Here is a 57671-nt window from a genome sequence, read left to right on the forward strand (position 1 = left end):
ATACGATCACCAGGTTCCTTAATAAAATCTATTGCCATTATTTCAAGTTCTTGATTATTTCCTTCTGCAAAAAAGCAAATAGATGAGTTAGTGTCAGATGAATGTTCCTCCCAGTAAGGAATATCATTTTCTACAAACCGGCTGTTCAAAACTGGTTGCAATTGCAACGTTATCCTTACTGATTCTTCAAGTATTTCCTTTGATATACCTACAGGAAAATAAAGAACTGCATTAATTTGTTGATCTGCAGAATAAAGACCTAATACATAATTCATTCGATCTTGTGGTGTTACTGAATACTTTCTTTTCTCCATAATTCCGTCCCCCTTTAGGACTTTTTGTATAACCCTATTTTCCATATGCTTATAATTTTTCTAGTCATTTTTCTTCAAGAGCTAATAACGCTTATTTTTCGAATTTTTAACGAAATCATCTTCTCCGTATTGGTTTCATTCTTTTTGCAGGTGATATATTCATTATTTTATTGTTATTAACACTGCCTAACCTCACAATAAAACCAAACAAGAATAAATTAGGTTTATATATACGTAAACATTTTATTATAGCGTCTATAAATTATCAATACAGCAAATAAATCATTTTTATGTCTGTCAATAAAAAACAATATATTCAAGGGCCACTTCATAATAAAAGATTGATGTGAATGTAAATGTACCCATATCACTTTCAAAATAAGAATGAGAATTTTTTCAACAAAAATAAGCTGCAGTTATTGATTTTACAGTAAAAAAAGCCCCTCCATTTTGAAAATGCGCAATCAAAATGAGTAGGGCTATTTCTAATTTAAATTTTATAAAAGAATGATTATCATAAATAATATTTTAATTTTTAGTCTACCTTATTATTTTCAATCCATTTTCCTAATAAATGAATGGATTTTATTCATATATTTTGAGGTGGTATCGTTGGTTTTTAAAAATAGAAAGCTTATTTTCAAATCAAATGAAAAAGAGGTAAAATTATAGATATTCATGTAGAAATTTCGTTTTGGGGATACTTAAAATCTTAAGGTGATGGGCATGTGGTGTTACACTTTAAAAGCTTTATAAAATTATAAAATTTATAGATATAGCAGATTTTCTTTATTAATAATCATTTGTATGTACGTTTACTCACATACATACAAATGATTTATAAAGCTACAATTAAGTGAAAACATCTTTTCCGTTACGATAACATCATAGCCATGTCTTCTGCTGCATTTGTAATTAGTTTTAAACCAAATGTTTCTTGTAATACATCAAGCACGCCAGGTGAAATAAATTCAGGAGCCTTTGGACCGATGCGAATATCTTGAATCCCAAGACTAAATAGCCCGAGTAAAATGGCAACCGCTTTTTGTTCAAACCATGATAGCACAATACTTACTGGCAATTCATTCACTTCACATTGGAAAGCATCAGCTAAAGCAGCCGCTATTTTCACTGTAGAAATTGAATTATTGCACTGTCCTAAATCAATGTAACGCGGAATTTCCGTACCAGGTACAACACCGTAATCCACATCATTAAAGCGGAATTTCCCGCAAGAAGTTGTTAAAATAACCGTTTCTGGCGGAAGTGACGTTGCTAATTCACGATAATATTCTCCGCCTTTTCCCGGTGCATCACAACCGGCGATAACAAAGAAACGCTTTATTTTCCCCTCTTTTACTGCATCAATAATTTCTGGAGCTAATGATAATACTGTATTATGATGAAACCCTGTCACTAACTGTTCATCCGACTCCATATGTACTTCTGGAAGTTCTAGTGCTTTTTGAATTAATGGTGTAAAATCATCATTTTCAATTTTTTGTACACCTTCTAAACCTGCAATGTCATATGAAAAGAATCGATCAGAGTACGAGCCTTTAATTGGCATAACACAGTTCGTTGTAGCTAATATGGCACCAGTAAATTTTTCAAAAAGGCGTCTTTGATCATACCATGCCTTACCGATGTTTCCTTTTAAATGTTTATATTTTTTCAGCTGCGGATATCCGTGTGCTGGTAGCATTTCAGAATGCGTATAAATATTAATGTCTTTTCCTTCTGTTTGCTTTAATAGTTCTTCTAGTGCAAATAAATTATGACCCGTAACTACAATTGCTTTACCTTCTACACGATTTTGTGTAATTTGTACAGGCTCTGGCACACCAAAATGATTCGTATGTGCCTCATCTAATAATTCCATCACCCGTAAAGCTGATTTCCCCACTTTCATAGCCATATCAATATGCTCTTGTTCGTTAAAGTTAGAATTTGTTAATGTCATATATAAAGCTTCTTGTGTTGTAGCATCTACAAATGCATCCGTATATCCTAGCTGAGCAGCATGTGTGCGATAAGCTGCAATTCCTTTTAGCCCAAACACAATCGTATCTTGTAAACTCGCAATCGTTTCATTCTTGCCGCACACACCCATTACTTTACATCCGCCTGCTGGCGTTTGTTCACATTGATAACAAAACATATCATCCCACCCTCTCCCAATCATTCATTACACCTTAAGCATAATACCCATTGAAAAAAAGTGATGTGATATCAATCACAATAATATATAAAGATTTGTGACAGTTCATATTGTTGACATAATATTTTTATTGACACTAAAAAATATGCATTAGTGTACACACATCTTTCGATACTTTTAAATAGCTAATTAATTTGGAGAAATATATACAACGAAAAAAATTTTTGAATCCCATGTACAAATAGTTGCAATTCATCACATATGAAATAGATATAAAAATACGCTCTTCTTTCTATCATTCAATAGAAAGAAGAGCGCATTTGTCATTTTAAGGAACTATCATTTTTTATTAAAGTCTTTATTGTAAACCTTTTTATTTACAATACATTTACATTATCTTAACATTACTTACATTATTTATATGATATATTTATATAGAAGCTACTTAAGAAATTTCATATACATTTTATCTTTATGATCTCTTATCTAATCAATAAAAAGATCATGTTATATTTTTATAACAGGGGTGAATTACGATGACTGAAACTTTAAAAACACTTATAATGCTTGATGCTACTTATGTTGTTATAGCAATTATGACAGTACTAGTATTTGTATACTTGGAATTAAAATCTCAGTAATATATGCTGACGTAATCAACAGATTCAGCATTTAAATATAGTTAGAAGAAAGAGAGGAGAAAATTATTTCTCCTCTCTTTTGTATTTCTACAATTTCTTATTTTAATAAATCCAATGTATGTAAAAGTAATCCTTTGTTCCCTACTTCTCCATGACCAGGCACTACTGCATTTATATTTCTATATCGCTTCAGCACATTCTCAATCGATGTAGACCATTCATTTACATAAGCATCCGCAACGTTTCCTAAATCTTTCGCGGACGTAGATTTCACTAAACAGCCTCCAACTAAAATATTGTATTGCGGTAACCATACGACAATATTATCTTCTGTATGCCCTTTCCCTGGATAAAATGTTTCTACTTTCATATTTCCAAACTTCAAATTTGTAACGGTTTGTAAATCTCCAAGCGGTTCTTCATATCCATTTTTCTTTGCTAGTTCTGCAGTTAATGCTGTACTATGCGCTTTAATGCCTCTTTCTTTCAACGTTTTTATTCCGCCAATTCGATCAGCGTGCGCATGTGTAATAATGACATCCGTTACGCGCTTCTGAAATTTCTTTTCTACCATTTCTATTAGTTCCTTCGTTAATTTGTCATCCCAAGAAGAATCAACAAGCACTAGTCCTTTAGCAGTATTAAGAACTAGCCCGTTCGAAGGAACTGCTTCTCCATTAAAAGAACCTAACTCCGTATGAACCCATACATTCTTGTTTAACTGAGATATTGAAATGGTTCCCGTCTCATTTTTTATTACTGTTTTCTCTACCTTTTGTGATGCTTGTACAGAAGAAATTGTGCTAACAAATTGAATTGTTCCTAGTAAACCTACACATAATCCTACTTTTAACAACGTATTCTTTTTCATGTCATCAACCCTTTCTTTCAAGCTAAATAGTTATTACCTATATTAGACAATTCATCTCAAATGTTTGTTCCATATAATTGGACACTTTATTATCGCCGCTTATGTAAATACACGCATGGTGCAGTGAAAAAGATCACCCAAATGGATGATCTTTTTTATAATTTATCAACATATTGCTTCGCTTCTAGTAAGGAAAAACCAAAAGCTTCTCTTACTCTCTTAACTGCTGTAACTTTTTTGCCTTCTTCTACAAGCTGGCGTAGTTCTTTATTAATTTCAGGTTCTCTTTCTACAATTCCCATTTCTTTCGTAATTAATTGTAATCTATCTTCAATTCTCTTTAAACGCACATCATTTTTCTTTTCAATTGTAGCTAATTTTTCAGCGATATAAATGAAACCAAAGGCTAATATCAGTATAACCATCCAGAATTCCATAAATGTTCCCCCTTACTAACTTTCATTTGTTTTATTTCACTAACTTATCAGCTTTAGTTATTGAAATCATTCATTCCTTACAAGGAAAGGGTAAACTAAAACTTTCTCAAAAATTAGTAATAGACATGATTTCTCCTCAAGGTTGCTCAAAATGGACTGGATTAGGTGTTTTTCTTGATGATTCTAATGAAGAATTACAGGTTTATTCACTCGGATGGAGCGTCGGATTTCAATGTATGATGGTTTGTTATCCATACTGCGGGAATGGTGCTGTTATTATGACCAATTCCGATTTAGGTGTTCATCAAATGGAAGGGATCATTGGTGAGGTTGTAAAAACGTTATCCTTATAATGAAAATAAAGAAGCTGTTCCTTCCAGCTTCTTTATCTATATAACATTTTTCGCAACAATTTTTATATGTTCTGGTGCGATAATTTCCGTTATACTTTCTTGGAAATCTTCCCGCAACATTTCTTCCAAATGTTCTAACTGCACTTCAACATGAGTGCATTCTAAATTATGTATATTTAACAGTGCATAATGATCTTTTTTCTTAATTACTAAATATTGATTTTCCTCTGTCACAAGTACAGAACCTAATCGGACTCCTAATAAGCGTTGATCATCAAACTTCATAATTACTTCTCCTTCCCTCATATAAACAAAACTACAATGAAAATAATTACATTTATGAAAAAAAACGCTTATTTAGACTATATCATAATTTACTAAAATAGAAATATCTTTTTCTGTTTTAATAAAAATCCCTATTTTTTCATATATTTCGATACAAAAAAACTTTCTCAACATTAAATTTGAATTTTCAGTTTTTAACCCCGTAAAAATCTATTATAATAAAGTTAATAAATGTTTGACCTCTCCTAATTCATGTACATATGGATGATCAGTAGTTATCGCTACTGATCTATTTTTTTGATTTCAGAAAGCAAATATGCTGCATCCTTTCCTACACCACAAATAAGTGCAGAACCCCTTTGAGATTGCCACGGCAATCCGATATAATACAATCCTTTTACTGGACTGATTCCCTTTATATGATTAGGAAATCCTTTCTCATTCACTGCTTGTTCAATTTCAATCCAATTATAATTTTGAACAAAACCAGTTGACCATATAACGCTTTCTGCACTATAAGTATCACCATTCTGAAACATGATGTTATTTCCTGATGCACTTACTACTTTTTCTTGCAGTTTAATTGCTCTATTCCGAATAAGTTTCTTACCCTCCAAACCGAAAATAGGGTCCTTTCTCTTCTGAAACCATCTTCCCCTCTTTGTATTTATTTCAGCGTACAATAAACCCACTTTTTCTAGCAGATTAAAAATACTTTTTCCAAAAAGTTGTAACGGTAAAAACGTTAAAGGATGACTAATAGACAACATAACTTCATGCGTTTTTGCAAGTTCTACTGCTATTTGCATTCCTGAATTTCCACCACCTACTACAAGTGCCTTCCCCTGTGGAATTTGCGATGATGATCTATATTGTGATGAATGTATTTGAAAAATATGTGATGATAGATTTGCTGAAACTGAGGGAATAAATGGTTGCTGAAAACCACCTGATGCGATAATAACTTTTTTCGTTTGTAAAATTTCTGTAGGAGTATGTAATTCAAATATTTCTTTTTCTTTCTTTATTTTTAGAACTTCCGTTTGTAATTGTACCGGTAATTGAAAATGTCTTGCATATTCTTCTAAATAAGTCGCAATTTCATCTTTACATGGAAATTCATTTTTTTCACCTATTAACGCCATACCCGGCAAGCTACTGTAAGACCTTGGGGTAAAAAGCTGCAAAGAATCATATCGATTTCTCCATGAATCCCCAATTCGGTTTCCTGCCTCAAGTAATAAAAAATTATATCCTTCTTGCTTCAAGTAATATCCCATTGTTAATCCAGCTTGACCCGCTCCAATAATAATTAGGTCTTTCATTCTAATCCCTCCTTCCTTTACATATGAATACTTGTTCATATATTCATACGTTTCCATAATCATAACATTTTATTTTTATATAATTCAATATCTACTCAAAATAAAAAAGAGCAGTTTACCATAAAGTAAACTCCCCTTCATTCTATCTTCCCAGTCTTTAGCGCCTGTGCCCAGTCATATCTTTCTTGTTGAACAGCCAATCCAGCAGCTTCTTCCCAATTATAAGGAACTGAAATTTGTTCAATTGTCCATTCTCCCAAAACCTTTTCTATCACTACATATTTTGCATGCGGAGTTCCTGATTCCATTTTATGCATAACAGGTAACTCATCTTTGTATGCTGGAAGTCCTACACTTCCTGGATTTATAATGATCTTTCCGTTCGCTAAATAAACAACTCTAGGAATATGTGTATGACCACATACTATTATTTTTTGTTCTATATTTTGGAGTTGATCCATTATATTTTTTTCATTCTTTAATATTGCACCATTCTCATTCATCTCTTCTAACAAATACACTTCATCTGAAGTTGGCGTACCGTGACAACATAACATATCGTCTACAATAAATTGTGAAGGATGTTGTTTTAACCAACCTATATGATAATTTGTTAATTGATTTTGAACAAAAGTTAGTGTAGCAGATTGCTCTTGTATAGGTTCCCAAAGCATGCGATCACAATTGCCTTTAATATGTATCATCTCGCTACTCATTAATATTTCAATTGTCTCTAAAGGCTCTAACGGCCCATACACACTATCTCCTAAATTTATTATCATTTCGACCTTGCGACGTGTAATATCTTTTAATACCGATTTTAAAGCGTGACTATTTCCGTGGATATCTGAAATTATAGCTATTTTCATCTTAATCCCTACTTTAATATATTATTTATAAACATCTGCAGCCAATTCCCTCAAAACTTCTACATTCACTACTTCAAAACAACCATTGTTTTTCTTGATTATATTTTTATCACAAAAGAGATTCAAAGTACGTAATAAATGCCGATAACTCGTTCCTAACAACTCCGCTATTTCCGTTAAATTCCCACTAAACACAATTCTATTTTCATGCTGAACTGCTCGTTCTCCTGCTGCTAACATGTAACTCGCAAGTCTATTTTCAAGCGGATACAATAAATTAATTGTACTGTTTTTGGAAAGTCGGTTTAATTTATGTGCTAATGATCCGCAAATACATCTTAAAAATTTCGCATCATGAAATAGCTTATTTCTCACCTTTCCTAAAGGTAAACCCACACAATACGAATCTGCCATCACTTGTACGTTTGAAGTGATTCTTTGAGAATGAATTAACTCCACATCTCCAAGTAACTGCAAACTATCGTAAAAACATAATAATACCGATTTTCCGTTACTTAATGTGTTAAATGCTTTCGCTTTTCCTTCAACAAAGAAATATAAATAATCTATCTCTTCATTTTCTCTACAAATAAACTCATTCTTTTTAAAAAATATAAGTTCCATATATGGCTTCATATCATGACTAAAAAATGAATCAATATTATTTTGCTTTATATACTCTGCTAATTTATTAGAATTACATACTTTCTTCATAGTTCCCCACCTTTACAACTCATCCCCATTGTAATCAAAATTTTCTTCTTCCACTATGACATATGTCATAACAATACACAATTTCAGCATGATACAGTCATTACAAATATGAAATATAAAGGGGATATTACATTGTATAACTTTCTTTCTGTCTTTATTGGTGTGCTCATCGCCGTTATGCTTCCATTGAATGGAATTTTATCCGAGTTAATTGGAAAGTATACAGCAAGCGTTGTCATTCACCTTGTCGGTTTAATTGCAGTTATCTTCATTTTAATCATAAACAAAAATAAAATTCGTTTCGATAAAAGTATTCCACTTTTTTTATATAGCGCTGGAGCGATTGGAGTATTCACTGTTCTTTTTAACAATATAAGTTTCTCCGTCCTTGGTGCTTCTATTACGATCGCATTAAGTTTACTCGGTCAATCTATTGCTTCCATCATTATCGATCATTTCGGCTTATTAGGAATGAAAGTTGCAAAGTTTGAAAAGAAAAAACTAATTGGATTATGTTTCATCTCTTCTGGAATTATAATCATGACAATTTATTAATGGGGGCAAGAAAATGTTATATATTACGATCGCTATTTTAGCTGGTGTTTCTATCGTTGTTGCTAGAATTATTAACGCGAATTTAGCAGCGAAAATCGGAAATTGGGAAGGCACGTTTTTTAATTATATTACTGGATTATTTTTCTCTATGTTATTTTTAATTTTCAGTTCAGATTCATTGTATATTCCAATGCAGACGTTACAATCTATTCCTATTGCTGTGTACTTAGGCGGATTAGTAGGCGTTATCGTTATTTCATTATCCAACTATATTACTCCTAAAATATCAGCCTTTTATTTAACATTACTCATCTTTATCGGACAATTATTTGCGGGGACTATTATTGATTTCTTCCTGACAAATGAACTCTCAATCGGTAAAGTTATCGGTGGCATTTTCGTATTAATTGGGCTCACTTACAATTTACTCATAGATCGCCCGATAAAAACTGTGAAGCATAACCAAGTTCAACTATAATACTTTACGCTTACCTATCATATATTAATAGAAAAGCTCTTCACACGAAATAATAGAAAGGAGAAAACTCTATTAAAAAAATTATTTTATTGCTAGGTAGCGTATTAATTATTTGTGGAATTGTATGGTTTGTAAACTCGGGAAAATCTATTCAAGATCTCTATACTGCAAACAAACCGAAAAAGAAAGCTACTATTATTTCAAGCTCGCGAGATCCAAATGAGCCCCCTGTTTTTTTAGGTAAACAGGAAATAAAAGATATACATGTAGAATCAATTAAAACAAAAAAGGATATCTTTCTCACAAAAACAGATGAATTAAAAACGTTTATTAACAGTATGAATACCGCAAAAAAAGGCAAATTAACATTGGATGAAGAAGGATCAGATTTAATAGATTGTGATATGTGGATTACTTTCGAGGATGGAACTTATAAAAAATATTTCATATGGGTAGTTGATCATCACAGCAGCGAAGTGATGATTGCTCAGCAAGATACTCCTGATGATGTAAACCTTACGTACTATCAGTTAAACGAAGATAGTTCAAAAAAAGTTTATAATTTATTTAAAAAAATTATTTAAATGAAAAAGTCATGAGCACGCGAACTCATGACTTTTTGCACTATATATACTCCGGGAACACTCTACAACCCTTTTCCTGCTCTATATCATGACCAAAGAAAACAATTGGTTTCTCTTTCGCCACAACTTCTTTTAAACGTTTAATTGAAGATAAAGCTAATTCTGGATCAAATCCTGCGAATGGCACTTCATCTTCAAAATTCTCTTTCGTGTACGATGCATCAATCGTTAATAAAACTGAACCGGATTGCTCCGTCTCAATGAATAGCGACTGATGGCCTGGAGAATGACCTGGCGTATACAATAATTGAACACCTGGTACCACTTCATAATCCCCTTCAATAATTTTGTAGTTCAAATGCGGTAATATACATTCTTTCATATATTCTTCTCTATGAAGTGCTGCCTCATATTCGGTTCGCTGCATAATAATCGGTGTATTTGTAAAAGCACCGTTTCCTCCTGCATGATCAAAATGTAAGTGAGAGCTAATAATATATAAAAGGTCGTCTGGTTCATACCCTACACGCTTTAATATATTCACGATTCTATCTTCTTCAGTCATTTTCGGTAAAATCTGTCCTTCAACAAATGTACCGTTAAAAAGCCCTTCATTATTAACTGCACTTTCTGGCATACCTGTGTCTACTAAAATAGGACCTTCTTCCGTCTCCAGAAGATAACACCACACCGGCAAGTTTAATAGTTTCCCCGGTGTTAACGCACTGTTAACAGACGAATGATCCAACATGCAACGACCTGCTGGGATGAAATAAAGTTTCTTTACTGTCATTATGTATCCACCTTTACATTTAGTTTTGGATAAAGTAATACATTAAAAAATTCTTCTTTTTAGAAATAAACTCCTTCTAGACTATCAGTGCAGCTTGCATAAAAAAGAGGGTATTTTTTTACATAGCAGTATTTCACCAACTATAATATAGAAGTAAAGGATTCTTACTTTAAATGAAACATTAACACCGATTAACGCTGAAAACTAAAAAAAGCACATGCACTACTTGAAAGCGGGCACACCATTGGGAAAATCGTATTAGAGAAATTTTAATCATGATAGTGATAGGTAGTATGTGAAATTATATTAACGATTTTTCGAATATATCTATCATAACGTACAATATATCAACGATTTTTCGAATATATCTATCACAAATCAAATTATATCAACGATTCGACAAGGTATATCGATTTATCAACAAATAACAACAATAAGAAAAGGCTGTTCCAGATGAACAGCCTCTTCTTTATTTACTTGAAATCTCTTTATTATTTTGAACGTCTAACGGAGCTCGCTTTCCTATTCCGAAAGCATAGAAACTAATTGTAACGATAGCTAAGAAAATAATACCTACAACTAATGAAATGCGTGTATCATCGTTAAACCACATTCCGATTAATACCATAATTAAAAAGGCAATTGTTAAATAGTTTGTTACAGGAGCAAATGGCATTTTGAACGGATGATCTTTCATCTCTGCTCCCTTTTCTTTCCTAAAACGAATTTGACTAATTAAAATGACGAACCATGGTACCATACCAGGAAGTACACTCGCACTATATACATATACGAATAAGTTTTTCGGTGCGATATAACTTAAAACAACACCAACCGCTAAACCGATAATTACACCAACTGTACCGAATAAAGGTACACCATTTCCAGAAAGTTTCGTGAAATATTTCGGTGCTTGTCCATTTACACCTAACGTATACAGCATACGTCCAGCACTATAAATACCACTATTACAACCAGACATTGCTGCTGTAATAACAACGAAGTTAATAAGGCCAGCTGCTGCCGTAATACCAACCTTCGCAAAAGTTGCTACGAACGGGCTACCAATTGTACTTAATTGATCCCACGGATACACAGTTACAATAACGAAAATAGCACCGATGTAGAAAATTAAAATACGCCAAATTGTACTTTGAATCGCTCTTGTAAGTGTCTTCTTTGGATCCTTCGCTTCACCAGCAGTAATACCGATTAATTCCACACCTTGATACGCTCCAACTACAAGTGATAATGCAAAGAAGAATCCTGAAAAACCACCTGTAAAGAAACCGCCATTTGACCAAAGATTAGATATGCCAATCGCTTCTCCGCCGTTACCAATTCCGAAGAAAATAAGGCCAAACCCTGCAATAATCATTAATAGAATCGTAACGATTTTAATCATCGCAAACCAAAATTCAAATTCACCAAATGACTTAACAGAAATTAAGTTAGCTGCACCAAGAATAACCATTGCAATTATACCTGGTATCCAAGCTGGTAAATCCGGGAACCAATATTGCATATACGCTCCAACCGCGATAATTTCTGACATCCCAACGATAACCCACTGGAACCAGTTACTCCACGCTGTCATATAACCAGCTAGTGGATGAATATACTTATGACCGAATGTCGCAAATGAGCCTGTACTTGGCTCCATATACAACATTTCTCCCATGGCACGCATGATGAAGAAGATGAAAATACCTGCAATTGCATAAGCAAGCATTACTGACGGACCTGTCCATTTAATTGTGCTGGCTGATCCCATAAACAAACCAACACCAATCGTTCCGCCTAAAGCAATCATTTGAATATGACGTGCTTCTAAACCTCTTTTCAATTCTTTGTTTGCCACTTCACTTCCCCCTCTTAGATGATTCATAGCCGCATTTTAACACAAGATGCTTTCCCCTAATTCCTTTCGGCCCTGAAAATGATGAAGCAAACGTCATTTTACACTAGCTTTAAAGCTATCCTAAAATCGTTTTGTGCTCCTAATAAAATTCTCAAAACCTTTCATCTTCCAATATTCTATAAATCTTAAAATTACTTACCTTATATTAATTCATTAATCTGAAAAATTCAATTATTTTTTCAATAAATTATTATACATAAGTCTGATTAATTTTTAACTAAATTAACAATAAAATACATCTATTCAATATGATTCCGGCATGTATATTATTACAATATAAATAACCGAGGAGATGCTATCTTCCTCGGTTTCATATCTCAAATACTTCAACCTTTATAGTTGATAACGTAATTTCCCACACATTCGATTCATATACCAATAAGAAATTTAATATATTAATAAACTACTAACTTCTTTACCCCAGCCAAATTTTGAGGCAGAAACCTTTCTGCCTCAAAACAACGGGATAAAATATAAAAGAGTCTCATTAAAAAATGAGACTCTTTTACAATTTCATATTTAAATCGATTTCGAAGTTTGCTTACCAAAGATAAATACCCTAGTAAACACTGCCATTATAACTACAATAACTAGAAAATAAAGTGGCATCACCAGTAACGAGCCCGTATGCAATTGACTCATTCCCCAAATTGTCATCGTTACAATTACATAGTATCCTAAGCTAAACAACGCTCCAGCTGTACCAATGACATCTTGAAAATCTACTAACGCTAAACTTAAACAATTAGGTAACGCTACTCCAATTCCTAATAGCAATATAAACATCGCTATTAAAAATACAACCATATATATTACATTCGGATTTGATCCCACAAACGTAATAACAGATAAAAGGATAGCTCCTCCTGTCATTACAAGACAACCGATATATATAATTTTCTCTGGTTTATAAGTAGCAAGTAAACGTTTTGAAATTTTCGCTCCAACAATAGAAGCAGACGCTACAACAATTCCTAGAAAGCCATACATACTAGGCGATAACTGAAAGTATTCAATAAAGATAAACGGCGCTTCTGCATAATAGCTAAATAAAACACCATTTGCTCCTCCAATTAATAGCCCATACGTTACCACTTTTGGATTTGTAATTAACCTCTTCAAGACTGAAAATACATTTATTTTATTCGTTACTGAGCCCGTTTTTGTTTCAGGAAGAGAAACAAACGTATACAGAAAAATACCGATACTCATAACTACTAAACTTAAAAATACTATTTTAAATCCAAACATTTGATCAAGAAAGCCACCAATTAACGGTCCTATCGCTGGTGTAAAAGCAATGACTGCTGAAATTTGAGCAAACATAACATGCCTCTTATGCCCTTCTACACTTTCACGAAGAATCGTTTGCGTCACAACTGATCCTGCACTTGCTCCAAACGCTTGAATAAAACGACTTACCAATAAAACTTCAATGGAATTTGCAATAAAGCACAAGAAACTCCCAGCGCCATATACGACAATTCCAAATAACATTGCTGGGCGACGGCCAATTATATCTGATAGCCATCCAATAAAAAATACACCTAAAGCAAATCCAGCAAAATACACACTAAGCGTTAACTGCACCTCATTATTACTTACATGTAACGCCTTTGAAATGTCAGGTAAAGACGGTGTGTAAATCGTTTCACTAATTTGCGGAAATGCGACAAGAATAATCATTAACAAAAGTGATGGTACTGAGACTTTTTTCATTTTTCATACCCTCCTATAACTTTGAAAATCTCAGAAATAAAAAGACTTTCCTTAGCTACGGAACAGGAGGGGCCATTATAGAAATCCGGTCATAAAACAACAAAGAAAACACCTCAATTACGTATGTTAATACTTATAGGAGGGTAATATTAACATCGATTTTTAAATATACTTTTTCAATTATATTACATATTAATTTTATTTTTCTAGTATTATCATTTCGAATGCTCTTTTTATATTAGTGAACAAATAATAAACGCCATAAAAGATAACAACTTGATATGAACGCCTTATTATGGAATAATTAGAAATAGTTTGAATTAATGAACCTGATTATAAAATGATAGACTCATATATTCCTAATGTCATAAAGTTGAACAAGTAGGAGGACTTTCGTAATGATTGAAATTTTAAGGACAGTAGTAAACTTCCTAATTTCTCTATTCTCAGGAGGATTACCCTTTGTGTATTATGTATGGATTATTACCCTATTCCTAATTCAAATAATCCAATCTACTCTGAACTATAAGCTTTTTAACAAGAAAAACAATTTCAGCACTTATATATCGGAAGGATTACTTGCTTTTATTATTTTATTGTTTGGAGGAATATTAGTATCTAAGTTACTTGCTTACATAATAGACGATTCTACTATTAGTATGACGAATTTAACACATTATTTTGTTTCTCTTATCATATTAACTATATTTGTTGTAATAACCTGTGTTAAAGACTTTATAGAGGCATCTATAAAGAATAAAAATACCTCTCTTTTTAGCTTTTTAGTAATTTCCTTAATAACAAGTATACTTTCATTCAAGTTTTTATCACCTTTAATTGAAGGTTCTTTTTCTCTTTCTAAATCTTTTATAACTACTTTAATCATTCTAGTAACTATATCAATCCCTCTATTAATTTCCTTAGAGGATAAGTATGCAGACGAAAAGGAAACGGAAAATTTATAGATTCTCATTTACATAAAAGAAAGAGGGAGCTCCCCTCTTTCTTTTATATCGTTCTATTTCACAAGACTAAATCATTCCTTTTAATATTAATCCTAAAACTGACATTATTATCGCGCTAATAATAATTCGCAAAATCCAAGTAGTGTTTGTACTTATTTTTTCTAATTGCTTATTGATTGTTGCTATGTCTTTCTCATTAATAGTGGTACGCGTTTCTAAATTTCGAATGTCTCTCATAATTTCTTTTTGCTCCGCCTTGAGATTGTCAATTTTAGCGTAAACATCTTCCATATATTCACACCCTCTGTTCATCTTAATAGAAAAATCTATATATATTATGAGACAACCCTCTTACCTGTGAATACATTGCGTATATCCGCGTACCAATTTTTTTGTACAATCTAATTGAATTACTCACATGTTTCCATTCTTCTATTTATAAATTAGCGTTGAGATACATTAAAATTAGAAAAGGAATCCCTTGTTTATTTAACAACAAACAAGGTGCAATCCACCATTCGGGAGCACCTACGATAATTTCTATTGTTTTCATATTTACAACTCCATATAATCAGTATGATTTTCTGAAGAAGCCAATTTTTGAACTGCTTAAAGTATACTAATATGAATACGAAATAGCTGTATTGATAAACTCTCTAGAACAATAAATATACTGGCTGAAACGGATCTATATCCAATATTTTTTCCAGTAACATGAATGGTTATTTCTGATAAATGCGTTTGTACATCATTGTTTTCAAAAATTTCATCCTCAACCTTTACAATATCTGCTTCACAATCTACTTCTTTAAAAGTTTTCAATAATTTTGTTTCCAATAAACTACAATCAAAGCTCTCATCTTTTATTACGGCAAATTTAACCTTCATATCGATTTCCCCATTTTTAACAAACTAAAATCACTAAATCAATATAAATATATATTATTCTATTAAATAATTCAAAATATACGCTTCTTATATACATTATTAAAAATAGGTTCTAAAGAATTAAATGAAAAAAGAAATTACATATACAAATCCCCTCTTTCAACCAATCAATATAGAATTCCCTTATGCCCAATGATTAAAATCTTTTCATATTAAAGCCGTAGATTCTAAGGACTTTTTGTTTTTATATTGATAAGTCATTTCTTGAATTTTGTATCATCGGAATTAATAATATAGTAAAACAAATTAAATATTAGGCGTTCAACTAATCTTTCATATAATTCGTCTTTTAATTATTTTGCTCATTGCGCTTTTTTATTTTCCTCACTATTTCAACTAAACTTTGTGTAATAATACATATTTCAAATACATTATTTCCTTTCACTCATACTTTTATCATTGAGTTTTTATTCACAAATTCGTAACACATACATATGAGTTATCATGCTAAAATTAGTTTATTCACAAGAAGAAGTTCTTCTTAATAAATCAATCATTTTTAATACCCTGTTTAAAGCCTTGCCCCCTGCAAGGTTTTTTCCTATTTAAATAGAGTAGTAGTTTTCATTATGCTTCTCTCCCCCTTGTTCCTTACCCTACAAATAATACTTCATATTTATTTTAATTTTTCAGCATCCGTACTCGCTCTGTTCGAGAGCTCTTTACCAAATATTCAATCTAATGATAAGATTGACCAAATTAATATTTTAGTCCATAACTGTATCAAAAAGTACACTAAAGAAAAAATAGCACTCTCACAATTAAGTAAACGCGAGCTTTTTCTTCTATCTACTTACTATTTAAGGTTAATAGTGATATAACCAGATTTAAAAATTCGACTTAAATTCATTGATGAATGGAGAGGTTTATATGAAATTGAAAGACAAAGTAGCAATCATAACTGGTGGTGCAAGTGGAATTGGCGAATCTACTGTTCGTCTTTTTATCGAAGAAGGTGCAAAAGTAGTTATTGCTGACTTTTCTGAACGTGGAAAAGAACTATCAGATGAATTGAATGCACATGGATATAATACGTTATTTATTAAAACTGATGTAACAAAAGAGGCAGATATTAAACAGCTAATTCATGAGACAGTAAGTACATACGGTAAATTAGATATTATGTATGCCAATGCCGGCGTTGCTGATGATGCACCAGCAAACGAATTATCCTATGAAAAGTGGAAAAGAACTATTGATATTAATTTGTCTGGGGTATTCCTTTCTGATAAATATTCGATTGAACAATTCCTTAAACAAGGTACAGGTGGTGTCATCGTTAACGCTGGTTCAATTCATAGTTTTGTTTCATTACCTACCCCAACAGCATACTCCTCTGCAAAAGGTGGTGTGAAACTATTAACTCAAAATTTATGTACTGCCTACGCTAAATATGGAATACGTATTAATGCGGTGTGCCCCGGTTATATTGACACCCCTTTACTTGGTAGTGTTAATCCTGAACAGAAAGAATATTTAGCTTCACTTCATCCACAAGGCAGACTTGGAACACCAGAAGAAGTCGCTAAAGCTGTCTTATTTTTAGCAAGTGATGATGCTAGTTTTGTTAACGGTACAACACTTCTTGTTGATGGAGGCTATACTGCACGTTAATTTAAAAATTTTGAAGCACCCTAAGAAATATATAGTCTTCAACAAGAAAAAGCGCCATCACAAGTGACGGCGCTTTTTCTATGTAAGAGCAACTAGAAGGTATCCTTCTAGCCTACTCCCATTTATAAGTCCAAAACTGTTCAAGTTGCAGCCATTTTAATGTTGCTGCATCTTTGTTTTTTATTTTTGCATGCGTGTCTTCAAGCATTGCTTCTGTTTGTGAACGGTGCGCACCTAATGCAGTTAATTTATGATCAAATACTTCACTAATGTTATTTACAACATCCGGTTCTCCTAATACTGCTTCACGATTTTTCGTAATCGCAACAGCATGGATAACTGGGCGCTCTTCTTTTGGCATACGTGATACAGCGCGAACGACAGCGCGGCCAAATGCATTATGATCTGGATGTACACCGTGCTCTGGATAAAATGTAATAATTCGAGATGGATTTACTTCTTGAATAATTGCTTCAATTTTGTCAGCAACGAAATCAACATCTTCAAATTCTAACGTTTTATCATGGAAGCCAAGCATTCTTAAATCTTTAATACCCATCGCTTCACAAGCATCTTTCAATTCTTTCTTACGGATATGTGGAATCGTTTCACGGTTAGCGAATACGTTCTTACCCATGTTACGTCCCATTTGTCCTAGAGTACCACATGCATACGTTACAGGTACTCCTTGATCTGTTAATAAGCGAATTGTTCCTCCCGCAGCATATGCTTCATCATCTGGATGCGGAAATACAACAAGTACATGTCTCTCCATAAGTTTCCCTCCTTCTTACTTAAATGGTGTTAAGCTTAACTCAAGTGCAACTGCTAGACGACCTAAATTATCATGTCCAGCTAATAATAAACGCTCTTGATCGTCTACTTCCCAGTGCGTAATACCTTCAGCATATACCCAACCGTGATCCATTTTCAAACCAACTCGGTATGGATTTGTTCCAGTTATCTTCCCGCGTTCAAAACGGATAATCGCATTTCGAATGAAAGCACCAACTGTCATCATCTTTTCATTTATGTGTGATGCATACGCTCCGTTTGTCGTTTCTAAATGAATATATACATCTTTATTTACAAAACGTTCAATTTCATTTTGAATAAGAGAACTATCTTTTACTATTTCCATCGGAATTCACCTCTTTAAACCATTTTACGCAAAAATAATGTAAATTGCTATCTCTATATTAGAGGACAACGCTCACTTTTCCTAATAATTTGCACTGTGTTTTTTATATTTTTTATATGATATGTAAAAAATACATTTTTTCCTTCACTTTGTTAAATAGTTTTCTTTCTTTTTTGAATTTGCTACAATATATTTTATCCCGTATTATTGCAGCGAGATACATTTCGACAATTGAATACATAATTTAAAGAAGGTGACATGATTGGAACAGTCAGCACATGAAGTAGCAAATTGGCAATATTATTTTGCAATTGCCGTATTTTTAATCACGTACGGATTTATTATTTCTGAGAAATTGAATCGTGCTGTAATCGCACTATTCGGTGCTGCTATTATGATTATTTTTGGAGTTGTAGATTTACATACTGCTTTCACATCACATATTCAATGGGAAACGATTACCCTTTTAATTGGGATGATGATTCTCGTACATATTACGAGTCAATCAGGCGTCTTTGAATTTGTGGCCATTAAAGCGGCAAAAGCAGCTGGTGGAAAACCGATTCGCATTTTATTATTACTATCCCTATTAACTGCTGTCGGATCAGCATTTTTGGACAATGTAACGACTGTTTTATTAATCGTTCCTGTTACATTATCCATTACACGTATTTTAAAAGTAAATCCTGTGCCTTATTTGATTTCAGAAGTGCTGTTTTCAAATATAGGCGGAACAGCAACATTAATCGGTGATCCACCTAATATTATGATTGGATCAGCAAACAAGCATTTAGACTTTAACGCCTTTTTACTTAACTTAGCTCCAATCGTAATTATTATTTCTATCGTGACACTTGGCATTATTTACTTCATGTATCGTAACAAACTAAAAACAACACCTGAACAAATCGAAAAACTAATGGCATTAAACGAAAAAGATTACATTAAAGATCAAAGCCTCCTTTTAAAATCTATTTCGATTTTAGGACTAACTATTTTAGGCTTCGTACTTCATTCGATTATTCATGTAGACGCTGCTGTTATCGCGATGACAGGCGCTACACTTCTTATGTTAATCGGCGTGAAAGAACATGATATTGAAGATGTATTTGCCCATGTTGAATGGGTAACCATTTTCTTCTTCGCCGGATTATTTGTTCTCGTTGGCGGGTTAATTGATATCGGACTTATCTCTTCACTTGCAAGAGAAGTAATCGACGTAACAAACGGTGACATCGGATTCGCAGCTATACTTATTTTATGGGTATCTGGCATCGCATCTGCGACAATCGACAACATCCCATTTGTCGCAACGATGATTCCTCTTATTCAAGACTTAGCTACAGGACTCGGACTATCTGTCGATTCTCCGCAAATCGAAGTACTATGGTGGGCGTTATCTCTTGGAGCTTGCTTAGGAGGAAATGGAACACTAATCGGTGCATCTGCAAACGTAGTCGTTGCTGGTATTGCAAAACGTGAAGGACATGGCTTCTCTTATATGGACTTCTTAAAAATTGGTTTACCATTAACTATTGTTGCACTCTTGTTATCACATGCTTATATATATTTACGTTATTTAATGTAAAAGTTGCATTGCATGAAATTATATCGTCAAATACAAAAGGTTTGCAGCATCCGTGCTGCAAACCTTTTTTCATCACCAAAATATACCGATAATTGCTAAACCACCTAAAATCATACCACCAATTTGTCCGACAATTGTTGGTGATAATTGAACACCTTTTCTCACTTCAACAACTGGTCTTTCGTGCCTTAGTTGCTGCACTTCACTTTGAAGTTGGTGCACACTTCCGTGTAACTCTTTAATAAGTTCTTTTAATTCGGCGACCTCTTCATTTACTGGTTTTGCCTTTTCTAAATTCATTTTACATGACTCCTTATAAATTCAATCAACACACTGTAAATTTTCGCCAATTACCATTATATCTCCTGCATACTACATATATAATTTCGAATGTACTTTCTAACCTTGCAGCTCTATCCATTCATCCCGCAATATCCCCATAATCATACGGTCAAAACACTTCCCATCTCTTTGAACCGCTTCTCTCATACAGCCTTCCATTTGAAAACCCATCTTTTTATACAATGCAATGGCAGGTTTATTATACGAAATAACATCGAGACCGATGCGGTGTAAATTCAATTCATAGAAAGCATACTTTAGAATAAGATGTATTGCTTCTTTCCCATATCCTTTTCCTCTATCATTCGCATCTCCTATACCAATGGCTAATAAACCTGTTTTGTTATTCCACTCTATACCATGAATCGCCACAAAACCAATTAAGCGATCTTCTTGAACTGTCCTTACCATGAAAGAAACACTATTCGATCTCCGTCCTTTTAATAACTCATCACTTGCTATTTCATTTAAAGATTGCGGGAATGCTACATCTGTATCAACATTTCTTAAATACTCACTATCTTCTTGCCACATAGCCATTACTTCAGCATCTGTTTCTCTCATAGCTGATAATTTAATCGTTTTATTTCGAAAAAGATTCATTGTCATTTCAAACTCCCCCTTTTAAATAACAGGGATACTTATTTTAGACTATTTATCCCCTTATTCCATAAACCGTTTCATAAACGGGATACTTACAATAAGCGCTGACATTGGCACATCTCCTCCATATTGAATTAACTTCATTGTATAATTTTTTATTTATTCTAACAATAATAGAAAGGCCCTCCAAATTTAGAGGGCCTTTCCTAATAGCAAAACTATATTATTTCGTAAACATTTTCTCCGCTTCATCCATTGCCATTTTGTTTCCTAAAGCAGAATAGTCCAGCCATGGTTGATCATTGATAATGTATACGTGCTTGCCTTTAACTGCTTTTAAGTCTTTCCAAATTGGCGTTTCTTGAAGTTGTTTAAATGCTGCTTTTGCTTTATCATCTCTATTTACAACAACGAAAATCGCATCTGCATCAAAGTCAGGTAATACTTCTTGTGAAATGACTTCGAAAGGGCGGTTTCCATCAATTTTCTCTACACCATTTGCAGGCTGTAACCCTAAGTCTTGGAATAAAATTGGTCCCATCGGTCTTTTCGTACTAAATACACGCAATTCTTTTGCAGTAACGCGAATTGCCATTACTTTTTCGTTATTACCTAGCTCTTTATCTATTAAACCTTTTACTCGTTTTGATTGCTCTTCGTAATCTTGAATATATTTATCTGCTTCTTTCTCACGGTTTACAAGTTTACCAACTTGTTTTAAATGATCTCTCCACGTACCTTCATCTAAATTGAAAGAATGTGTTTTTGCAATTTTTTTGTATTTCGCTACATCTTTACCAGCATATTTTTCATCAACATAAATGTCAGTTGGCTTTAATTGAAGTAACGCTTCCATATTCGGATCTGTTACAACACCAAGCTTCTTCGTATCTTTCAACTTCTCTTTAGCGTGCGGTAAGAAATCTTTTAAATCTCCACCAATAACAGAACCTACTGGTGTAATTCCTAATGCAAGTAAATCATTCGTTAAATGAATAGACATTGAAGCAATTTTTGGGTCATTACTTTTTTCCGTTTTTTTCGTTGCCTCTTCATTGGCTGTCGTTTGACCACATGCTGCTAATACTAAAATACACATCATGCTAAATAAAATAGTAAGTTTCTTTTTCATATGTTCTCCTCTTTGAAGTATTTATTTTGTTTTTGTAAGTAAATAAAGAAAATACGGTGCTCCTAAAGCTGCCACTACTACACCAGCTGGAATAGAGTTTGGCTCAAATATAGAACGACCTATCGTATCTGCTAGCACTAAAATAATCATTCCGATAATGCCAGCTAAAGGAAGAAAGTGTTGATATGTAGTACCTACTAACTTCCTTGCGATATGCGGAGCAACTAAACCGATAAAACCAATTCCTCCTGCCATCGATACACTCCCGCAAGATAATCCAACCGCTGTAGCTAAAAGTAATAACCGTTCTTTTTGAACAGGAACACCAAGTCCTGCTGCTACACTATCACCTAGTGACAATGCATTTAACGTTTTAGATTTTAGCCACGCATAAGGGGTTAGTATGAAAATCCAAGGTAATAATGCAAAGACATGAATCCAATCCCTTCCCCACACGTTACCAACTAGCCATCTAGAAGCGAATGTATACGTCTCATCATTTAACTTGAGAGAGAAAAATAACGAAATTGCACTAAAGCCAGCTGAAACTGCAATACCAACGAGAATAAGTCTAATGGGAAGTAAACCTTTCGACCGATCACTCGCAAGTAAAATAATAAGAAATGCAGCTAATACCCCTCCGCCAAATGTAAATAACGGTATTAAAATCGATGCATTCTCATTAATAGAATGAAAGAGAGTAACAAATACGATAAGACCGAAAGATGCACCGGAATGCAACCCTAAAATACCAGGATCTGCAAGTGCATTCCGTGATAACCCTTGCAAAATCGCACCGGAAATACCAAGACCAATACCGGCTAACATCGTGATTATTATTCTTGGCATACGATAATCATATAGCACGGTTGCACTCTCAAAATTACCATAACCCAAAAGTGTTTCAATTACTCTAAGTGGCGCTATACTCAGTGTCCCTGTATTTAAACTAATTAAAATTACAGCGATACTTATACATCCGAAGATTGTAGTTACAGTAATAGCTCTCTTTTTATCCTTGTTAAAAAGATCCTTCACTTATAACTCCCTCCCAACTTTACGTGCTATATAGAGGAAGAACGGAACTCCAACAAGAGCTACCATAATCCCTATCGCAAGTTCCTTAGGAGGGTTTACTGTTCTTGCCCCTAAATCAGCTACAACTAATAACATAGCTCCTAATAATGCTGACATAGGAATAATGAGTCTATAATTAACACCAACTAATTTTCTAGCAATGTGCGGGATAACTAGTCCTACAAATCCAATAGAACCAACAGCTGAAACAGAAACACCTGCCAGAATAACTACTATAATCATCCCTAGTATTCTCGTTCGGTTCGTTTTCACTCCTAAATTTGTAGCAACATCATCTCCCATTGATATGAGTGAAATAGATCTCCCTAGCATTGTCGCGAAAATAATCGTTATAAGAATAATAGGGACTAAAAATTTCAAGTGTTCCCACTTAACCCCTGCAACACCACCAGCATACCAAAACGCTAAATCTTGGCTTAAATCATAATAAATCGCAACACCTGAACTTAATGAATGTAAAAGTGCTGCCATAACCGCTCCAGCAATCGTTAACCTCATTGGTGTTAACCCGCCTGATGTTGCTGATCCAATAACAAAAATAAGCACTGTACTTAAGACAGCTCCAATAAAGGAAACAATCATTAAATAGGAATACGGCATATGTGGGAAAAAAGCAAAACTAAGTGCTACTACAAACATCGCACCTGCATTTATTCCGAGTACACCTGCATCAGCTAAAGGATTTCGTGTTACACCTTGCATAACAGCACCAGCAACCGCAAAAGCTGCCCCTACAACTGCTGCTCCAATTACTCTCGGGAGCCTTAATTCATAAATAATTTGGTGCTGTGTTAGTTTCGGATTATAATCCAAAACCGCTGCCCACACCGTTTGTACATGAATATCTTTTGCACCAAATGAAATGGCTAAAAATATAGATCCAATTAAACATAAAATTGTTAAGCTCATGAAACATATGAACTTAATATGTATCCAGCGGTTATTACCAGCATGTACAGTAGACTTATGTAACATGTTTCATTTCATCCTTTATATTCAGTTGTTTTTTGTAATTATTTTTTATTTATAATTACTATTGATAATAATTATCATTTTCATTTAGATATTATATCCCCACTTTTTTTAAATAGCAAACTATTTTTTTACTTTTCTACTATTCATTGTTTTCACACACACATTTGTACAATTTTCATTACAAGGCGTTACATATAAAATGCCACTCGTTCTCTCCTTTTTCCTTATCGGTTTCTTCATTTGGATTGCAGAGAATATCGCAACATTTTTCGGAGCATGGCAATATCCAAATCAACGGGAAACATGGAATCTCATTCACTTAAGCAAAATTAGTTCATGGTTTTTACTCGTTGTTATTAGCATTATGATTGTCACGCAGCTCAAACATTTGAAGCAATCAAAAAGATAATGCTAATTATGTAAAAACAGTTAGCCCATCAATCATTAGAGAGTGATGGGCTTTTTTTTAGTAATATTTTTTAAACCAACCTTATCAAAGGAGTTATAATTTACAAGAGTATAAGCAGTTGCACATTATGAACTACTACTAGCAGAAGATGTTGCTGCAGATGAAGCGGCAATCGTTGCCATCATAGCAGCCTGTTGTGCTTGTATGAGGACTTCTATCATTGTTTGTAAACCTGTGTTGGTAGTTTTACTTTCCTCACCTTTCTGACTTACGAACAGTTGAATAGCAATAAGAATATTTGTATCTGTATGCCAACGGAACAATTTATCCCCCTGCAATTTTTCAATAAATGCTCTAATAGAATGAATCTCTTTTTCTCCATCCTCGAGTAACGCTAGTAACCCGATAGCTGGGTAATGCATCTGTTTTACTTTTACCTTTTCTTGCTTTAACAAATTCCATATATTTGTGCATTTTGCGACTAACAGTTCTTCCCTGACATCCTTCTTTAGTGAAAGAATATGACTCAAAAATTGAAGATCATTCCCTTTATGCAAACCAGCTGTCGCTAGTTTCTGATAAAGGCGTTCCACTCGGTCCATAAGTGTGTCTACATTCTCTGATTGTCCTGCTAATAAAACCGCGAGCGGATAATCATTTGTACTTGTAAGAAAGAGGTGATCCTTTTTCATGCGTTTATATACTTGCATCGAGCGTTGAATGTGCGCGCCATGCTGTTCATTTTCTTCTGTTAAAAGTACAGCTGCTGCGAGATAAGTAAATATACTCCGGCTAAACCCACCAGTGACCAATTGTTCATATAAATCTAAAAACTCCCGAAAAGCTTTCTTGTAATCTGTAAAGTGAATATCTAATGTTGCTGCCACTACAAAACGATGATAAGACTTTAAGTATGAAAACATCCCTACCTGATTCTTAATATAACTACTAATTTCTAAAAAACGTCCGAGATCAAACAGTTTATCACTACCTGCATACATAGCAGCAATCATCATTCCTGTTCGAGAATCGCTCGTTTTCCATTTTAGTTCTCCCTTTAACTGTACATATGTATGTTTATATTGCTCCAACTTTTGCTCTAATGTAATCATAGTATTCACCCCTATTTCTAGTTCTTCTCTATCATTATACTTATATTCCATATTTAGGAATACTACAATTAATAATCACACCATAAAAATTATAAAATCCTCTTATCCTTCTTCATCAGCATCACGATGATAATCCCTAATCCTTCAAGAAGTTAAACAAAAAAGGTAGATAATAATTTATCTACCTTTTTTGTTTATATCATTTAACATTACACCTGTATTGCTTGTTATATGCAATTAAGACTAAAGAGCTTTAATAATACGTTCCATCGCCTTCATTTGTCCAATATGATCAGCTTCATGATAAAGCATCATACCGTAAAGCTCACCAACTGTTTCCAATCCTAGAAATGGCTCTGGCAGTTTATTTTCAAATGCTTCTGCTGGAATTTCTTTAATACGTTTTGCTTGTTCTTTTAATTGGACCGTTAACACTTCTAATGATGGTCCTTCTGTTGTCCATTTAGATGGTCTTGATCCATATCCAAACATACCTGGATATTCAGTTGGTAATTGTTTGAATTCTTTTCCAAACATGAAAACTTCTGCTGCCGTTAATACATGACCGATATGCCAACGAATTGTATTGTTAAAACCCTCTGGCTGCGTATCTGCAATTTTATCATCTAGCGTCTCCATAAATTTAAGTAATGCCCCGCGCGTTATTTCAAATTGTTTTAGACCAATTATTCTATTCATTTTATCGTTCTCCTTCTTCATGTACATTTTATTATGAACTAAGAATGTTCAATTCATTAAAGTTTCACTTTGTTTAATCTATCAGAAACAATGAAGAAATACATCTAATATGCTTAGTAAAAATAATAAAAAGGTTCACCTCTCGTACATATAGAATTACTTATTACACAAATAGTTTAGTAAATAAAAGAGGAGTGTTAATTTCATGTTACATGTTTTAAAACAGCAATATAATCTTATTAGCTCTACAAGAGAAACTCTATTTTCGTTTTTGGAAGAAATCCCAGTAGAAAAATTACATAGCACAGTTCCTAATTTCGGGAGCGGTAGCATTATAAAGACTCATATTCATGTAGCCGATTGCTACCGATACTGGCTTGGATCATTCGCATTTAAACAAAAGCGAGTAGACTTTTCATTTGCTAGCGATTACGAAATTGAGCATGCAGATGTGAAAAAAGTTCGCGCTAGATTTAAGTTAGTAGATGAGACTGTACAACGTTTTTTAGATGAATACAATGACCGTTGGCTCGAAAATATTGCAAATGAAGTAAAGTGGCAAAAAGAGCCTTGGAGTACAACTCCGCTATGGCTTTTAACTCATACGGAAACTCATGAGTTTCATCATAAAGGACAAATTGTATCAATGGCTAGGCACCTTGGATATACTCCTCCTGATACAGACCTTAGTTAATACATTCGTGTTCATTTCAAAGCGGAATGAGCAGCAAGAATAATAGTATGATCAAAAAACTCGTTGATACATTTTGTTGTGTATAAAACTTTTATTATTTGTTTTAGGTATACCATACCATTATAAAATTCATGTAACATCGAATTAAGGTTCATATTTTTTATGTAACTCATTGAAGAAAGTTTAAGTATTTATACATTCAATTACTAACTAAAGGAGAAAATTATAATGAGATTAGAGAGCGAAAGAATTTATTTAAGGCCTCTTTACCAGCTAGATGCTCCTATTATATTAGAAAGTACAATGGATGATGAAATAAGATATATGACTGGAACTAAGTCCACTTTTTCATTGGAGCAAATTACGAAACATATAGATCATATAAATAATGATTCAAGTCGCTATGATTTCGCTATTTGTTTACAAAGTACTGAAGAGATGATTGGAGAGTTGTCGATTTTAGATATCGATGAGGAGAACAAAAGAGCAGGATTCAGAATATCAATGCTTTCAATAGCATTAACAGGACAAGGTTATGGAACTGAAGCTATTAAAATAGTTTTAAGATTTGTTTTTGAACAACTATCATTAAATCGTTTACAGTTAGAAGTATTTAGCCATAATTTACGCGGAATTAAAGCTTATGAAAAAGTTGGTTTTGCAAAAGAAGGAACCTTACGTCAATCTTTATTTTATAACGATACATACTCAGATGAAATTATTATGGCCATACTTAAAAGCGATTATATAGAGAGACCTTTGTAAATGAATGTACTTAATCTATTAAACAATTTTAAAGAACCTTACCACAATAAAATGCAGTAAGGCTCTTTCATTTTTATATCAAATAACAGCTCTTAAAACATGTATAATCGTATCAATACCAAATAGTCTCCGCATAATTATATGCATCACTATTCGGAATTGCATGTTTCCCCTGCGCTTGTGCTTTTCTTGGATCTAAATCATATACCATTGGCGTATAGCATGATGTTTGCCCTTTATTTACAACACCATTTCCTCCAGCACTTCCGCAAGTGTATGCCTTTCCATCTGTTTTTCTAACAATCCTTGCATCAGCTTCATTATTATAAACTGCCAGGCGAGTTACAGTAACTTTTGCCCACGCTGTTTTACACGTCGTGCTAAATTTTAATTCCACATAAGAATTTGAATCAATCCACTTCTTTTCTTTCGTTACTGCTGATTGATCACAACTATTGTAATACGGACTTTTCCCATCATACGAATGGTCTTCTGCAAATGCTTTATCATTATTGGTCGTACTAAACACACTAGTTACGACGAGCAATGCCAGACAAAGACATGCGCTTACCTTTTTAATAAGTTTCACAGGATTCCACTCCTTTATTAATAACGTCCAGTTTTCCCGTAACCATTATTAATCGTCACTGCTTCGGCATCAGCTGTATAACCAAAATCAGCAGTTAAATCAAACACCATTCCTGTATAAGTGCTCGTTTGCCCCGTTTTAATTGCTCCATTACCACTATTAGAATCTACTGATTTTTGGAATACACCATTTTTATATTTATTAATAACAGCGTAAGCATATACTCCTCCAGAAACAGAAGGTGCTGGTTGATCTAAAACAAGCTTAGACCATGCCGCATGACATGTATTACTGTAACGTAAATACACTGTTCCTACTTTTTTACTACCTTCATAAACTGCTGTAGACTTTGCATTAAATCCATCTGCATCACATGTTGTACTTCCCCCGTATACTTTCGTTGTTGCTGGATTTTTTCCGTCATAATAGCTACTCAGATCAGTAGCTGCAAATGTACTTTCTTGAAAACTAAATAATACCCCTACACTCGCTACACTTAACACACATACTTTCATTAACTTTTTAAACATTTTTAATTCCCCCTCAAAATGATTATGTATACTAAACACAACCTATACTGCTGTGTCAGCCCTCCTTCCATGCTTCCTAGAGGCATCTTACAAAAACGAATTAACGTTGTAAATTCCCTTATGATTATTGGAATATACGAAGAACTTTACTTATCCTTGTAAGAAAAAAAGTTGAGAAATACACATTTTATAGCATCCTTTATTTCAACTATAAAAGAACCGATACTTGTTACATGCAAGCATCGGTTCTTTTATACAAAATTGCCATTTTTTCTTTTATATAAAATAAATATTTCTCCACTTAATTTGTTGTAAAAAACTCCCTCGTTACATCAATAAATTGCTGCAGTGGTGCTGTCATCCATTTATCTTTATGCCAAGCAATTTGTGTATAAATTGGAGGTATTGTTTCGTTTAACATTAACTCCTTTAACGTCCCTTCCCGTATATCTTTTTCTACTACTATCGCTGGTAAAACGGCTATACCTAAATCTGCAATAACACATTGTTTAATTGCTTCCACACTAACAAACTCAATTTTATTTGCTGGATATAGATCTTCCCCGCGAAATAGCTCTTCAAATAAAGTTCTATATGAGCAGCCTAATTCTGTTAATAAAAGTGTTTCACTCTCTAAATCTTTTATAGAAACAGTAGTCTGTTCAAGTAAAATATGCCCTGGAGCAGCTACTACTTTTAATTCTTCTTTCATAAGTGGTTCCACATGTAAAACATCTTCTGTTTTACATTCGTCCAAAATAAATGCAAGATCTAATTTTCCCTCCATCAATTGTTCCTTCGCATCTTTATTGGAATGTGCTGGTTTAAATATAAGCTTTATTTTGGGGAATTGTATTTTAAACCTCTTTAATATAGAAGGCAGTCTGTATGTACATTGACTTTCTTGTGCACCAATTATTAACGTACCTGCTATTTCCTCATCATCTTTCACGGCCGTCTTTGCTTCGTTACTAAGTGCGATTATCTTGTCTGCATATAGTTGAAACTTTCTTCCTGCTTCAGTTAAGAAAAGACGTTTCCCTAATCTCTCAAATAGTGGTGTACCGAGCTCAGCCTCTAACGTTTTAATTTGTGCTGTAACGCTCGATTGAGCAAAGTTTAATTTCTTCGCAGTTTGTGTAAAGTTCAAAGTATCTGCTGCTACTTTAAATGTAATTAATTGTTTTATCTCCATTTATCATCCCTCTTTTTCAATCGATATTTCCGATTGATTTCATCGAAATAATCCTCTTTGTCTATTGATATTTATATTGTATGATAAAGAGCATCGACAAACAATAAAATGGAGGTATTCCATATGAAAGCACTTTGTTTCGAAACATTCGGAGATGCTGATGTACTTCAATATAAAGAAATCCCTGATCCAATCATTAATCCAAATGAAATTCTTATCCGCACGAAAGCAATCGGTCTAAATTTCGCAGATATTTATAGACGCCGTGGTGATTATCACCTCGCTGGTAACCCTCCTTATATATTAGGTTATGAAGGCGCTGGTATCGTTGAAGAAGTAGGTGCTAACGTTACTACTATCAATCCTGGAGACCGTATTGCATTTGCTGACGTTCCATTCGCAAATGCAGAATTAGTTGCCGTTCCAGCAGAAAAAGCAATCCCGCTTCCAGATTCAATTTCTTTTGAAACAGCCGCTTCTATCTTATTGCAAGGTCTAACGGCACATTATTTAACGAAAGATAGCTATCAAATAAAACAAGGTGATACAGCTTTAGTCCATGCTGCGGCTGGTGGCGTTGGTCAACTTCTTATTCAAATGATTAAACTACAGGGTGGAACAGTAATCGGTCTTACGTCATCAACCGAAAAAACCAAAGTAGCCACGTTAGTTGGGGCTGATCACGTATTTTTATATACTGAAAAATGGCATTCAAAAGTACTTGAAATAACAAACGGTACTGGAGTAAATGTTGTATATGAATCAGTAGGCTCTACACTTGAGGAAAGTTTTAACGCTACTAAAATCGGTGGTACTGTCGTATTTTACGGAATGGCCGGTGGTAATCCTGCGCCCATTGATCCACGTATGCTTATGGATACTTCGAAAACTTTAACTGGCGGAGACCTTTGGAACGTACTTACTACTTTTGAAGAACGTAAGCAGCGCTCTACTCAATTATTTGATTGGATCGCTACTGGAAAATTGAACATTGCAAGTCCTACTACATTCTCTTTACAAGACGGTGCCCGTGCACATGAATTATTAGAGAGCAGAAAAAGTACTGGGAAGATTTTATTGATCCCATAATTCATAAAATGAAAAGAAAGCTAGATTAAAATTTTGTGAAGACCTATAGTGAAAAAAATTGATAAATGAAAGGACATAACATATTTTATATAACTAATATGTTATGTCCTTACTTCTTCAAATAACGATCCCATGTATCACTCGAATAATTTTTGAGCTCTTTTCTCAATTAAAACTCCCTTTAATTGTATATGTTCTTTTATTTGTATATTGCTAGAAAATTATCATTTTTATTTATGAATAAGGCTACGTACCGATTTAAGCTAAAAACTAGATTTTGATCCTATAACAACAGTGGCATCTAATTCCTCATCTCTAGTCACTTTCGTGGTAAGCCCAGCACCAGCAAAGATTTCAAAAGTCTGAGTTGCCTGCATTTCACTCGTCTCTATTAAAAGATGCCCTCCCGATGCGAGCCAGAGAAATGCTTCTTTTGCTACTCTTCGCTGAATGTCGAGTCCATCCTCTCCTCCGTCTAGCGCCATTTTCGGTTCATGTAGACGGGCCTCCTGTGGAAGCAGCTTTATTGTCTCGGTAGGAACATAAGGTACGTTTGCAACTAGGGTATTCACATGGCCTTTAAGTGCGTGAGGCAAAGCTTTATACAAGTCACCTTCAAAAACATGGCCACCGAAATTTGTTACGTTGCGTCTAGCACATCGTACTGCGACAGGATCAATGTCAACAGAATACAATTCAATTCGTCCTAAAGCTGCCGCCAGAGCTACACCCACAGCACCTGAACCGCAACATAGATCAACGACGATATCACCAAAGCATAACAGAGCTTCTGCTTGGCGAACAAGAAACTCGGTACGTTGACGAGGTACGAAAACACCTCGGTCCACTTCTATCCGCAACCCACAAAATTCTGCGTATCCAACAACATATTCAAGTGGCAAACCATTGGCTCGCATTTCCACCATTCTCTTGAGCTCCTCTGGAGTTCGGGCTGCTGAAATAAGTAACCGGGTCTCTTCTTCTGCGAAAACACAACCCGCGCTCTGAAGTCTGTTAATTATACATTTTTCCGTTTTATTGTCCAAAAAGGAATTACATTCTTTTCCTATTTATCTCACCACTTTTTCTTATTTATAACCCTGTATTCGCTAAAAATTGGATGTATCCTTTTTAACAAAGTGGTCCTATTCAAAAAAATACGCCCTTATTCAATTAAATGACCCGATTGTTGAACAAAGAAACGTTCTACACAATAGAAAGTTTCATTATAATATCCCAATATAACCTTATAAATGATGCACTAAAAAATAAAAAGGAAGCTAGATTTTACTAACTTCCTTTTCTTATATCTATTTAAGATAGTATTATATTTCCACACTTTCTTTCCCTTTTGCAACATAACTCATATCTCCAACCGACTCCACTGTGTATGTTCCATCTTGATATACAATCTTCGTCACGCTAGCATTTTCCACTCCAAGTTTTGTTTTGCTACTGTCTAACATTTCTATTAAGGTAGTAATCAAAAGCCCATGAACGACAACTAAGACGTTACCGCCACCATTTTCAGCAGCTTCTTCACTAATTTTATCTATCTCTGTTTTTATACGAGTAGAAAACAATTCCCAATCTTCCGCCTGTTTTGTCGGATCTGCTACTCTAATAAGATTAATCACTTCTTGAATAGAAAGCTTCAAGAGTTCTTCTGGTGATGCAACGCCTGCAGCTTTTCCAACCACATCCCACATATTCTCAAGTTTTTCACCTTCAAAAATACCGAAATTTAATTCTCGCAAATCTTTTCTTTGCTCAAGTTTTAATTTTGATTGCTCACTATATTTTAATACTAAATTAGCAGTTTCAATTGCGCGGCCGCTATCACTACTATACGCATTCATAAAATGAATATCTTTTAATCCTGTTCCTAAATTTGTGGCAACTTCAACACCTCTTTCTACTAAAGGAGAATCTGCCCAACCTTGCGCGCGATGATTCGTATTTAATATTGTTTTACCGTGTCTTGTAACATATAACGTCACTACATTCTCATTGCTATGTGTTTCTCGCTTATTCATTTCATTCTCTCCCTTTACGTTTCTATATCAATTTTACCACCTCAATTATTCATTGAGCAAAATATACGTCAGTAGATCCGCTTAATAAAAAAAGCTATCTTTCTGTATATCCATACAAAAAGATAGCATCTTTTATGATTACATTTCTTAACTGGTACTCCTATTCAGCAAAAGCACTCGAATATTGTACAATTCCTTCTACACCTCGAAGAGAATTTTCTGTTAATTCCATTATCATAAATACCTCTTCAGGCACTTCAAACAGTGCTTTTACATTCCACTCACTTGCTTTCTTAAAACCAAATTTCGGGTAGTACTCTGGATGTCCTAATACTACAACTGATCCGTATCCAAGTTGTTTCGCTTTTTCTAAAGCAGCCGTAATCAGTTTTCCACCAATTCCTTTCTTCTGATGGCCCCTAGCAACTGAAACTGGTGCAAGTGCTAACGATTCTACAGAAGTTCCATCTTGTTCTATCGCAATTTTAGATAACATAATGTGACCGACTATTTCCTCATCTACTGCAACGATTGATAACTCTGGAATAAATGCGTCACACTCTCTAATACGTTTTACAAGTTCATGTTCCTTTTTATCACTAAACTCTTCATGTAAAAATGCTTCTTTTACAACTTCTTCTGTTTTTCTATAATCATTTTTTTGTTCTTGTCTAATCGTTACCATTTTAACTTATCCTCTATTCTTTCTTATTTCTTTTTGAATTTTACGAAGTGCTTTTTTCGATCCGCGCTCAATATCGTGTTGCATTTTTCTCTCTTTATAATCGACAAATAGTGTATTTAAATCGTATCCCTCTGGATATAACTCCTTCGCTGCTACCTCTAAAGTAATACGTTTTACATTTACTTCAACGAATTCACCGTTATAATATACAACGACGTTATAAAAATTATCTTTTTCCTTATAGATGATACCAAAATCATCATAATCTAATAAATTCACACGATCGCCGATTTTGTACTCATAATGAAATTCTCTTTTTTCTTGTACAAATTTCGGTTTTCTAATTTTACTTTCATTCACTTTTTCTAAAGCGTATTCTTTATTTCCCATGTACTCTTTCGCTCTTTTCAGCACATGTTCTTTTACGCTCATTTTATTCGCAATCCAAAGTGCATTACTTTCTCCTGATTTTCCGATAACTAATTTATAAAGCGGCTCTAGCGTTTCACTATTAAACTGCATCGCTGCATTCATAAAGTCATCGTGCATTTCTGAGAATCGTTTAATTTCTCCGTAATGCGTACTCGCAACGGTAATACATCCCGTAAGGTACAACTCTTCTAAAATAGATATTGCAAGTGCTGCACCTTCATTCGGTTCTGTACCGCTTCCTATTTCATCAAATAAAAGTAACGTATTATTATTTGACATCCTCATAATCTCAGAAAGATTTTTCATATGAGATGAAAATGTACTTAATGCGTTTTCGATACTTTGATTATCACCAATATCTACAAATACATTTTCAAAAATAGCGATTTCTGTACCTTTATCTCCTGCAATATGAAGACCTGACATTGTAGCTAATGTTAACAATCCAATCGTTTTTAACACAATTGTCTTTCCGCCCGCATTCGGCCCTGTAATAATTAAACTACGATACTCTTGACCAATTTTAAAATTTAAGGGTACAACTTGCCCTGTTAAAAGCGGATGCTTACAATTCACTAAATGAATGTAGCCATGATCATTTAACTTCGGTTCTATTCCATCAATCGATTTACTAAACTTCGCTTTTGCAAATACCATATCATACTGACTAATTAGCTCCATATTAATCTTTATACTATAAATGTTTTCTAACACCATTCCTGATAAAGTCGCTAAAATTTGATATTCTTCAACCGCTTCTTCTGCTTTCAAACCCGCTAGTTCCGCATTCAATTTCGTAACCGTATGCGGTTCTATAAATACAGTAGAACCTTTTGCCGAGGCTTCAATAATACTTCCAGCAACTTGGTTTTTATAGGAAGATTTAATTGGAATCGTATAACGGTCATCCTTTTTACTAATAAAGAATTCCTGAATGAATTTCTTATTTGCACTACTATTTAAAAACTTCGTTAAACGTTCTTTTATTTTCCCATCTACAGAATCGATATTATTTCGAATTCGTTTTAACTCTTTACTTGCAGCTGCATCAATACTATTTCCTTTAATTGAAAAGTTAATTTCCTCTTCAATACTTTTATATTCAGTCATTGAATTTGCATAAGAAGCTAATACTGGTGCAAAAAATTCTTTATCTAACATAAACTTTTTAATCTTTCTACATCCGCGTAAAAAGTCTGAAACACTGACTAATTCTTCTGGATCTAAAATCATCCCTTTTTCTAATTTTTGAATTGTACTAGCAATATTAGAAATGCCGAAGAAAGGAACATGCCCTTCTGCATCTAATATAGCTCGTGCTTCTGTCGTTTCATTCAACCGATTTCTCACTACTTTTATACTCGTACTCGGCTCTAATTTGTTTAATAATTCCTTACCTAATCCACTTACACAATAAGATTTCACTATATCCTTTAATTCGTTATATTGTAGCTTTTCAAAAGTCATCGTATTCATTTTGTTTCTCCTCACTATGATTGATTTTTATCATAAATGAAGATACCTACTCATTAGATTCCAATGAGTCATATATAAAATTCCATAATTATACAATAAAAATATATACAAAAAAGCTGCGGGGATACCGCAGCTTTTACATTTACAAGGCATTTGTAATAACATATGAGGAAATAAGCCATAAAAAATAGATGGCAGTCCCTTATTACACGCTTTATAAAGTATTGTAGGTATCTTCATAGGTTTTGAAATAAATGCATGACAAAATTAGGGGTATGATGTACATAAAAATCCCCTGGTCTTATCCGATTTATTTCATTAAATTTTTCCTATTTAATACCTACCGCACTCACAAAAAGCACCTCTCATTAATTTATATTATAGTCATTGAAATCTAATTTATTGAAATCATCATACTATATGTTACGTGAGAAGTAAAGGTGTCATACTTTTATAACTATACAGAATGTAAAAAAGAAGAGGAAAACTTATATTTCAGTCTACCTCTTCTTTTTCATCACCAAATTACTGCTGAACATATATGGAAACTGATCCTCCACTTACTTGGAATTGTCCCCAACCATCCTTATTAATTGTTACAGTATTTGTTTGATTACCCGTAATATCGTACCATACTTCACCTGCGTTATTCTTCCCAACATCCATCCACTTTGACCCTCCTGGTCCATCAGAGATTAATGTTGCTAAACCAGAATTAGCATGTACACTATCACCTTCTCTTGTCCAGCCAATCACATCTGGATGATCAAAATAATCACGCTGCGTACCATATGCAAAGTTTTTTCGTGCCGTCAAAATCGGATCAATTTTATCCTTTAACGCTGGAATTTCATAGTTACTATTTCCTTTTGTACCATAGTAATCACCATAGAAAACAGAAGGATACCCCTCTGCACGCGTTAAAATAAATGCATATGCCAGCGGCTTGAACCAAGGGCTCACTACAGATTCCAATGACTGACCAGGCTGTGAATCATGATTTTCAACTAGAGTAACCGCAAGTGTAGGATGATTCGCAACTACCGTTCCTTTTAAAATATTTCTCATATCATAATTTCCATTTCCTGTTGAAGCATAATGAAAATTATAATGAAGTGGTGCATCGAACACAGATTGATTATAATTAACCTTCGCTAAATAATTATTTAAAGTCTGGATATCATTTTGCCAATATTCAGCTACTGTAAACATTTCTTTCCCTGTTTGCTGTCTAACGTGATTTACCCAATCGCGCAAATATTCATGATTAATATGTTTAACAGCATCTAAACGAAAACCATCTAAATTTAATTCATTCGCATACCACGTTCCCCATTTTTTCATTTCATTCGCAACATCTGGATGATCAAAATCAAGATCCGCATACATCAAATAATCATAATTCCCATTCTCGCTAGACACTTCCCAGTCCCATGCTTTACCTATGCCCCTAAATTTATAAATTCGGTTTAATTTCCTTCCTTCATCCCAATCCGTTCCGTCAAAATGATACCATTTCCATTTGAAATTAGAATAAGAATCTCCACGCCCTGGAAAGTTAAATCCCGTCCACGCACTAATTTCATAATCACCTGATACTTCAATATTCCGATTGCTCGGGTCTACCTCAACTGCTGTGACAGTTTCTGTATAATCAGCCCCACCTTTATGATTCATAACTACATCACCGTATACATCGATGTTTTTCTTATGTAAAGCGTCAATTGCAGATTTCAATTGTGCTTTCGTCCCATATTTCGTCCGCACTGTTCCCTTTTGATTGAATTCCCCCAGATCATATAAATCATATGCTCCATATCCTACGTCATTTTGCGTAGTTCCTTTATATGCAGGTGGTATCCAAACAGATGTAATTCCTTTTTCCGCTAAATTTTCAGCATCAGTACGCAAACGATTCCAATGATTCCCATCATTCGGAGCATACCACTCAAAATACTGCATTAACGTTCCATTGTTAACTGTATCTGCATATGCTTTACTCCCCTCATATATACTAGGTAAAAACATAACAACTGACAATCCGACTATTGTTATTCTTTTAAACATCTGTACACCATTCCCTTCCAAGAAAGCGTTTGCATAGTTTATCAGAATTATTATAATATTCGTCCCACCGTTAGTAAAGTAGCAATCTCTCACTCTCTCATATTATTTTTAATCTAATTTCAAATATTCAACGTAGTTTTAATTTCACATCCTATTCAAGATTGTTTACAATTTACCTATAAAAGCATAACGGAGGGATTTCGATGACAGACTTTCAAAAACAATTTTTCGCACGATTACATATAGAAGAAAAAGACACAGTTTCATTTGAAGATTTATCTAACATTATGTACGCAATGGCACAAACTGTTCCTTTTGAAAACTTAAATATTCTCGAAAAGAATTTTAAAGAAATATCAAAAGAAAATTTGAAAGAGAAAATTTTAGTAAATAACCGTGGCGGTCTTTGTTATGAACTCAACCCTACTATGTATTACTTCCTGAAAGATTCTGGATTTGATGTTCATCTCGTTTCAGGAACAGTTTATAACGCTGCAAACTCCATATGGGCTGTTGATTCTGGCCATATCGCAACCGTTTTAACACATCATAATGAACTTTATTTAATTGAAGTAGGATTCGGATCATACTTACCTCTTGCCCCTGTCCCTTTCTCAGGTGAAGTCATTCACTCTATTACAGGAGATTATCGTATTCGTAAAGAAATGACCGAAAAGGGAAACTACATTTTAGAGATGCGGAAAAACAATGAGTTCTTGGATCAATCTTCTGCTGATGATTGGACGTTAGGCTATGCATTTTATATAGAAGAAGTGGATGAAGAAAAAGCAAATACAGCACAAAAAATTATCGTTGAACATGAAGGATCACCCTTTAATAAAGTACCTCTTATTGTAAAACTAACTGAAGATGGGCATGCCTCTTTAACGAAAGATAGCCTTACAGTAGCAAAAAATGGTAAAAAAACGAAAGAAACCGTTACAGACATGCAATATACAAACCTTTTACATTCAAAATTCGGAATTACACTATAAGTAAGTAAGCCTTGTTATTTCAGCAGGGCTTTTCAATTTTCAGCAGGGATTTTTTGCAATTTGTTGTATTTCATAGTTATATAGAAATATAACTACATGTTTAGAAAGGAAATGATTATGACAGAACTTAAAGATCGATTACAAGTAGCTGATATAGAAAAATGGGATTTAACAGACATTTACCATACAATTGAAGATTGGGAAAGTGATTTTCATAAAATTGAAGTATTAACGAAGGAATTACACGAGTTTAATGGAAATATTCACGATGGCAATAGTTTATTAGCTTATTTAACGAAGAGTGAAGAAGTTTCTAGCATAATATCTTTAATGTTCGCTTATGCACGATTACAATCTGACCTTGATACACGCGATACTGACGCGCAATCTCTTGTCGATAAAGTATCACAATTACACGTGAAAGTAAGTGCAGCGAAATCTTTCTTTTCCCCCTTCTTACTTAGCATAGACGAAAACACATTACATTCTTACATAGAAGAAACAGAAGGCTTACAATATTATAAAGAAGACTTATTTGAATTATACCGTTATAAAAAACACGTATTAAATAAGGACCAAGAAGAAATTTTATCACGAATGGGTGAAGCTCTTTCTTCTCCACAGCACACATTTGGTATGTTAAATAATGCAGATATATTATTTGGTGAAGTGACGACTGACGATGGAGAAAAAGTGAACTTAACACGCGGAATGTATGCAAAGTTAATAGAAGATACGAATCGTGAAAAGCGTAAAGAAGCTTATAAAGCATATTACAAACCATATGTTCAGTTAAAGAATTCCATAGCATCTACTTTATCCGCTGCTATTAAAAATAATGTTACTGTTTCGAAATTAAGAAACTATCCATCAGCGCTAGAGAAATCATTATTTGGCGATATGGTTCCAAAAGAAGTATATGAAAACCTAATTGATACAACGAAAAAAAACATTCAAACATTACATACATACAATGAAATTCGAAAAGAAAAATTAAACGTAGATGAACTAAGACAATACGACTTAGGCGTCGATTTAGTAGAAGGTGCAAAACAAGACATCCCATATAGTGAAGCATTTGACATTATGATTGCATCACTAGCTCCTTTAGGAGAAGAATATATTGAGACATTAAAAAGTTTTAAAGATAAAAGATATATAGACGTAAGAGAAACACCAGGGAAACGTTCTGGTGCTTATAACTTTGGTGTATACGGCGTTCATCCTTTCATTCTTTTAAATCATCACGATGATTTAAACAGCCTGTTCACTCTTACTCATGAATGCGGTCACGGTATGCATACGCACTATTCACATGGATACCAACCAAGAATTTCTGCACATTATTCTATCTTTGTCGCAGAAGTCGCTTCTACAGTAAATGAAGTGTTATTAATTCACTATTTATTAAAAGAAGCAAAAGATACGAACGTGCGTAACCATTTAGTTAACCATTTTATTGAGAAATTTAAAGGTACTTTCTTTACACAAATTATGTTTGCAGAATTTGAAAAAATCACACACGAAATGGCTGAACAAGGTAAACCATTACATGCACAAGTCTTCAGTGAAATTTATGAAAAGCTATTTAAAGAATATAACGGTGATTCACTTGTATTTGATGAAGAAGTAAAATACGGATGGGCTAGAATCCCTCATTTCTATCGCCCGTTTTACGTATACAAATATGCAACTGGATTCGCATCTGCCATTCAAATCGCTGATAAACTATTAAGCGGTGAGCCGAATGCTCAGAAAAATTATATTGAATTCCTTAAAGGCGGAAGTTCAGACTACCCATTAAACTTATTGAAAAAAGCTGGCGTCGATTTAACAACGCCAGAACCGATTGAAAGTGCATTGAAACAATTCACTCAACTTGTTGAGGAGTTTTCAGCTCTATAAAAAAGAGCCTCTCGCTAGAGGCTCTTTTTTATATTCCCTTTCCTTCTATTAAATCATTCGCCATTTTCCTAAATTCTTGATTAAATGCATCATTCATACCATTTTGGACGTTAGAAAATAATATGACAAACGTTCGTTTATCCCAGTTAAAATTATTAAATGTGTTCCAACCAGCTAATACACCGTGGTTATGATAATAATCTGGGTAAATATAGAAACTAAATCCATATTTTCTTGCAGGTGATGCAGAAAACATATCTGATACACTTTGTTTAGAAAGTAGTTTACCATCCATAATAGCTTCATCTAACTTTTTCATATCTTCAACAGTCGTATACATTTCACCACAACCATACAGCCAGTTCATTTTTAAGCGAGGTGTGGCTATTAACTTATTATCTTTTTTCGTATACCCTTCTGCTAAGAAAATATCTTCTGGGAGTGTTGCGCCCATTCCAGATTCATGCATTTCAACAGGATTCAAAATATTTTCTTTCACATATTCAGCAAGTGGTTTATTTGATATTTTTTCTACAATATATGCAAGCACCATATAATTATAATCTGTATATTTCCATCCTGTCCCTGCTGGAAATTGTAACGTTTGTGCCCCAATCCACGTTACTAATTTTAACCGTGATGCTGCGTCAACACTACCTTGTCCCTGTTCTGGTAATCCAGACGTATGTGTTAACAAGTTTCGTAACGTAATGTTTTTATCTGCTGGAAACGATTGGATATATTTATTTACATTGTCTTCAATGTTCAACTTCCCTTTTTCTTTTAGTTGCATAATAGATATTGCAACAACTGTTTTCGTAATAGAGCCAATGCGATATTTCGTTCTTGGCGTTGTTAGTACTTGATCTTTCACATTCGCATAACCGTAGCCTTTTCGTAAAATGACATGACCTTTACTTGCTACAAGAACACTCCCATTAAATCCTTTATCTTTTAAGTACTGATCTAGTTTTCCAGCTGCAATTTCATAACGCTTTTTCTCATTCGCATCAATTTCCTGCTTAACATCTTTTTGCTTACTATTTACATTAGAAAATGCCTTTGCATCATATTTTTTTCCTTTATTTGCATGTATTAGTGTAACAACACTTCCACAAAAAACAGCAAAAATAAAGAAAATGATTAACCATTTCTTTAACATACTAGGAGCCCTCTTTTATCTAGTTTCACTTAACGTACATCCATTCTATTTTATATCTTTTAATTATCAAGTATATTATAATATTATTTAATATTCACTCTGTTAAAACTAGATTCCTTTTTCTCACTTTCAATTTTGACTACTCTCTATTGTATTTCTTTCTTGCAAAATTTCCAACATACAATCGGATGCATTACAATATAATTTCAAATTCTTTTGTAACATTTGTTACATACTAAAAAGAATGGAGATGTAATATGAAAAACACCGATAAACGCAATCGTTTAGATGATAAGATGTTTCATTATCGGATAACAAAAAAATAACATGTTATTAATTGAATATTACAGAAAACAGATTATGGCATTAAAAGGAAATGATGCTGAAAAATTTTTAAATAAAATAAATCATGCAACTAACAATAAAGAAAAACAGCTAATTATGGCTAAAATTACAGGTAATTTCAAAAGAGGTAATGAACGAAATTGAAAACGAATCTCATTTACATTTTGATTATACAACAAATAAAAAAAGAAATGTCGCTCATTCAACATTTCTTTAGACTTTCTTCATAAAAAATTTACATTGCTAACATTCCTTCATTTTCTATACTTCCCATATAAGCTAACCGCTGAAATAGTTAGTAATACAACTATGCATAACCACGCATACGTATATCCCTTCTTATCTACAATATAACCAAATAAAGCAGGCGCAGCAATAATGGCAATTTGATTTAATGTAAGTGCAAAACTCACTGTCATCCCTACCGATTCTTCACTTGCTGACTCCGCAACTTCAGTTATAAAAAGACTAAACCATCCAATTGAAAAGAACCCTAACAATGCACTTACACCATACAATACATTCGTTATTGTATGTATGCTCATTACTAATATTAGAATGAAGAAAATAGAAATACAAACAGTTATAAATAAGAGGGTACGCCTATTCCCCTTATAAAATAAATCACTAGTAGTCGCTAATATAACCCTACCAACCATTCCAGAAAAGAACATAACGGAAAATACTTTTCCAGCTAAAATTGGCGTGATTGATTGTTCCAATACTAAAAATTTTATAAAGTGTGCAACTAACACCATTTGCAATGAAATCATACAAATGCCAGTTATATAAATTGCATACAACTCTTTTTTACACATCACTTCTTTTAACTGCATCCAAAAAGAAAGTTTACTACGTTCTTGTTTAACGTTCTCTTGAATATATGGTTCCTTATAAAATATAAAAAATAAAAACCCTCCAATTATACAAATACATGCAATGCTATTTACCGCATAGGCCATATTATATTTTATTGTAAGAAACGGGATCAATACTCCCGCTAATGTACCACCAATCGGTATACCGGCTTGTCTAATCCCCATCGCTAACCCGCGATTTTCTTTTGAGAACCACTTCATTATCACCTTACTTCCTCCTGGCTGCGAAACACTATAAAACGTTCCTACTAATAAAAGTACAAAAAGTAACCCATTAAATCCATTGACCATATTAGTCAGTAAAAACGAACCTCCTAGTAAAAATGAACTTATCGAAATTAACAACTTTTCATTGTATTGATCAAGTAGCCGCCCGACAAAAAGCATACAAAATAGCGGTCCTATATTTACAACACTTACTAACAATCCAATCTCCGTATTCGTAAGTGCATATTCTTCTTTCCAAAATAAAGCAAACGCTCCAACACCATACGTTATAAGTGTCGCTGTTGTTTGAGCAACCGTCGCAAAAATTAACATAACCCACTTATAAGTACTATTCACCCTTTCTTCCATTAACACAATAATCCCTCCATCCCCTTCCATTGTATGAAAGTTCTGATATCATATAAAATAAAGATTTATCATGTAATCCATCAAAAAAAATGATACTTTTTCTGGAGGGATGATACTTGGATATAAAAGATTTAACTGTATTTTACGAAGTTGCGAAAGAAAAAAACATATCTCACGCAGCTAAAAATTTAAACTATGTACAGTCTGGCGTAACAATGCGTATGAAACAACTAGAAAACGAATTAGGTGTGCCTTTATTTTACCGAAACGGAAAAGGTGTAACTTTAACTTCTAACGGTGAGATTTTATTAACATACGCCAAACAAATTATCCACTTAATGGATCAATCTGTTAAAGCAGTTCAAAGTAATGGGATCGAACCAAGAGGCACTTTAAAAATTGGATGTACAGAATCTACAACCGCTGTAAGACTTCCATCTATATTAACGGCCTATTATGAGAAATACCCAAAAGTCGAATTGATTTTAGAATCAAATACGACAGAACAATTAATTAGGCTTGTACTAGAACGAAAACTGGACGGAGCGTTTATAGCTGGCTCTACTCAGCATGCTGAACTTCATACAAATATATTTCGTGAAGAAGAATTAGTTCTCATTAGCAAAAAGCCTTTATCTTCCTTTAAAGAAATAGGAGACATGAATTTACTTGCATTTAGTCACGGGTGCTATTATAGAAATTTATTAGAAGATTGGCTTCAAGAAGAAGGAATTTCACCTAAGCGAGTATTTGAGTTTGGAACAATTGAAGCGATACTCGCATGTGTAAAATCAGGTATGGGCATAGCAATTATGATGAAGTCTATTTTAAATGGTCATAAACATGACATATCATTCAATCCTTTACCAAATAGCTTCAAAAAAGTTCCTACTACTTTTATTACTAGAAAAGATATATATCACTCTGCTGCATTACAAAAATTTATGGAGATGACTCACAATGCGTGAAAAGAAAATACGTGGTATGAAACGAAAAACAAACACTATGATAAAGCGAATTGAGGAACATATAAAAACGTTCCCTTCTACTTTCTATAACGATGAATATTGGAATATGCTATTGCCAGTTTCGCAAGCTTTTATTGACTCTCGTAAAACACCTAGAAAAGTAAAACGGTTATGTATTCAAACCTTATTAAATCAAGCAAATCATTTAATAAATATGAAACCGAGCGATACCCATACATATCGAGTTGTTGTTTTGATTTCTATAAATAATTTATGGGATTCGCAAATCATTATATTTAAAAATGAGGACTACTTTCATAATTTCTTTAATAGAGATAGTGAATTTCAAAAATGGATTCTTCTTTCAAATGAAATTGATTTTTGGGAGACATGGGAAATTTCAGTTTGTCATTCCTTCAAAACGCTTCACTTTCAAGAAATTATTTATGATGCAGATGAATGCTATGAAAAAGAGATTACGTTTATCGGGGAGTTAAATTAAAAAGGGTATACCTAAAACACTGGTATACCCTTTTCCACTTATTTTTCCTTTAATACACTATGTAATCGATCCGGATAATTTGTAAACATTCCTGTAGCACCCCATTTGATTAACAGTCTCATATCGGGTTTCTCATTAATTGTATAAGGGTGAATTAACAGTCCATTTTTCCTAGCCATTTTCATATATGACTCATCAATAATTAGTTCTCCGTTATCATTACGTAAGTTTGGTCCAATACCAGCTGCATACTTTTTAATTTCTTGAAAATCATCATTTGTTACACTTTTCGGTTCATGTGTAATACCAGACCATTCAACAATTTCATTGTTTTCATTTGGATAATACCAAAGCAATTGAACTAACGGAATATTTTCATTCATACTATGAATCTTTTTCAAACTATCTTTACTAAATGATTGAATCATAACACGGCTAGAAGACATGTTTTGGCCTACTAAATTATATTTTTGTAACAACGCCAACAATTTCTCTTCCATTCCTGGATACACATCTGGTGATTTTGTTTCAATATAATACTTCATACTTCTTCCATACTTTTGGAAGATTTCTTCAAGAGTTGGAACCTTTTGCCCAACATACTCTTGCTTAGCCTTTTCTGGATACGCTTTATTAAACCATGATCCAGCATCTAAACTCTTTATTTCGCTTAACGTTTTATCTCGTACTTCGCCTGTTCCATTTGTAGTGCGATCAACTGCTGTATCATGCATTGCAATTAATTGGCCATCCTTTGTTAATTGAATATCTAACTCTAAATAATCCGCTTTCATTTTTTTCACTAGATCATAAGAAGCAAAAGTATGCTCAGGTGCATGTCCACTTGCTCCGCGATGTGCAATATTTAAAAACTTATTCGTATTCCATTCATGCTTTCCTTCTGCTTTCGCATGAACAGCTCCCCCAGCAAAGATGCTTCCTGTCATAAAGAAAATAACTAAAACGCTAATAATCTTTCTCATCCTTCAAACCCTTCCTACGTTGCAAATTTCAACAAGCTAATGAGATTTACACGAAATAGAAGACACACTTTCATTATTTTTATAAACCTATATTAAAATTCCAATCTTACAAATGTTTTCTATATTATTAATATAGAAAACTAGTATTATCCTATTTAATTTCTATAGCCCTCCTTTTCACATGTAACTCCCTATTTTGTACGGTTCATTCAATAAAAAAAGCCATAAATTATTTAGAATACACTCCTGTATCCCTAAATAAATTTATGGCTTTTCTCAAATATCTCCGGCCTCTATTAACTTGTCGAATTTAATCATATCAAACCTATTGAAATTTGTGAATATTTTTTTCAGTACAGTGAAGTACATAAAACAATATTTCTGTAGTTACTTAAAAATCACATAATAAATTTCTCATTACCTCTTCCAATACTATATCTGGATTTACTACCGTTTTTTCCGAACGCCATCCGATAAAGCCATCTGGTCTAATTAATACAGCACCTCCATTCTCTATACCATATAATTTGCTAAAAATATCTTCTGGAACAATAAAGTCTCCACTTAAGCCAACACGATACCCTTTTAGATGTATTCCTAATTTAGCTGAAACAGCATGTGCTGCCTCAGCCCAAGAACTATTTTCTACTCCTGTAAGTAATACAAAACTGTTACCGAATAAGTCTAATGTAGAAACTTTCTTCCCCTCATACGTTCCCCATAAATGTGGCGCTCGCGTTCCAGGTCTTCCGTTCAACTCTATACTATCCATTCTATGCGGAGTGACTGAATCATCTATAATCGCCTCTGAACAATACTGATATCCAACTGTAACAGCTAAACCATCCATATTATTCAAACTGCCTTCCTCTCTATTCGCAGCACGAAACAGTAAACTACTTGCATAAGCTGTCGTTAATTTTGCAACAGAGTGTCTCTCCTCATGATATGTTTCTAACAATTTTGGTTTTGCCTTCCCTTTTATAACAGCCGCTAATTTCCAAGCTAGATTGTGCGCATCTTGTATTCCTGTATTTGAACCAAATCCTCCTGTTGGCGGCATAATATGTGCAGAATCGCCAACTAAAAAGGTTCGATTTCCTTGAAATTTCACCGCTGTACTTTCAGCGGCTTCCCACGGTAAAACACTTAATATTTTTGATTCAACATTTGTACTTCCAATTGCTATTTGAATAATTTGTTTACAACGTTCTATAGTGAAGTCCTCTAGCCCCTCTCCTTTTAATGGATCGTAGGCTACATGATAAATCCATTTTTTTACGTTATCAACCGGGATAAGTGCACCAAGAACCTCCGGATGAAGTACCATCGAAAAACCGAATGCATCTCCTTGTATAAACTCACTTAAATCAGCTTCAAAATAAATATTCATATAATAGCCACCAATGGTTCCACGACCCTCAGTTTTAATCCCTAACTGCTCACGTATTTTACTTTTCGCTCCATCCGCTGCAATTACATAGTCACAATGTATGACACTTTCTTTTTCTGTTTCACGATTTCGAATCGTTGCTTTTACCCCGTTTTCATTTTGTTCAAATGAAACTAATTCATGATAAAAAGATAGTTGCTCGCCTAATGTTTTCGCTTCTTGTAACATCATCTCTTCTAAAATAATTTGATAACACGCAGTTTGTTTTGATGGACTAATCTTTTCTATTTTTTGAAGTAACTCTTCATCGTTTCCGTATTGCGTCGCTCTCATTTGTTCCAATTCTTCTTTATTCGCCTCAGCTATTGTATGAACCGCTATTCTTCCTCTGCAGTTCTCTAATGCTTTACCTGCCAATTTAATTCTTTTTTCCAAGCCTAATTCTCGAAATAACTCCATTGTACGTAAAGTAAGACCGCCTGCTTTCGGATGAATGGCAGTAGACGGATGCCTTTCAATAAGTAAGTACTCAATATTATGTTTTGCAAGAAATAACGCAGACGCTAACCCAGATAATCCCCCTCCAACAATTAAAACTGGTACATAATTCGATTTCATATATTTACCCTCCACATCATTGTTCTGAGCTCAGTGACATAAATATAATCAAAAAAAACATTAAAATATAGACTTATATTTCATTTTGAATTATCATATAAATAGATTACGCCCCAAAATTCCTTTTACCTTTTCATACATCTATAATCCACCTGAATTGTGTCTGTATGAAAGTGTAAAACAAAAGAATGTACTTTACGTTGAATCATGTTCTATCGTAAAAATCAAAAATAATACAAACATTATAAGCGGTCGTAACCTTATGGATTATACAAGGTTACGACCGCTTATTTTATTGTTACATCATTTTTTGTTTTTAAAACTTCATCTATTGTGTTATGTAATCCTTCCAATCCCTTTTCTATCTCCCTATAATTTTCAACAATAAAAAATTCATTCGTCTCGATTTTCTTTCTCAATATTGCACCTCATGCAACAATCATGTAGCATTACCGTATCGAAGTAATGGTTCATCATCTTAAACCTTTCGACTAATTACCTGGAGGCAAAGTGATTGAAATGAATAAACAAGAACAATTAAATATTATAAAAAAAGATTTTATTGATTCTCAAAAAGTATTATTGGCAATTGGTGATGAAACACGTCAAGCTATTTTATTAGTGCTAATGGAAACGGAATGTCAAACAGGATTACGTGTAGGAGAAATTACGAAGCAAACACACCTTTCCCGTCCAGCAGTATCACATCACCTTAAGATTTTACGAGAAGCTGGCATTATTTTAATGAAAAAAGAAGGTACAAAGAATTTTTATTATATTGATATACGTACAAAATTAGGTTTATTAAAAAATCTTGTATTAGATATTGAGAAGCTATTGTAAAACTTTTATTAAAACTTGGAGGTATAAGAAATGAAAGCAATGATAATTGATAGATATGGAAAAGTCCCAATGCGTATGGCAGAGGTACCTACTCCTGAAATTAATGAGTATGAAGTGCTCGCAGAAATTCATGCAGCTAGTATTAACCCAATTGATTTTAAAATACGTGATGGAAAAGTTAAAATGTTACTGAAATATGAAATGCCTCTAATCCTTGGGAATGACTTTTCCGGTGTCATCACGAAGGTTGGATCAAAAGTGACTCGTTTTAAAGTCGGTGATGAAATATATGCTCGTCCAAGAAAAAATAAGATTGGTACTTTCGCGGAGTATATAGCCATTCATGAAGATGATATTGCTTTAAAACCAAAAAATCTAAGTTTTGAGGAAGCGGCTTCGATTCCACTCGTTGGCTTAACATCATATCAAGCATTACATGACATCATGCAATTACAAAAAGGTCAAAAGATTTTAATTCACGCTGGATCCGGTGGTGTTGGTACTTTCGCAATTCAGTTAGCAAAAATAATGGGTGCCATTGTTACAACGACTGCTAGTGAAGCTGGTGCAAATTTAGTAACGTCTCTTGGCGCAGATGAAATTATTAATTACAAAACAGAAAAATTTGAAGATATACTACAAAATTATGATGCGGTATTTGATACAATCGGCGGTGCAACACTTGAAAAATCATTCAATATTATAAAAAGCGGAGGAAACATTGTTTCCGTTTCAGGTATGCCGAATGCTCGCTTCGGTAAAGAATTTGGTTCAGGATTCTTTAAAACTCTCTTATTTTCATTAGCCAGCAAAAAACTTACTGCACTTGAAAAAAAGCATAATGCTCAATATTCATTTTTATTTATGAAGCCAAGCGGGGATCAATTACGTACTATTGCAAACTATATTGAAGCCGGAAAAATCAAACCGGTAATTGATCGAGTCTTCCCTTTTGAAGATGCGCAAAAAGCAATGGAATATTCAGAGTCTGGAAGAGCAAAAGGAAAAATAATTGTAAAAATTAAATAATAATAAAACCTCCATTTTCTTAAAATGGAGGTTTTAAATTTGCTGTTAAATAGACATAGTGCAATGAAGTCCTTACAATAGATTGCAAGGGGAAATATTATATTATACTTTTAGTTAACTTTACAAAGAATACATACGTACAAATACATAACTTAAAATACAAAAAGGAGGAGATACAATGACTAAAAATAATGAAACAGGTTGGAATTTAGATAATAGTTATACGACTTTACCACAATCATTTTATACAGAAATCCCCCCTACTCCCGTAAGTTCACCGGAGTTAGTTAAACTAAACCATTCATTAGCGATATCTCTTGGCTTGACCCCTGAAGAACTGAAAAAGGAAGCTGAAATTGCTATTTTCGCTGGTAATGCACTCCCAGAAGGAGCTCATCCATTAGCTCAAGCATATGCTGGCCATCAATTCGGACATTTTAATATGTTAGGCGACGGTCGTGCTCTTTTAATTGGCGAACAAATTACTCCTTCAGGTGAGCGTTTCGATATTCAACTGAAAGGTTCTGGCCCTACTCCCTATTCACGCCGAGGAGATGGCCGTGCTGCACTCGGTCCGATGCTACGTGAATATATCATTAGTGAGGCAATGTATGCACTTGATATTCCGACTACTCGCAGTTTAGCAGTTGTCACAACTGGTGAAGCAACATATCGTGAAACAAAGTTACCTGGAGCAATTTTAACTAGAGTAGCTAGTAGCCATATACGCGTCGGTACATTTCAATATGCTGCAGCTCGTGGTTCAATAGAGGACCTGAAATCACTAGCTGACTATACGATAAAAAGGCATTACCCAGAAATTGAAGCTCATGAAAACCGATATACTGCATTACTACAAGAAATCATTAAAAGACAAGCCAGTCTTATCGCAAAATGGCAACTTGTTGGATTTATCCACGGTGTAATGAACACTGACAATATAACGATTAGTGGCGAAACAATTGATTACGGTCCTTGTGCATTTATGGACAATTACAATCAAGGAACCGTATTTAGCTCTATTGACACACAAGGTCGTTATGCATATGGAAATCAACCATATATGGCCGCATGGGACCTCGCTCGATTAGCAGAATCTTTAATACCAATTCTGCACGAAGATGAAGAAGAAGCATTAAAAATCGCCCAAGACGAAATTTCGAAATTTAGCGTACAGTATGAAAACCATTGGTTCCTTGGAATGAAAAAGAAATTAGGACTATTTAGTACCGAAGAACAAGATCAACCACTTATTGAGCAACTTTTAAAAATGATGGAGAAATATAAAGCGGATTATACAAATACATTCCGTTCATTAACTCTTGATGCTATCGAAAATACAGCTCTATTTGAAAGTCCTGAATTTAAAGAATGGTACAAACTGTGGCAATCTCGATTAGAAAGACAAGAACATTCGAAAGAAAACGCCTACGAGATGATGAAAAATAATAACCCATCCATCATCCCGAGGAACCACCGTGTAGAAGAAGCACTAGAAGCAGCTGTCACAAATGGCGATTATAGCGTAATGGAGAAACTTCTTGAAGCTTTATCAAATCCTTATGCGTATTCTACAGATCAAGAAGAATACTGCATTCCGCCTGCACCGACGAATCGCCCTTATCGTACTTTTTGTGGGACTTGATTGTTTAATATGTAAAAAGGTGCGTTCATATAAATTGTGTGAACGCACCCTTTTTATATCCCCCACTCAACTAAAACTTTAAAATGCACATCCCCCGATGCCATTTCTTTAATCCAAAACAAATTCTACACTATTCCAATAGACTTACTCGTAAGCTTGTTAAACAAATATTGAGAAATATAAAACATCATTTCTAAATATTTTTATTTTTGATACTATATTTTATAAGAATATTCAAAAAGCGAGGGGATTTCATGAACGTTCAACTACAAGGTAATGAACAAATTACAAAATTATTTAATGACTGGTATAGAGCTATCTTACAGCATCAAACTACCCATGCAACAAAAATAAAAAAAGATATTGAAAATATCATCTCTAATTCAGAAGAAGATACAAACCTACAATTGTATTATTCACTTTTTAATTTCAGATACAAAATTTTAACAGATGGTTTAAATATTAATAAAGATGATTTTAATAAAATTGATTCTTTCCCACTTCCAGAGAATGGGCTATTTTCTTATTATTATCATTTTTTCAAGGCTATTCACAATACAATTATTGGAAACTACAATGCAGCAAAACACCTTTTCGAGAACGCTAAAAAGCTGCTAATACACGTATCTGACGAACTAGAGAATGCTGAATTTAACTACCGCTTAGCTTCCTATTATTATCAAACATATCAACCACTAGTAGCAATCCAATCTGCAAATGAAGCTAAAGCGATTTTTTCAAAACATATAAACTGTGAAATTAATGTTGCTTTGTGTGATAACATCTTTGGTTTATCTTGTATTGATTTAAAACAGTTTGAACAAGCTGAAATTAGACTTGATTCAGCATTAAATATTCTACAGAAGTATTCAGAGGAGACTTTATCATTAAGAGTACGACATAATTTAGCTTGGCTATATGCAAGTCAAAACCTTTCAGAGTTAGCAATGCGTCATATTTCAGAGGTTACAACTAAGCAACCAAATCACTTTAAAGCACTTTTTGTTGAAGCACGTGAATACTACAAGCTTGGAGAATATACTCAGGCTAAAGAACTTATAAAAAAAGGATTAAACATTTCAAATAAACTAGAAAACAAAGAGTTTCAATATCGTTTCATGATTTTAAGAGAACTAAATAATAAAACTTCTATAAATGATTTAGAAATGATAATTTTGGAAGGAATTTCTTACTTTAAAACAGAAAACCTTTGGGAATGTATACAAGAGTACACTGATGTTCTAGCAAATATGTTTTATGAAAAAGAAGACCATATAAAAGCTAGTCAATACTTTTACATGGCCAATCAAGCAAGAAAAAAACATGAAGAAAAGGGAGCTTTGATATAATGAAAAAGATTAAATTGAGCATCATTGGCTTAGCTGTTATTAGCATCACAACTCTTGGATTAAGCTTCACCTCAGAAACACCGAAAACACAGTTAGGATATGTAGCATTAAACATTGGGGACACCCCGGCACCCCAAAGACCTGACCTTGTTCAATCCGTTGACGTAAGTAAAGACTACAACTCAACAACAACTGAAAAAGCACTTTAAAAAACGGAAGACCTTCAATTAAGAAGGTCTTTTTAAATACGCTTATTTAGAATATTTCCCTTTCATGTAGGCTTTATTTTCTCATCAACTCCGCAATCCTCTTACTCTCCTCACTACCAACTTTCTCAAGTTTCTCCACAACTAAATTCTGTCTCTCTACAGAATGATTTTGACTTAACTTCGCTTTTCCTTCTATTTTATTTATCTTTATTTTGAATCCAACTATTCCCTTACTTAATCCTCCCATATAATTCGGATCTACATCATTAAGTGAGTAGGTGCTCTCTGGATCTTCATATTTATTTACTAAATCTTGAAGAGAATCTACTAATGTCTTCTCATCTTCAACAATTTCTAATTCACCATATACATGCACTGCAACGTAATTCCATGTTGGTACTGCATTGTTTGTTTCATACCATGACGGAGAGATGTAACTATGTGGTCCTTGAAATATAGCTAGTACTTGCTGAGTCCCAATATCTTTCCACTGTTCATTCAGCCGTGCGAAGTGACCATGTAAAGTAAGGGTCTCCCTATTTAATAACAACGGCAAGTGCGTTGCATATGGTTCTCCGTTATGTTGAGAAAATAATGTCGCAAAGCTATTTTGTTCCATTATTTCGTACTTCATCTCTTCATCTTGTATTGCGAAATATTTTGGTATGTACATAAGCTCCCTCTTTTCCGCTCTTTTCTATTTTATTTCCTATTATATTTAGTAACCGCATCAATCAACAGGGCCAATTTGTATTTGTTTTATAATGGCAGCTTTCTATTTCAAAACAATAGGCAGCATGTATTCCATGCTGCTTTAGTTTATTTTTTCTAATATATTTGTAATAAATACGGTCTTACCCTCAATATAACTAGATCGATTTTTCGACTCTCTTGCTAACTCTTCCTTCAAGTTTCCATACTCATTAGCTACTTCAGTATGTTCACGAAGGTAATCTCGAAACACTATATGCCTTCTCAACTCTTCACTATTTTTATCACACACATATAAATGATGTTCCATCCAAACTGTATTTCCCTCGTTCCATGGAACGAACGTATCCTTTCTTCCAAACGCCTCTCTTCCTTTAAAGCTCCATTCTAACTGATGATAGTACCCTATCTTCTCAAGTTTTTTTACTACCTCATGAAAAATTTCGTACTCTTCTATTACAATATCAATATCTAGTATTGGTTTTGATGCAAGCCCTTTAACAGATGTACTCCCAACATGTTCAATAGATACAATGCTGTCTTCCATTACATTGTTAATAAGAGTGTATATTTTATTAAATTCACTTTCCCATTTGACATTATATTCTTCGATAGCAATTCTCTGCTTCAACGTACCCCTCTTCTCAAAACAAATTATAACCGTTGAATATGAGTATCCTTAAAATCCGTCTCATATTTCAATCCATATCCAAACATTCGATCCATTCCAATATGTGCTGTCCATATTAAGCCAATCATTATAACGATATCCATCTTAAAATAGACACCTATTAGAACAATTAATATGGATATGATATATGTGTGACATACATTATATATTTTCGCACCAACGTGATTATTAATCCCATATGCTAACATTGATAGATCCGGCGCTAAAAGGAATACAAAAAATATAATCCAACTAAACTCATATATCGAATACATATAAATCGTGGCTAAAAATACAACCATTCCTTCAAAATGTACAATACGTTTTTGCATTATTTATCATTCCTATTTTTCTATATTTATTGATACATTTTCATCGCTGAAAGTATTCTTTTTATTTTTTGACCAGATGGTTGCTAATATTGGCCCTGCAATGTTATGCCATACTGCCGCTAATACACTTGGGAGTGCAGCAACCGGTCCAAAATGCAAAATACTTTCCAGCTATATTACTTTCATCCACTCAGCCCCTATCTTTTAATTGAAACACCTTTTTCGGATTCAAAATATTTTGCGGATCAAGAACTTTCTTTATTTTCTCCATTACAAATAATGCCGCCCCATGTTCTTCTTCTTGATACTTTCGTTTCCCGATTCCAACGCCATGTTCTCCTGTACACGTTCCTCCTCGTTTAAGAGCATACTGAACGATACTTTCATTTATTTCGTCTGCCTTCTTCACTTCCTCCTTATCATTTGTGTCAATCATTAAGAGTACATGGAAATTCCCATCCCCAACATGACCGAGAATACCGCCAATAAGCCCTACTTTATGTAATACCTCTTTCGCATGTTGAATCGCTCCAGCTAATTCCGAAATTGGTACACATACGTCTGTACTCATTAGCTTTTTACCAGGATAACTATGCACGTAAGAGTACGCTAAGTTATGTCTTGCATCCCACAGCTTATTTCTCGCTGCTGTTTCCGTCTCAAACGCAATTTCTATACATTTATGATCAAGAACGATTTCTTTCGTAAATTCAATATCTTGCTTTAACCCTGCTTCATTGCCGTGAAACTCTAAAAACAGTGTCGGTTCTTCTCTGTAACTTGTTTCATTGTAATAATTTACTTGTTTCATAGATAATTCATCAACGAGTTCAATTCTCGCGATTGGAATACCTGCTTGTAATATGTTAATTACAGCTTCTACTGCATCATTTATAGTTGGAAACGATGCCCTCGCAGCCATAACATGTTCTGGTATACCGTATACTTTTAAAGTTAACTCCGTGAAACATCCAAGTGTTCCTTCTGAGCCTACGAAAATACCATTTAAATGATAACCTGATGATGACTTCGCCGCTAAATTCCCGGTATGTATTACTCCTCCATCAGCAAGAACGACTTCTAAATCTCGAACTTGATCACGCATTACCCCATACTTTACCGCTGTCGTTCCGCTCGCATTTGTAGCAGCCATTCCTCCTAACGTTGCATCAGCTCCTGGGTCTACACTAAAAAATAATCCATACTTTTTCAATTCTTTATTAAGCTGAGAGCGCGTCACCCCTGGCTGTACTCTCACAAGAAAATCCTTTTCTCTTATTTCAAGTATTTTGTTCATAAGAGAAAAGTCCATTGTAATTCCTTTTTCGTAAGGAATTACATGTCCCTCTAAACTGGACCCTACTCCAAATGGAACGACAGCTGTTCCGTGCTGAATCGCTATTTTCATTATCGCGCTAACTTCTTCGGTCGTTTTTGGAAAAACAACTACATCAGGTAAACTACTACTATGGTAAGATTCATCTTTACTATGTAACTCTCGTACTGTCATATTTATTACTACTCGATCTTCAGGAAGTATGCCTTTTAATTCATTTACTACATGTTCAATTGTTATTTCCATAATCAACTCTCCTTTTTAATTTTAAAACAAGTATACCATCTTTATACAAAATAATTAGAAAAATAAGATTATTAAACCTGAACATACAAAAAAGAACCTGCAGCACACGCTACAAGTTCTTTTTCACTACATTTTAAACGATTTCTTTATTAACAACATAAACCAAATTAAAGTAACTGCCATCAACGAATGAGAAAATCCTACAATATAAGTTAACCCTTTAAAGTCAGCTCCATTTAACTGAAGAAGCCCTCTCGCTGCTAGCGAACCTAACATTAATGTTAATGCAATATTATGTAAAACAAACCACTTATTAAACCCTTGCACTTCATGAAACGCGAATACTTTTGCTAATCCTAAAGCAATTAAAAAGAAGAAAAAGCCAAGTACAAGTGTATGCGTATGCAAAAGATTTAACAAAGTAGACCCTAAAATCCCTTTATACTTACCATACTCCCTAGCGAAAATCCCTGATAATAAACCGATAATCAAATACGTAAACGATGCATTATATAATTTCTTCATTATGTACCTCCTTGAGTAGAATGTATAGTGTGTCATATTTAGTAATAATGATAGTTATATAGTAAAAACTCCTAGTCACCTAGGAGTCATTGTATAAGCATCTCACTCTTTACAATCAATCCTAATTATAAGATATCTCTCTATACAAAACAAACGAACTTTATGTGAACAAACACCCCCATTAAAATATGTTGCACTTTTGTTTTACACAATCCATACTAATTGTTATAACTTTTTAAAGGTGGTG

Annotated in this window: 57 protein-coding genes and 7 pseudogenes; 23 read left to right on the forward strand and 41 right to left on the reverse strand. The window is 33.8% G+C overall.

The window, feature by feature from the left end; translation table 11 throughout:
• The 3 genes and pseudogenes from HFD78_RS23975 to bla2 form a co-directional block, all read right to left on the reverse strand.
• Nucleotides 1–314, reverse strand: a pseudogene (locus HFD78_RS23975) (hypothetical protein); the annotation flags it as partial.
• Between the two features lie 874 nt (nt 315–1188).
• Nucleotides 1189–2475: a hydroxylamine reductase gene (gene hcp / locus HFD78_RS23980; RefSeq protein ID WP_016512509.1), complete on the reverse strand. Its 1287-nt coding sequence runs from the start codon at nt 2473–2475 to the stop codon at nt 1189–1191.
• Between the two features lie 738 nt (nt 2476–3213).
• Nucleotides 3214–3987: a BcII family subclass B1 metallo-beta-lactamase gene (gene bla2 / locus HFD78_RS23985; RefSeq protein ID WP_000742467.1), complete on the reverse strand. Its 774-nt coding sequence runs from the start codon at nt 3985–3987 to the stop codon at nt 3214–3216.
• A gap of 46 nt (nt 3988–4033) precedes the next feature.
• On the opposite strand from bla2, the pseudogene HFD78_RS30150 reads away from it, so the two are divergent.
• Nucleotides 4034–4114, forward strand: a pseudogene (locus tag HFD78_RS30150) (DUF3784 domain-containing protein); the annotation flags it as partial.
• 28 nt (nt 4115–4142) lie between these two features.
• Here the strand turns inward: HFD78_RS30150 and HFD78_RS23990 are convergent.
• The gene (locus tag HFD78_RS23990) at nt 4143–4424 is read right to left on the reverse strand and encodes a hypothetical protein (RefSeq protein WP_000397719.1); all 282 of its coding nucleotides are present in this window, start codon (nt 4422–4424) and stop codon (nt 4143–4145) included.
• 38 nt (nt 4425–4462) lie between these two features.
• Between HFD78_RS23990 and HFD78_RS23995 the strand changes: the two are divergent.
• A pseudogene (locus HFD78_RS23995) lies at nt 4463–4777 on the forward strand (penicillin-binding protein); the annotation flags it as partial.
• A 36-nt stretch (nt 4778–4813) separates the two neighbouring features.
• Here HFD78_RS23995 and HFD78_RS24000 read toward each other — a convergent pair.
• The 4 genes from HFD78_RS24000 to yeiL form a co-directional block, all read right to left on the reverse strand.
• Nucleotides 4814–5062, reverse strand: coding sequence for a hypothetical protein (locus tag HFD78_RS24000; protein ID WP_000666948.1), 249 nt, complete (start codon nt 5060–5062; stop codon nt 4814–4816).
• A gap of 281 nt (nt 5063–5343) precedes the next feature.
• Nucleotides 5344–6387 carry a flavin-containing monooxygenase gene (locus HFD78_RS24005; RefSeq protein WP_000653879.1) on the reverse strand — a complete coding sequence of 348 codons (1044 nt, stop codon included), beginning with the start codon at nt 6385–6387 and terminating at the stop codon, nt 5344–5346.
• Nucleotides 6388–6524: 137 nt separating this feature from the next.
• Nucleotides 6525–7256 (reverse strand): metallophosphoesterase family protein, encoded by a 732-nt coding sequence (locus HFD78_RS24010; RefSeq protein WP_000684254.1) that lies wholly within the window; start codon nt 7254–7256, stop codon nt 6525–6527.
• A gap of 21 nt (nt 7257–7277) precedes the next feature.
• Nucleotides 7278–7970 carry a transcriptional regulator YeiL gene (gene yeiL / locus HFD78_RS24015; protein WP_000754858.1) on the reverse strand — a complete coding sequence of 231 codons (693 nt, stop codon included), beginning with the start codon at nt 7968–7970 and terminating at the stop codon, nt 7278–7280.
• Nucleotides 7971–8078: 108 nt separating this feature from the next.
• Here yeiL and HFD78_RS24020 point away from each other — a divergent pair, with 108 nt between their 5' ends.
• From HFD78_RS24020 to HFD78_RS24030, 3 genes are all read left to right on the forward strand, one after another.
• A complete protein-coding gene (locus HFD78_RS24020) occupies nt 8079–8525 on the forward strand; it encodes a DMT family transporter (RefSeq protein WP_002005482.1) in 447 nt (148 codons plus the stop codon).
• Between the two features lie 13 nt (nt 8526–8538).
• Nucleotides 8539–9003 (forward strand): DMT family transporter, encoded by a 465-nt coding sequence (locus HFD78_RS24025; protein ID WP_000965802.1) that lies wholly within the window; start codon nt 8539–8541, stop codon nt 9001–9003.
• An 89-nt stretch (nt 9004–9092) separates the two neighbouring features.
• Complete coding sequence (locus tag HFD78_RS24030; RefSeq protein ID WP_070756838.1) at nt 9093–9587, forward strand: YhfM domain-containing protein; 495 nt, start codon at nt 9093–9095, stop codon at nt 9585–9587.
• Nucleotides 9588–9627: 40 nt separating this feature from the next.
• Here HFD78_RS24030 and aiiA read toward each other — a convergent pair whose 3' ends face one another.
• A complete protein-coding gene (gene aiiA / locus HFD78_RS24035) occupies nt 9628–10380 on the reverse strand; it encodes a quorum-quenching N-acyl homoserine lactonase AiiA (protein WP_000216578.1) in 753 nt (250 codons plus the stop codon).
• Nucleotides 10381–10546: 166 nt separating this feature from the next.
• On the opposite strand from aiiA, the pseudogene HFD78_RS24040 reads away from it, so the two are divergent.
• Nucleotides 10547–10653, forward strand: a pseudogene (locus HFD78_RS24040) (zinc-binding alcohol dehydrogenase family protein); the annotation flags it as partial.
• 196 nt (nt 10654–10849) lie between these two features.
• On the opposite strand, the gene HFD78_RS24045 reads toward HFD78_RS24040, so the two are convergent.
• Together HFD78_RS24045 and HFD78_RS24050 are read right to left on the reverse strand one after the other, a co-directional pair.
• A complete protein-coding gene (locus HFD78_RS24045) occupies nt 10850–12241 on the reverse strand; it encodes an amino acid permease (protein ID WP_001284405.1) in 1392 nt (463 codons plus the stop codon).
• Nucleotides 12242–12820: 579 nt separating this feature from the next.
• Nucleotides 12821–14020, reverse strand: coding sequence for a multidrug effflux MFS transporter (locus tag HFD78_RS24050; RefSeq protein WP_097998353.1), 1200 nt, complete (start codon nt 14018–14020; stop codon nt 12821–12823).
• Between the two features lie 398 nt (nt 14021–14418).
• On the opposite strand from HFD78_RS24050, the gene HFD78_RS24055 reads away from it, so the two are divergent.
• Nucleotides 14419–14985, forward strand: coding sequence for a DUF5823 family protein (locus HFD78_RS24055; RefSeq protein WP_000570049.1), 567 nt, complete (start codon nt 14419–14421; stop codon nt 14983–14985).
• Between the two features lie 66 nt (nt 14986–15051).
• Here the strand turns inward: HFD78_RS24055 and HFD78_RS24060 are convergent, their stop codons facing one another.
• Both HFD78_RS24060 and HFD78_RS24065 read right to left on the reverse strand, forming a co-directional pair.
• Nucleotides 15052–15276 (reverse strand): hemolysin XhlA family protein, encoded by a 225-nt coding sequence (locus tag HFD78_RS24060; RefSeq protein ID WP_000390458.1) that lies wholly within the window; start codon nt 15274–15276, stop codon nt 15052–15054.
• 318 nt (nt 15277–15594) lie between these two features.
• Nucleotides 15595–15873: a hypothetical protein gene (locus HFD78_RS24065; protein ID WP_000865018.1), complete on the reverse strand. Its 279-nt coding sequence runs from the start codon at nt 15871–15873 to the stop codon at nt 15595–15597.
• A gap of 930 nt (nt 15874–16803) precedes the next feature.
• Between HFD78_RS24065 and HFD78_RS24070 the strand changes: the two genes are divergently transcribed.
• A complete protein-coding gene (locus HFD78_RS24070) occupies nt 16804–17547 on the forward strand; it encodes an SDR family NAD(P)-dependent oxidoreductase (protein WP_000768017.1) in 744 nt (247 codons plus the stop codon).
• Between the two features lie 112 nt (nt 17548–17659).
• Here HFD78_RS24070 and bshB2 read toward each other — a convergent pair whose 3' ends face one another.
• A complete protein-coding gene (bshB2, locus tag HFD78_RS24075) occupies nt 17660–18322 on the reverse strand; it encodes a bacillithiol biosynthesis deacetylase BshB2 (RefSeq protein WP_000439483.1) in 663 nt (220 codons plus the stop codon).
• Between the two features lie 15 nt (nt 18323–18337).
• Nucleotides 18338–18688, reverse strand: a complete 351-nt coding sequence (locus HFD78_RS24080) for a YojF family protein (RefSeq protein ID WP_000407045.1) — start codon at nt 18686–18688, stop codon at nt 18338–18340.
• 262 nt (nt 18689–18950) lie between these two features.
• Between HFD78_RS24080 and HFD78_RS24085 the strand changes: the two genes are divergently transcribed.
• Nucleotides 18951–20276, forward strand: coding sequence for an ArsB/NhaD family transporter (locus HFD78_RS24085; RefSeq protein ID WP_000437992.1), 1326 nt, complete (start codon nt 18951–18953; stop codon nt 20274–20276).
• Between the two features lie 72 nt (nt 20277–20348).
• Here the strand turns inward: HFD78_RS24085 and HFD78_RS24090 are convergent, their stop codons facing one another.
• From HFD78_RS24090 to HFD78_RS24110, 5 genes are all read right to left on the reverse strand, one after another.
• Nucleotides 20349–20576 (reverse strand): coiled-coil domain-containing protein, encoded by a 228-nt coding sequence (locus HFD78_RS24090; RefSeq protein WP_001047304.1) that lies wholly within the window; start codon nt 20574–20576, stop codon nt 20349–20351.
• Nucleotides 20577–20675: 99 nt separating this feature from the next.
• Complete coding sequence (locus HFD78_RS24095; protein WP_000178506.1) at nt 20676–21227, reverse strand: GNAT family N-acetyltransferase; 552 nt, start codon at nt 21225–21227, stop codon at nt 20676–20678.
• Between the two features lie 217 nt (nt 21228–21444).
• Nucleotides 21445–22353, reverse strand: coding sequence for an iron-hydroxamate ABC transporter substrate-binding protein (locus HFD78_RS24100; RefSeq protein ID WP_000728230.1), 909 nt, complete (start codon nt 22351–22353; stop codon nt 21445–21447).
• Between the two features lie 21 nt (nt 22354–22374).
• Complete coding sequence (locus HFD78_RS24105) at nt 22375–23391, reverse strand: FecCD family ABC transporter permease (protein WP_000653809.1); 1017 nt, start codon at nt 23389–23391, stop codon at nt 22375–22377.
• Nucleotides 23392–24426, reverse strand: coding sequence for a FecCD family ABC transporter permease (locus HFD78_RS24110; protein WP_000902730.1), 1035 nt, complete (start codon nt 24424–24426; stop codon nt 23392–23394).
• Nucleotides 24427–24547: 121 nt separating this feature from the next.
• Here HFD78_RS24110 and HFD78_RS24115 point away from each other — a divergent pair.
• A pseudogene (locus tag HFD78_RS24115) lies at nt 24548–24835 on the forward strand (DUF817 family protein); the annotation flags it as partial.
• Between the two features lie 125 nt (nt 24836–24960).
• On the opposite strand, the gene HFD78_RS24120 reads toward HFD78_RS24115, so the two are convergent.
• Entirely contained in the window at nt 24961–25998 is a 1038-nt protein-coding gene (locus HFD78_RS24120; RefSeq protein ID WP_002196760.1) for a DUF4003 domain-containing protein, read from the reverse strand.
• Nucleotides 25999–26190: 192 nt separating this feature from the next.
• Nucleotides 26191–26667, reverse strand: coding sequence for a DinB family protein (locus tag HFD78_RS24125; protein WP_002196761.1), 477 nt, complete (start codon nt 26665–26667; stop codon nt 26191–26193).
• A 184-nt stretch (nt 26668–26851) separates the two neighbouring features.
• On the opposite strand from HFD78_RS24125, the gene HFD78_RS24130 reads away from it, so the two are divergent.
• On the forward strand, nt 26852–27340 hold the full coding sequence (locus HFD78_RS24130) for a DinB family protein (protein WP_000903460.1): 489 nt from the start codon (nt 26852–26854) through the stop codon (nt 27338–27340).
• 228 nt (nt 27341–27568) lie between these two features.
• Nucleotides 27569–28105, forward strand: coding sequence for a GNAT family N-acetyltransferase (locus HFD78_RS24135; RefSeq protein WP_097814395.1), 537 nt, complete (start codon nt 27569–27571; stop codon nt 28103–28105).
• Nucleotides 28106–28217: 112 nt separating this feature from the next.
• Here the strand turns inward: HFD78_RS24135 and HFD78_RS24140 are convergent, their stop codons facing one another.
• From HFD78_RS24140 to HFD78_RS24150, 3 genes are all read right to left on the reverse strand, one after another.
• The gene (locus HFD78_RS24140) at nt 28218–28694 is read right to left on the reverse strand and encodes a DUF2690 domain-containing protein (RefSeq protein ID WP_000767004.1); all 477 of its coding nucleotides are present in this window, start codon (nt 28692–28694) and stop codon (nt 28218–28220) included.
• Nucleotides 28695–28711: 17 nt separating this feature from the next.
• Nucleotides 28712–29224, reverse strand: a complete 513-nt coding sequence (locus HFD78_RS24145) for a DUF2690 domain-containing protein (RefSeq protein WP_000473748.1) — start codon at nt 29222–29224, stop codon at nt 28712–28714.
• Nucleotides 29225–29525: 301 nt separating this feature from the next.
• The gene (locus HFD78_RS24150) at nt 29526–30419 is read right to left on the reverse strand and encodes a LysR family transcriptional regulator (protein ID WP_097863096.1); all 894 of its coding nucleotides are present in this window, start codon (nt 30417–30419) and stop codon (nt 29526–29528) included.
• A 123-nt stretch (nt 30420–30542) separates the two neighbouring features.
• On the opposite strand from HFD78_RS24150, the gene HFD78_RS24155 reads away from it, so the two are divergent.
• Nucleotides 30543–31508, forward strand: coding sequence for a quinone oxidoreductase family protein (locus HFD78_RS24155; protein WP_000645261.1), 966 nt, complete (start codon nt 30543–30545; stop codon nt 31506–31508).
• A 263-nt stretch (nt 31509–31771) separates the two neighbouring features.
• Here HFD78_RS24155 and HFD78_RS24160 read toward each other — a convergent pair whose 3' ends face one another.
• The 5 genes from HFD78_RS24160 to amyS form a co-directional block, all read right to left on the reverse strand.
• A complete protein-coding gene (locus tag HFD78_RS24160) occupies nt 31772–32554 on the reverse strand; it encodes a putative protein N(5)-glutamine methyltransferase (protein ID WP_080024545.1) in 783 nt (260 codons plus the stop codon).
• A gap of 279 nt (nt 32555–32833) precedes the next feature.
• On the reverse strand, nt 32834–33544 hold the full coding sequence (locus HFD78_RS24165; protein WP_001042056.1) for a histidine phosphatase family protein: 711 nt from the start codon (nt 33542–33544) through the stop codon (nt 32834–32836).
• A 160-nt stretch (nt 33545–33704) separates the two neighbouring features.
• On the reverse strand, nt 33705–34229 hold the full coding sequence (locus HFD78_RS24170; protein WP_000256464.1) for a GNAT family N-acetyltransferase: 525 nt from the start codon (nt 34227–34229) through the stop codon (nt 33705–33707).
• Between the two features lie 6 nt (nt 34230–34235).
• Nucleotides 34236–36137: an endonuclease MutS2 gene (locus tag HFD78_RS24175; RefSeq protein ID WP_001095188.1), complete on the reverse strand. Its 1902-nt coding sequence runs from the start codon at nt 36135–36137 to the stop codon at nt 34236–34238.
• Between the two features lie 525 nt (nt 36138–36662).
• A complete protein-coding gene (amyS, locus tag HFD78_RS24180; protein WP_097814397.1) occupies nt 36663–38204 on the reverse strand; it encodes an alpha-amylase in 1542 nt (513 codons plus the stop codon).
• A gap of 203 nt (nt 38205–38407) precedes the next feature.
• Here amyS and HFD78_RS24185 point away from each other — a divergent pair, with 203 nt between their 5' ends.
• Both HFD78_RS24185 and pepF read left to right on the forward strand, forming a co-directional pair.
• Nucleotides 38408–39199: an arylamine N-acetyltransferase family protein gene (locus HFD78_RS24185; RefSeq protein ID WP_000129195.1), complete on the forward strand. Its 792-nt coding sequence runs from the start codon at nt 38408–38410 to the stop codon at nt 39197–39199.
• A 117-nt stretch (nt 39200–39316) separates the two neighbouring features.
• Nucleotides 39317–41104 (forward strand): oligoendopeptidase F, encoded by a 1788-nt coding sequence (gene pepF, locus HFD78_RS24190; protein WP_097814398.1) that lies wholly within the window; start codon nt 39317–39319, stop codon nt 41102–41104.
• A 28-nt stretch (nt 41105–41132) separates the two neighbouring features.
• Here pepF and HFD78_RS24195 read toward each other — a convergent pair whose 3' ends face one another.
• A complete protein-coding gene (locus HFD78_RS24195) occupies nt 41133–42266 on the reverse strand; it encodes a serine hydrolase domain-containing protein (protein WP_000915167.1) in 1134 nt (377 codons plus the stop codon).
• Between the two features lie 257 nt (nt 42267–42523).
• On the opposite strand from HFD78_RS24195, the pseudogene HFD78_RS24200 reads away from it, so the two are divergent.
• Nucleotides 42524–42755, forward strand: a pseudogene (locus tag HFD78_RS24200) (hypothetical protein).
• Nucleotides 42756–42865: 110 nt separating this feature from the next.
• Here HFD78_RS24200 and HFD78_RS24205 read toward each other — a convergent pair.
• Nucleotides 42866–44095, reverse strand: a complete 1230-nt coding sequence (locus HFD78_RS24205; RefSeq protein ID WP_114160383.1) for an MFS transporter — start codon at nt 44093–44095, stop codon at nt 42866–42868.
• A gap of 86 nt (nt 44096–44181) precedes the next feature.
• Between HFD78_RS24205 and HFD78_RS24210 the strand changes: the two genes are divergently transcribed.
• Complete coding sequence (locus tag HFD78_RS24210) at nt 44182–45033, forward strand: LysR family transcriptional regulator (RefSeq protein ID WP_000351686.1); 852 nt, start codon at nt 44182–44184, stop codon at nt 45031–45033.
• Complete coding sequence (locus HFD78_RS24215; RefSeq protein WP_001208329.1) at nt 45026–45535, forward strand: DUF3916 domain-containing protein; 510 nt, start codon at nt 45026–45028, stop codon at nt 45533–45535. The genes HFD78_RS24210 and HFD78_RS24215 overlap by 8 nt, the downstream gene beginning before the upstream one ends.
• Before the next feature lie 38 nt (nt 45536–45573).
• Here the strand turns inward: HFD78_RS24215 and HFD78_RS24220 are convergent, their stop codons facing one another.
• From HFD78_RS24220 to HFD78_RS29855, 3 genes are all read right to left on the reverse strand, one after another.
• The gene (locus HFD78_RS24220; RefSeq protein ID WP_001226340.1) at nt 45574–46518 is read right to left on the reverse strand and encodes a glycerophosphodiester phosphodiesterase; all 945 of its coding nucleotides are present in this window, start codon (nt 46516–46518) and stop codon (nt 45574–45576) included.
• A gap of 391 nt (nt 46519–46909) precedes the next feature.
• Nucleotides 46910–48529: an FAD-dependent oxidoreductase gene (locus HFD78_RS24225; protein ID WP_000841674.1), complete on the reverse strand. Its 1620-nt coding sequence runs from the start codon at nt 48527–48529 to the stop codon at nt 46910–46912.
• A 287-nt stretch (nt 48530–48816) separates the two neighbouring features.
• Nucleotides 48817–48948, reverse strand: coding sequence for a hypothetical protein (locus HFD78_RS29855; protein ID WP_001227549.1), 132 nt, complete (start codon nt 48946–48948; stop codon nt 48817–48819).
• Nucleotides 48949–49039: 91 nt separating this feature from the next.
• Here HFD78_RS29855 and HFD78_RS24230 point away from each other — a divergent pair, with 91 nt between their 5' ends.
• From HFD78_RS24230 to HFD78_RS24250, 5 genes are all read left to right on the forward strand, one after another.
• Complete coding sequence (locus HFD78_RS24230; RefSeq protein WP_000571868.1) at nt 49040–49372, forward strand: ArsR/SmtB family transcription factor; 333 nt, start codon at nt 49040–49042, stop codon at nt 49370–49372.
• A 30-nt stretch (nt 49373–49402) separates the two neighbouring features.
• Nucleotides 49403–50401 (forward strand): NADP-dependent oxidoreductase, encoded by a 999-nt coding sequence (locus HFD78_RS24235; protein WP_000646441.1) that lies wholly within the window; start codon nt 49403–49405, stop codon nt 50399–50401.
• Between the two features lie 178 nt (nt 50402–50579).
• Nucleotides 50580–52046, forward strand: coding sequence for a protein adenylyltransferase SelO (locus HFD78_RS24240; protein WP_000164910.1), 1467 nt, complete (start codon nt 50580–50582; stop codon nt 52044–52046).
• 254 nt (nt 52047–52300) lie between these two features.
• The gene (locus tag HFD78_RS24245; RefSeq protein WP_001102728.1) at nt 52301–53395 is read left to right on the forward strand and encodes a response regulator aspartate phosphatase; all 1095 of its coding nucleotides are present in this window, start codon (nt 52301–52303) and stop codon (nt 53393–53395) included.
• Nucleotides 53395–53604, forward strand: coding sequence for a hypothetical protein (locus HFD78_RS24250; protein ID WP_000721431.1), 210 nt, complete (start codon nt 53395–53397; stop codon nt 53602–53604). Before HFD78_RS24245 ends, HFD78_RS24250 begins: the two co-directional genes overlap by 1 nt.
• A 73-nt stretch (nt 53605–53677) precedes the next feature.
• On the opposite strand, the gene HFD78_RS24255 is transcribed toward HFD78_RS24250, so the two are convergent.
• The 6 genes and pseudogenes from HFD78_RS24255 to HFD78_RS24280 form a co-directional block, all read right to left on the reverse strand.
• Complete coding sequence (locus tag HFD78_RS24255) at nt 53678–54277, reverse strand: FMN-binding negative transcriptional regulator (protein ID WP_000275790.1); 600 nt, start codon at nt 54275–54277, stop codon at nt 53678–53680.
• 141 nt (nt 54278–54418) lie between these two features.
• On the reverse strand, nt 54419–54946 hold the full coding sequence (locus HFD78_RS24260) for a GrpB family protein (protein ID WP_049107830.1): 528 nt from the start codon (nt 54944–54946) through the stop codon (nt 54419–54421).
• A 23-nt stretch (nt 54947–54969) separates the two neighbouring features.
• Nucleotides 54970–55317, reverse strand: coding sequence for a DUF4260 domain-containing protein (locus HFD78_RS24265; RefSeq protein WP_001172065.1), 348 nt, complete (start codon nt 55315–55317; stop codon nt 54970–54972).
• A gap of 12 nt (nt 55318–55329) precedes the next feature.
• Nucleotides 55330–55473, reverse strand: a pseudogene (locus HFD78_RS24270) (bile acid:sodium symporter family protein); the annotation flags it as partial.
• A gap of 34 nt (nt 55474–55507) precedes the next feature.
• The gene (locus HFD78_RS24275) at nt 55508–56899 is read right to left on the reverse strand and encodes an FAD-binding oxidoreductase (protein WP_000406571.1); all 1392 of its coding nucleotides are present in this window, start codon (nt 56897–56899) and stop codon (nt 55508–55510) included.
• A gap of 126 nt (nt 56900–57025) precedes the next feature.
• On the reverse strand, nt 57026–57424 hold the full coding sequence (locus HFD78_RS24280) for a DUF2871 family protein (protein WP_000737896.1): 399 nt from the start codon (nt 57422–57424) through the stop codon (nt 57026–57028).
• Nucleotides 57425–57671 lie beyond the last annotated feature (247 nt).

It is taken from the genome of Bacillus sp. EKM501B, assembly GCF_011800505.1.
Lineage (GTDB): Bacteria > Bacillota > Bacilli > Bacillales > Bacillaceae_G > Bacillus_A > Bacillus_A cereus.

What these genes read in the sequence shown, in the direction of transcription:
- HFD78_RS24275 (WP_000406571.1), bottom strand. Translation starts at nt 56,899, where the DNA reads ATGGAAATAACAATTGAACATGTAGTAAATGAATTAAAAGGCATACTT.
- HFD78_RS24245 (WP_001102728.1), top strand. Translation starts at nt 52,301, where the DNA reads ATGAACGTTCAACTACAAGGTAATGAACAAATTACAAAATTATTTAAT.
- HFD78_RS24065 (WP_000865018.1), bottom strand. Translation starts at nt 15,873, where the DNA reads ATGAAGGTTAAATTTGCCGTAATAAAAGATGAGAGCTTTGATTGTAGT.
- HFD78_RS24175 (WP_001095188.1), bottom strand. Translation starts at nt 36,137, where the DNA reads ATGAATACGATGACTTTTGAAAAGCTACAATATAACGAATTAAAGGAT.
- HFD78_RS24125 (WP_002196761.1), bottom strand. Translation starts at nt 26,667, where the DNA reads ATGAAGAAGGAGAACGATAAAATGAATAGAATAATTGGTCTAAAACAA.
- HFD78_RS24255 (WP_000275790.1), bottom strand. Translation starts at nt 54,277, where the DNA reads ATGTACATACCAAAATATTTCGCAATACAAGATGAAGAGATGAAGTAC.
- pepF (WP_097814398.1), top strand. Translation starts at nt 39,317, where the DNA reads ATGACAGAACTTAAAGATCGATTACAAGTAGCTGATATAGAAAAATGG.
- HFD78_RS24265 (WP_001172065.1), bottom strand. Translation starts at nt 55,317, where the DNA reads ATGCAAAAACGTATTGTACATTTTGAAGGAATGGTTGTATTTTTAGCC.
- HFD78_RS24220 (WP_001226340.1), bottom strand. Translation starts at nt 46,518, where the DNA reads ATGAGAAAGATTATTAGCGTTTTAGTTATTTTCTTTATGACAGGAAGC.
- HFD78_RS24055 (WP_000570049.1), top strand. Translation starts at nt 14,419, where the DNA reads ATGATTGAAATTTTAAGGACAGTAGTAAACTTCCTAATTTCTCTATTC.
- HFD78_RS24250 (WP_000721431.1), top strand. Translation starts at nt 53,395, where the DNA reads ATGAAAAAGATTAAATTGAGCATCATTGGCTTAGCTGTTATTAGCATC.
- HFD78_RS24215 (WP_001208329.1), top strand. Translation starts at nt 45,026, where the DNA reads ATGCGTGAAAAGAAAATACGTGGTATGAAACGAAAAACAAACACTATG.
- HFD78_RS24280 (WP_000737896.1), bottom strand. Translation starts at nt 57,424, where the DNA reads ATGAAGAAATTATATAATGCATCGTTTACGTATTTGATTATCGGTTTA.
- HFD78_RS24195 (WP_000915167.1), bottom strand. Translation starts at nt 42,266, where the DNA reads ATGTTAAAGAAATGGTTAATCATTTTCTTTATTTTTGCTGTTTTTTGT.
- HFD78_RS24010 (WP_000684254.1), bottom strand. Translation starts at nt 7,256, where the DNA reads ATGAAAATAGCTATAATTTCAGATATCCACGGAAATAGTCACGCTTTA.
- HFD78_RS24070 (WP_000768017.1), top strand. Translation starts at nt 16,804, where the DNA reads ATGAAATTGAAAGACAAAGTAGCAATCATAACTGGTGGTGCAAGTGGA.
- HFD78_RS24135 (WP_097814395.1), top strand. Translation starts at nt 27,569, where the DNA reads ATGAGATTAGAGAGCGAAAGAATTTATTTAAGGCCTCTTTACCAGCTA.
- amyS (WP_097814397.1), bottom strand. Translation starts at nt 38,204, where the DNA reads ATGTTTAAAAGAATAACAATAGTCGGATTGTCAGTTGTTATGTTTTTA.
- HFD78_RS24050 (WP_097998353.1), bottom strand. Translation starts at nt 14,020, where the DNA reads ATGAAAAAAGTCTCAGTACCATCACTTTTGTTAATGATTATTCTTGTC.
- HFD78_RS24000 (WP_000666948.1), bottom strand. Translation starts at nt 5,062, where the DNA reads ATGAAGTTTGATGATCAACGCTTATTAGGAGTCCGATTAGGTTCTGTA.
- bla2 (WP_000742467.1), bottom strand. Translation starts at nt 3,987, where the DNA reads ATGAAAAAGAATACGTTGTTAAAAGTAGGATTATGTGTAGGTTTACTA.
- HFD78_RS24025 (WP_000965802.1), top strand. Translation starts at nt 8,539, where the DNA reads ATGTTATATATTACGATCGCTATTTTAGCTGGTGTTTCTATCGTTGTT.
- HFD78_RS24130 (WP_000903460.1), top strand. Translation starts at nt 26,852, where the DNA reads ATGTTACATGTTTTAAAACAGCAATATAATCTTATTAGCTCTACAAGA.
- HFD78_RS24165 (WP_001042056.1), bottom strand. Translation starts at nt 33,544, where the DNA reads ATGAATAAGCGAGAAACACATAGCAATGAGAATGTAGTGACGTTATAT.
- HFD78_RS24090 (WP_001047304.1), bottom strand. Translation starts at nt 20,576, where the DNA reads ATGAATTTAGAAAAGGCAAAACCAGTAAATGAAGAGGTCGCCGAATTA.
- HFD78_RS24080 (WP_000407045.1), bottom strand. Translation starts at nt 18,688, where the DNA reads ATGGAAATAGTAAAAGATAGTTCTCTTATTCAAAATGAAATTGAACGT.
- HFD78_RS24110 (WP_000902730.1), bottom strand. Translation starts at nt 24,426, where the DNA reads ATGTTACATAAGTCTACTGTACATGCTGGTAATAACCGCTGGATACAT.
- HFD78_RS24150 (WP_097863096.1), bottom strand. Translation starts at nt 30,419, where the DNA reads ATGGAGATAAAACAATTAATTACATTTAAAGTAGCAGCAGATACTTTG.
- HFD78_RS24145 (WP_000473748.1), bottom strand. Translation starts at nt 29,224, where the DNA reads ATGTTTAAAAAGTTAATGAAAGTATGTGTGTTAAGTGTAGCGAGTGTA.
- HFD78_RS24095 (WP_000178506.1), bottom strand. Translation starts at nt 21,227, where the DNA reads ATGACAATGAATCTTTTTCGAAATAAAACGATTAAATTATCAGCTATG.
- aiiA (WP_000216578.1), bottom strand. Translation starts at nt 10,380, where the DNA reads ATGACAGTAAAGAAACTTTATTTCATCCCAGCAGGTCGTTGCATGTTG.
- HFD78_RS24060 (WP_000390458.1), bottom strand. Translation starts at nt 15,276, where the DNA reads ATGGAAGATGTTTACGCTAAAATTGACAATCTCAAGGCGGAGCAAAAA.
- HFD78_RS24155 (WP_000645261.1), top strand. Translation starts at nt 30,543, where the DNA reads ATGAAAGCACTTTGTTTCGAAACATTCGGAGATGCTGATGTACTTCAA.
- HFD78_RS24185 (WP_000129195.1), top strand. Translation starts at nt 38,408, where the DNA reads ATGACAGACTTTCAAAAACAATTTTTCGCACGATTACATATAGAAGAA.
- HFD78_RS24205 (WP_114160383.1), bottom strand. Translation starts at nt 44,095, where the DNA reads ATGGAAGGGGATGGAGGGATTATTGTGTTAATGGAAGAAAGGGTGAAT.
- HFD78_RS24170 (WP_000256464.1), bottom strand. Translation starts at nt 34,229, where the DNA reads ATGGTAACGATTAGACAAGAACAAAAAAATGATTATAGAAAAACAGAA.
- HFD78_RS24120 (WP_002196760.1), bottom strand. Translation starts at nt 25,998, where the DNA reads ATGGAATATAAGTATAATGATAGAGAAGAACTAGAAATAGGGGTGAAT.
- HFD78_RS24235 (WP_000646441.1), top strand. Translation starts at nt 49,403, where the DNA reads ATGAAAGCAATGATAATTGATAGATATGGAAAAGTCCCAATGCGTATG.
- HFD78_RS24225 (WP_000841674.1), bottom strand. Translation starts at nt 48,529, where the DNA reads ATGAAATCGAATTATGTACCAGTTTTAATTGTTGGAGGGGGATTATCT.
- HFD78_RS23990 (WP_000397719.1), bottom strand. Translation starts at nt 4,424, where the DNA reads ATGGAATTCTGGATGGTTATACTGATATTAGCCTTTGGTTTCATTTAT.
- HFD78_RS24240 (WP_000164910.1), top strand. Translation starts at nt 50,580, where the DNA reads ATGACTAAAAATAATGAAACAGGTTGGAATTTAGATAATAGTTATACG.
- yeiL (WP_000754858.1), bottom strand. Translation starts at nt 7,970, where the DNA reads ATGAAGAAAGTATGTAATTCTAATAAATTAGCAGAGTATATAAAGCAA.
- HFD78_RS24005 (WP_000653879.1), bottom strand. Translation starts at nt 6,387, where the DNA reads ATGAAAGACCTAATTATTATTGGAGCGGGTCAAGCTGGATTAACAATG.
- hcp (WP_016512509.1), bottom strand. Translation starts at nt 2,475, where the DNA reads ATGTTTTGTTATCAATGTGAACAAACGCCAGCAGGCGGATGTAAAGTA.
- bshB2 (WP_000439483.1), bottom strand. Translation starts at nt 18,322, where the DNA reads ATGGAGAGACATGTACTTGTTGTATTTCCGCATCCAGATGATGAAGCA.
- HFD78_RS24100 (WP_000728230.1), bottom strand. Translation starts at nt 22,353, where the DNA reads ATGAAAAAGAAACTTACTATTTTATTTAGCATGATGTGTATTTTAGTA.
- HFD78_RS24020 (WP_002005482.1), top strand. Translation starts at nt 8,079, where the DNA reads ATGAAATATAAAGGGGATATTACATTGTATAACTTTCTTTCTGTCTTT.